This window comes from Sphaerisporangium sp. NPDC004334 (assembly GCF_053602655.1).
In genome coordinates, this window is record NZ_JBSGDZ010000018.1 from 169,663 (window position 1) to 217,447 (window position 47,785).

The window sequence follows — 47,785 nt, forward strand, 5'->3', positions numbered from 1 at the left end:
GCGACAAGGACCTGGACGGGATGCGGGAGGCCGGGCGCGTGGTGGCCCGCGCGCTGACCGCCGTCCGCAAGGCGGCGGCCGTCGGGGTGTCCCTGCGGGAGCTGGACGAGGCGGCGCGCGGGGTGCTGGAGCAGGCCGGGGCCCGCTCGCCGTTCCTCGGATACCGTCCCTCCTTCGCGCCCACGCCGTTCCCCGCCGTCATCTGCACCTCGGTCAACGACGCGCTCGTGCACGGCATCCCCACCGGCTACCGGCTGCGCGACGGCGACCTGGTCAGCATCGACTGCGGCGCCGAACTGGACGGCTGGACCGGCGACGCCGCGATCAGCTTCACCGTCGGCACCCCGCGCCCGGCCGACCTGCGGCTGATCGAGGCCACCGGGCGGGCCCTGGCGGCCGGCATCGCCGCGGCCGTCCCGGGCAACCGCGTCGGCGACATCTCCCACGCCATCGGCACCGTCGCCGGCGCGGCCGGCTGCGGCATGCCCACCGACTTCGGCGGACACGGCATCGGCCGGCGCATGCACGAGGACCCCCACGTGCCCAACCGGGGGCGTCCCGGCCGCGGCTATCCCCTGCGCCACGGGCTGGCCCTGGCCATCGAGCCCATGCTCATGGCCGGCGGGCGCGACGCCTATCGCACCGCCTCCGACGGGTGGACCCTGCGCACCCTGGACGGCAGCCGCGCGGCGCACATCGAGCACACCGTCGCCGTCACCGACCAGGGCCCGCGCATCCTCACCCTCCTTTGACCCGGGCGCGCGGCGCCCCGTGGCCGGGCCGGGTCCCGCACCGGCCGCGCCGCCCCCGCGCCGCGACCCGGCGAGCCGTCGGCCCGGCCGCGCGCCCCCCGGGGACCAGGCCGGGCTCAGGTCCGTCCGCGCCGCCGCCAGGCCAGGCCGCAGATCACGGCGGTGCCGACGGCCAGGTGCACGCCGATCAGCCGCAGCGTGCTCGCCACGCCGACGGCCTGGCCGAGCGGCCCCGCCAGCGACAGCAGCAGCACGGCCACCGCGACGACGGTGAACACCAGGCGCGGCCGCGCGGTGAACCGTTCCAGCACCGCCAGCAGCGCCCAGGCGGCCAGCCCCGCCGCCAGGCCCGCCGCCGCCGCCGCGCCCGGCCCGACCCGCTGGACGGCATCGCCCGCGCGGACGGTGAGGTCCACGCCGGACGCCGGGCCGGCCAGCGCCCACGTCGCCAGTGCCGTGAGGGTGGCGCTGGCGACGCTGAGCAGGGCCCGGCGGGCGCTCGTGCGGCCTTCGCGCGTGGACCCGGCGCGGGCGGGGGTGGTCTGGGTGGACACGTGTGTCCCCTCTCGGGCGGGCGGACCGCCGTCCCGCGCGCCACCGGATGGTGGGCGCCGCGGCCGGTCCGCCTGTTGTTCTGCACGCCAGCCTGGCCGCCCGCGCCCTGTTCCCGCTTCGGCCGCACGGCCACGGCGACCGCCACCGCGGCAGGGGGCGGCTACGACTTTGGTAGGTGCCGCCGCCGGGGTGGGCGCGGTTAGCCTGGCCCGGTGGAACAGCACGAGTTCGACTGCTTGCCGCAGGTCCCCTCCGGCCGCTCCGGGGCCGCCGCGGTGGCCGGGGTGCTCGCGGCCATGGGCGCGCTGGTGGCGCTGACGATCTGGGCACGGGCCGGCACGGCGGCGCTGGTGCCCGCGCTGGACCTCACCGCCGGGGTGATCGGCTGGGCGCTGTCGCCGGTCCTGCTGTGGCGGCCGGTGGCCGGCACAGCGGTGCTCACCGCGCTTGCGGTGCTGTCACCGGCGGCCACGCCGCCGGCCACGCTGGGCGCCCTGCAGGTGGCCAGGCGGCGCCCGTTCCCTCTGGCCGCCGCCGTCGCCACCGCCGGGATCGCCGCGCACGCCCTGCAGGGGCTGTGGCGCCCGAGCGGCGGCATCTCCTATCTGTGGTGGCTGGTGCTGGTCGCCGCCGCCTACGGCGCCCTCACCGGCTGGGGCGCCACGGCCCGGGCGCGTGCCCTGCTGGTGGCCTCGCTGCGCGAGCGGGCGGCGCGCGCCGAGGCCGAGCAGGGCCGCCGGGTGGCCGAGGCCCGCATGCTCGAGCGCACCCGCGTGGCCCGCGAGATGCACGACGTGCTCGCCCACCGGCTGTCGCTGCTGGCCACCTACGCCGGGGCGCTGGAGTACCGGCCCGACTCCCCGCCCGAGCGGCTCGCCCACGCCGCCGGCGTGGTCCGCGCCGGGGTCCACCAGGCGCTGGAGGAGCTGCGCCAGGTGATCGGCCTGCTGCGCGAGGACGACGACGGCGGGCAGGAGGGCTCCGGCGGGCGTCCGCAGCCGGCGCTGGGCGACGTGCCCCGCCTGGTGGAGGAGTCCCGCGACGCAGGTGAGCTGGTGCGCGTGCGCGACGGGGTGCAGGAGCCGGGCGCCCTGCCCGCCGCCACCGCGCGCACCGCCTACCGGGTCGTCCAGGAGGGGCTGACCAACGCCCGCAAGCACGCCACCGGGCGCCCCGTCCAGGTGGTCCTGGAAGGCCGGCCCGGCGAGCGGCTGGTCATCGACATCAGCAACCCGCTGCCGCGCGGGGCGGCCGGACCGCCGCTGACGCCGGGCACCGGCACCGGGCTGGTCGGGCTGACCGAGCGGGTGCACCTGGCGGGCGGCCGGCTGGACCACCAGGTCACCGCCGGCGGGGAGTTCCGGCTGCACGCGTGGCTGCCGTGGCCGGCGTGACCCGCCCGCTGCGCGTCCTGATCGTCGACGACGACGCGCTGGTACGCGCCGGGCTGTCGATGATGCTCGACGGCATCCACGGCATCACCGTGGTCGGCGAGGCCGCGGACGGCGCGCAGGTGCCGGCCGCCGCCGACGCGCACGCCCCCGACGTGGTGCTGATGGACCTGCGCATGCCCAACGTGGACGGCATCGCCGCCACCCGCGCGCTGCGCCGGCGCCCGCGCCCGCCGGAGGTCATCGTGCTGACCACCTTCGACACCGACGAGAACATCCTGCACGCGCTGCGCGCCGGGGCCGGGGGCTTCCTGCTCAAGGACACCCCGCCCGCGCAGATCGTCCAGGCCGTGCTCCAGGTCGCCGCCGGGGAGCCCATCTTGTCGCCGCGCGTCACCCGGCGGCTCATGGACCGGGTGGCCACCCAGGCCGGGGCCTACCAGCGGGCCCGCGCCGCGCTGGCCGCCTTGAGCCCCCGTGAGCAGGACGTGGTCCTCGCCGTCGCGCGCGGAAGCGCCAACGCCGAGATCGCCGCCGAGCTGCTGATGAGCGTGGCCACGGTCAAGGCGCACGTCTCCAGCGTCCTTGCCAAGCTCGGCCTGGACAACCGCACCCAGATCGCGCTGCTCGCCCACGACGCCGGACTGGCCTGAGCCCGCGGCAGGCCGCCCGGTAGGACCGACCCGGCGGGCCGCGCCACCCGGCCGATGTGCTGGACTGGTATCAGGGCTGTCCATGCGTCCATCGGGGCCGTCCATGCGTCCGCTGCATCAATGGCCGATCACCACGCGCCTGACGCTTCTCGCCGGCGTCGCGGCGGCGGCGCTGTGCGTGCTGAGCGCCACGGTGCTGATGGTCGCGGTCCACCGCCTGGCCACCCAGTACCTCACCGAGGAGGTCGCCGCGGCGACCGAGCGCGTGGTCTACCAGGTCGAACGGCACGAGCTGCACAACCCCATCGCCCACAGCCAGATCCGCGACATCCAGGTCGTGGACCCGCAGGGCAGGATCGTCGCGGCGAGCCGGGAACTGCAGGGTGCGCCGCGCATCGCGACCTTCGTCCCCGAAGGGGCCAGGAACATGGCCACGCGGATCGTGTGCGACCGCGGCCTCGCCCGCGACGGGTGTGACATCGTGGTCGCGCAGGAGGCCTACCGCGACGGCAAGGACATGATGGTCTACAGTGCCGCGCCCGCCGTCCCGCCCTTGGTCCATTCCGAGCTGGCCATGACCATGGCCGGCGGCGTGGTCGTCTTCACCACGCTCATCATCTACGGCACCTACCGGACCGTCCGCGGCTCGCTGAAGCCGGTGGACGCCATCCGCGCCGAACTCGACGAGATCAACGCCATGTCGCTGGACCGCAGGGTGCCCTCGCCCCCGCAGCGCGACCAGATCCGCGACCTGGCCGACAGCGTCAACCACACCCTGGAGCGGCTGCAGGAGGCGCTGGAGCGGCAGCGCCGGTTCGCCTCCGACGTCTCCCACGACCTGCGCAGCCCCGTCACCGCCATGCGCGTGCAGGTGGAGGAGGCCATGATGGGGCCCGAAGAGGGCATCGACGAGGTCACCGGCAAGAACCTGCTGGGCAACCTGGACCGCCTGCAGGCGATCATCGCCGACCTGCTGGTCCTGGCCCGCCTGGACGCCGCGACGCAGGGCGCCCGCGACCCGGTCGACCTGGCCGAACTGGTACGCGGCGAGGTGCGCGCCCGCCACCCCTCGGCCATCCGGATCGACTGCGACCTCCGGCCCGGCGTGGTGGTGCTGGGCGATCGGCTGCGGCTCAGCAGGTTGCTGTCCAACCTGCTGGCCAACGCCGAACGGCACGCCGAGTCCACGATCACCGTCACGGTGGCGCGAAGTGGCGGCGGGCCGGGCGGCGAGGCGACGCTTTCGGTGGTGGACGACGGCGCGGGAATCCCGGCGGGCAGCCGCGAGAGCGTCTTCCAGCGGTTCGTACGCCTGAGCGAGGGCCGCCGCAGGGATCCGGGCGGCACGGGCCTGGGCCTGCCCATCGCCCGGCAGATCGCCGAGATGAGCGGCGGCACCCTGACCATCGAGGACAGCCCGCGCGGCGCCCGCTTGGTCCTGCGCCTGCCCGCCGCCGCACCGCCCCGCTGAACGGCGCCCCGCACGCCCCGCAACGCCCCGCACGCCCCGCAGCCCCGCACGCCCCTGCGCCCGTGCTGCGGGAAGGGCACGGGCGCGGCGTGCGCGGCCTGCGAGGAGCGGGGGTCAGTGCTGCCAGCTCCAGTCGCGGACCTCGGGCAGGTCCTCGCCGTACTCGCGGGTGTGCGCGCGGGCCCGCGTCCGGGCGTCGGCCATCTCCTGCCGCAGGTGGCCGCAGCGCTCCGACAGGCCCGGGACGCGGTCGATCACGTCCATCACCAGGTGGTAGCGGTCGATGTCGTTCATCATCGCCATGTCGAAGGGCGTGGTGGTGGTGCCCTCCTCCTTGTAGCCGCGCACGTGCAGGTGGTGGTGCCCGTGGCGCCGGTAGGTCAGCCGGTGGATCAGCCACGGGTAGCCGTGGAAGTTGAAGATGACCGGCTTGTCGGCGGTGAACAGCGCGTCGTAGGCGGTGTCGGTCAGGCCGTGGGGGTGCTCGGCCTCCGGCTGCAGCCGCATCAGGTCCACCACGTTCACCACCCGCACCCTCAGGTCGGGCAGGTGGCGGCGCAGCAGGTCGGCGGCGGCCAGCGTCTCCAGGGTCGGCACGTCCCCGGCGCAGGCCAGCACCACGTCCGGTTCGGCGCCCTGGTCGGTGGAGGCCCACGGCAGGATGCCGAGGCCGCGGGTGCAGTGCAGGATCGCCTCCTCCATCGGCATCAGGTCCAGCACCGGCTGCTTGCCGGCGACCACGACGTTGACGTAGTCGCGCGAGCGCAGGCAGTGATCGGCGACCGACAGCAGCGTGTTGGCGTCCGGCGGCAGGTAGACGCGCACCACCGTGGCCTTCTTGTTGACCACCACGTCCAGGAAGCCGGGGTCCTGGTGGCTGAAGCCGTTGTGGTCCTGGCGCCAGACGTGCGAGCTGAGCAGGTAGTTCAGCGAGGCGACCGGCCTGCGCCAGGGGATCTTGCGGCAGGCCTCCAGCCACTTGGCGTGCTGGTTGAACATGGCGTCGATGATGTGGATGAACGCCTCGTAGGAGGTGAACAGCCCGTGGCGGCCGGTGAGCAGGTAACCCTCCAGCCAGCCCTGGCACAGGTGCTCGCTCAGCACCTCCATCACCCGGCCCTCGGGAGACAGGTGCTCGTCGGTGGGCAGCCGCTCGGCCTCCCACACCCGGCCGGTCACCTCGAACGCCGCGCCCAGCCGGTTGGAGGCCACCTCGTCGGGGCCGAGCAGGCGGAAGTTGGCGGGGTTGGCGGCGATGATGTCGCGCACCAGCGCGCCCAGCACCCGCGTCGGCTCGCTGGCCGCGGTGGCCGGCGCCTTGACCTCGACGGCGTAGTCGCGGAAGTCGGGCAGTCTGAGCGGCTGGAGCAGCTCGCCGCCGTTGGCGTGGGGGTTGGCGCTCATGCGGCGCGGCCCCTCGGGCACCGTGGCGAGCACCTCGGCCACCGGGCGGCCGCGCTCGTCGAACAGCTCCTCGGGGTGGTAGGAGCGCATCCACTCCTCCAGCGCGGCCAGCTTGCCGGGGTCGTCGCGAACCGCCGACAGCGGCACCTGGTGGGCGCGCCAGGTGCCCTCCACCGGCAGCCCGTCGACCTGCTTGGGGCCGGTCCAGCCTTTGGGCGTGCGCAGGATGATCATGGGCCAGCGGCCGCCGCCGCCGGCCTTGACCTCGGCGATCTGGTCGAACACCGTGTCCAGCGTCTCGGCCATGAGCCGGTGCATGACCGCCGGGTCGTCACCGGCCACGATGTGCGGGCGGTAGCCGTACCCCTCCATGAGCTTGACCAGCTCCGGCTCGGGGATGCGCGACAGCACCGTCGGGTTGGCGATCTTGTAGCCGTTGAGGTGCAGGATCGGCAGGACCGCCCCGTCCCGCGCCGGGTTGACGAACTTGTTGGAGTGCCAGCTGGCGGCCAGCGGGCCCGTCTCGGCCTCGCCGTCGCCGACGACGCACGCCACCACCAGGCCGGGATTGTCGAAGGCGGCGCCGTAGGCGTGGGCGAGAGAGTAGCCGAGCTCGCCACCCTCGTGGATGGAGCCGGGCGTCTCGGGCGCCACATGGCTCGGAATGCCGCCGGGGAAGGAGAACTGCCGGAACAGCCGGCGCATCCCGTCCTGGTCCTGGGAGACCTCGGGGTAGACCTGCGAGTAGCTGCCCTCCAGCCAGGCGTGCGCGACCGCGGCCGGGCCGCCGTGCCCGGGACCGGCGATGTAGATCATGTCCTGGTCACGCCCTCTGATCACCCGGTTCAGGTGAGCGAAGACGAAGTTCAGTCCAGGGGTGGTGCCCCAGTGGCCGAGCAGGCGGGGTTTGACGTGCTCGGGCAGCAGCGGCTCGCCGAGCAACGGGTTGTCCAGCAGATAGATCTGCCCGACCGACAGGTAGTTGGCGGCACGCCAGAAAGCATCGACTCGCTCAAGCTCGTTCATGGATACGAGCGTTCCCTCTGCGGGCGGGCTATTCCAGAGACCTTGGTCCCTTTCCCGGGGGCCGCTCAGCCGTGGCACGTGTGGCGCGCCGCCCGGAAAAGGTGTTGCGGGAATGTCGGGGCGCTTGGCTAGGGTTCTTGCTCGTGTCGGAACAACCTCTGATCTACGCGCGTGGCCTGGTGAAACGCTTCGGCGCCTTCACCGCGGTGGACGGCATCGACCTGTCGGTGGCCCCCGGCGAGGCGTTCGGCTTCCTCGGCCCCAACGGCGCGGGCAAGTCCTCCACGATGCGCATGATCGGCTGCGTGTCGATGCCCACCGGCGGCGAGCTGAGCATCCTCGGCATGGATCCGGTCCGCGACGGCACCCGCATCCGCGCCCGGCTCGGCGTCTGCCCCCAGCTGGACAACCTCGACTTCGACCTGAGCGTGCGCGAGAACCTCACCGTCTACGCCCGCTACTTCGGCCTCGGCAGGCAGGAGGCCCGCCGCCGGGCCGACGCGCTGCTGGAGTTCGTCCAGCTGTCCGACCGCGCCGGCAGCAAGGTCGAGCCGCTGTCGGGCGGCATGAAGCGGCGCCTGACCATCGCCCGCGCCATGGTCAACGAACCCGACATCATCCTGCTCGACGAGCCCACCACCGGCCTTGACCCCCAGGCCCGCCACCTGCTGTGGGAGCGGCTGTTCCAGCTCAAGCGGCGCGGCACCACCCTGGTGCTCACCACCCACTACATGGACGAGGCCGAGCAGCTGTGCGACCGGCTGGTCGTCATGGACGGCGGCCGCATCGTCGCCGAGGGCTCACCCCGCTCCCTGATCCAGACCTACTCCACCCCCGAGGTGGTCGAGCTGCGCTTCGGCGACGAGCGGCCCGCCGACCTGGCCGCCAAGCTGGCCGGCATCGGCCGGCGGGTCGACCCGCTGCCCGACCGCCTGCTGGTGTACGCCGAGGACGGCGACGCCGCCGTCGCCGAGGTGCACCGGCGCGGGCTGAACCCCTCCAGCGTGCTGGCGCGCCGCTCCACCCTGGAGGACGTCTTCCTGCACCTCACCGGCCGGACGCTGGTCGACTGATGATCCCGTTCGCCGACCAGGTCTCGGCCCGCTCGACCCTCGCCGTCCTGGAGCGCGCCCTGACCCTCTACCGCCGGGTGTGGACCGCCTCGGTGTTCTCCTCCTTCGGGCTGCCGGTGCTGTTCCTGCTCAGCATCGGCCTGGGCGTCGGGGGATACATCGGCGGCATCGGCGGCGTGGACTACCTGTCGTGGATCGTCCCAGGAGTACTCGCCTCCACCGCCTTCCAGATGTCGGTCGGCGAGTCCACCTACCCCGTCCTTGGCGACTTCAAGTGGAGCCGCGCCTACCACGCCATGCGCGCCACGCCGGTCCAGGTCGGCGACATGGTGTGCGGGTGGCTGCTGTACATCCTGCTCAGAGCCGAGATCGCGGTGGTGGTGTTCCTCGGCGTCACCTCGCTGTTCGGCGCGCTGCGCTCGCCGTGGGCGCTGGCCGCGCCGCTGGTGTGCGGGCTGGTCGCCCTGGCCTCGGCCGCGCCCACGATGGCCTTCGCCGCCACCATCGACCATGACAGCTACTTCGCGCTGCTGTTCCGCTTCGTGATGGTCCCCGCCGCGCTGTTCAGCGGCGTCTTCTTCCCCGTCGAGCAGTTGCCCGCCCTCGCCCGGCCGCTGGCCTACCTGTCCCCGTTGTGGCACGGCGTCGAGCTCAGCCGCGCGGCCACCCTGGGCACGGCCCCGCCCTGGCCGGTCGCGGCGCACCTGGCCTACCTGCTGGTGTTCACCGCGGCGGGCACGCTGTGGGCCTTCCACGCCTTCCGCAAGCGACTTCAGGACTGACACATGGTGACCACGATGATCGCCGCCCGGGTCGCCCCCGGCCGGGTCGGCGCGGTGATCGGCCGCAACCTGGGGGCGCTGCGCTCGGGCCCGTCCTACTGGCTGGTGCTGCTGTCGGGGTTCTTCGAGCCGCTGCTGTACCTGCTGTCCATCGGCGTCGGCGTGGGAGCGCTGGTCGGCGACCTGCCGGTGGGCGGGCGGTCGCTGCCCTACGCCGCCTATGTCGCCCCTGCCATGCTGGCGGTGGCGGCGATGTCGGGCGCGCTGGCCGAGACCACGTTCAACTTCTTCCACAAGATGAAGTACCAGAAGACCTTCGACGCCATCCTGGCCACGCCGGTGCGGCCGTTCGAGCTCGCCCTCGGCGAGCTCGGCTGGGCCATGCTCCGCGGCTCGCTGTACACCGGGGTGTTCGTGCTCATCATGGCGGCGCTCGGGCTGGCCGCGCCGCTGTGGGCGCTGGCCGCCTTCCCCGCCACGATCCTGGTCGGGCTGGCGTTCGGCGCGGTCGGCATGGCGGTCAGCACGCTGATGCGCGGCTGGCAGGATTTCGACCTGATGTCCACCGGGCAGTTCGCGCTGTTCCTGTTCTCCGGCACCTTCTCCCCCGTCGGCGACTATCCGGCGGTCCTGCAGGTGCTGGTCCAGCTCACCCCGCTGTACCACGCGGTGGAGCTGGTGCGGGGCCTTGCCATCGGCGACCCGCACTGGGGGCTGCTCGGGCACGCCGCCTACCTGCTGGCCATGGTCGCCGGCGGCCTGTGGCTGGCCGCCCGCCGCCTGCACCGCATCCTGTGCCTGTGACCACGGCGGGACCTCGCCGAAGGCCGGCAGGCCGGCCGCTCAGGGACGCGGACCGCCCTTGGGCCAGATGAGGGAGCCCGGCCTGCGGGCCTCGCGGCGGATCTTCCACACCCCGAGCCTGCACGTCAGTTCCTTGTACGCCGCGCCGATGCGGCCGCCGAGGTAGAGGTTCACCGAGGTGTCGTCCCTGCGGGCGAGCTGTCGCATGGCGGCGCGCCGGCCGAGGCTGACGCACGTCCCTGTGAGGGCCAGGTCGATCACCGCCGGTCGGGTCCCCGCGACACGGCTCAGCACCGTGTCGGCGGCCTGCGCCCCGAGCGGCCCGGCGGCCTGGCAGCTCATCCGCAGCGGCCGGCCCGAGGGGGCGGCGGCGTCTCCGGCCGCGACGATGCGGTCGTCGTCGATGCTGGTCAGCGTCTCGTCGGTGAGCAGCCGGCCGATCTCGTCGGTGCGCAGTCCGCTCGCGGCCGCCAGCTGCGGCACCCCGAAACCGGCCGTCCAGATGGTCAGTGCGCTCGCGCGCACCTCGCCGCGGGCACCGCCGTCGGCACCGCCGTGGGCGACGACGACCGCGCCCGGCCGCACCTCGCTCACCTCGGCGGCCTCGAGTACGGCGACACCGTGCCGGGTCAGCCACGTGGCGATGTACCGCCGGCCCGGCGCACTCATCGAGGGCGCCAGGATTCCCCCGCACACCAGCGTGACCTTGCGTCCCTGTTCGGCCAGTTCGGCGGCCGTCTCGACGCCGGTCGACCCGCCACCGGCCACGGTGACCGGGGCATCGGAGGGCAACTCCTCCACCTTCGCGCGCAGCCGCTGCGCGGGCTCCAACGCGGCGACGGAGAAAGCGAACTCGGCCGTGCCGGGCACCGATGGCGGCATCGCGCCGGTGCTGCCGACCGCGTAGACGACGTAGTCGTACTCCAGCGCGCCGCCTGACGCCAGCCGCACCATGCGGGCGGCGGTGTCGATGCGCGTGGCGCTGTCGACGATCAAGCGGATCCCCTCACCCAGCAGCGCGCCGTAGTCCACCGTGGCCTCGCCGGTGCCGGCCACGAACTGGTGCAGCCGGACGCGGTCCACGAACCACGGACGGGGATTGACCAGAGCGACCTCGACGTCGGCGCGCATCCGCAGACGGTTGGCCGCGAGCGTTCCGGCGTAACCGCCGCCGATGACGACGACCTTGCAGGGTGGGTGGTGTTGCGGCCTTGACATGACGGGTCTTCCCTTCGCGATCTCGACTCACCACTCCGACACCACAACCCCCCGGAATGTGAGGCGCCATGTGAGGCGACGCGCCGACCTCACGGTTCACCGCGCCGTCCCGCCGAACCGGTGGTCGATGATCCTTGAGAGGATCCAGTGGACGAATCGCTACTTGAGAAAGGCGGCAATGGACCAAGGCACCCGCGGCGAGCTCATCAGTCGGCTGGCCGAGGCGATCGGGTCCGTCACGGCCGCGCACCCGCTGCGGGTCGCCATCGACGGGCCGCCCGCCGCCGGCAAGACCACGCTGGCCGACGAGCTCGCCGTCGTCCTGCGCGCGCAGGACCGCGACGTCATCCGCGCGACCATCGACGACTTCCTCTTCCCCCGTGCACAGCGCTACCGACGCGGCCGGTACTCGGCCGAAGGCTGCTACTTCGACGCCCACGACCACGCCGCGCTGTGCCGGGTCCTGCTCGATCCGCTGGGCCCGGGCGGGAACCGAAGGTTCCAGCACGCGGTCTACGACACCGGCACCGACGCCCCGTCGTCCCCGCCGGTCACGACCGCCCCCGCAGAGGCCGTACTGCTCTTCGACGGCGTCTTCCTGATGCGTCCAGAACTCCTCGACCGGTGGGACCTGCGCATCTTCGTGTCCGTCCCGTTCGAGCAGACGGTGGATCGCGCCCGGGACCGAAGCACGGCGCTGGCCGGATCCGCCGCCGGCGCCGCCGAAATCGAACGGTCCTGGCGCGACCGCTATATCCCCTCCCAGCAGCTCTACTTCGCCACAGCCCGCCCGGCCGACCACGCCGACGTCATCGTATACAACGATCAGCTCCAACGGCCGGCCTGGGAGGTCCGGCCACACTCATCGGTACGCGAGATGTGAGAACCGCTCGATGTCACATCTGCTCGTCCAGACCGTGAGCTTCTCGCGGAACGGCGGCCCGGACGGGTGTGACGGCTTCCCCGGGTCCTAGCTCTTCGACGCCGGTGCCCATCGTCGTGTCCGAAGAACCGCGCCCACTCCCGGGCATCTGCTGACCGACTCCCTGTCCGCCATGCGAACGCCGGTCAGGTCCGCGGCCGCGCGTTCCTCCGGGGCTGTTGACGAATCAAATGAACGATCTTTTAATTCACTTATGGGGCGTATCGCGGGGGTGACCGCGGCCGAGACGCGGGAACGGCTGCTGCTCGCGGCCGCCGAGGTGTTCGCCGAGCGCGGGTACGACGGCACGCGCGTGGCCGACATCGCCGCCGCGGCCGGGGTGAGCAACGGCGCGCTGTACGCCCACTTCGGCTCCAAGGCCGAGCTGCTGGTCGCCGCGCTTCGCGCGCACGGCCGGCAGATGCTGGCGAGCCTGCTGGCCGCCGAACCGGGTCGCTCGGCCACCGACCTGCTGCTGGTCATCGGCCGCTGGCTGCCCCGCCGACGGCCCGCCGACGGCCACCTCATCGTCGAGGCGCTGGTCGCGGCCCGCCGCGACTCCGACGTCGCCCGTCCGATGCGCGACTACATCGGTGAGCGGGCCGACTGGATCGCCGGGCTGGTCGGCGTCGCCCAGCGCGAGGGCGAGCTGGACCCCGTGCTGTCGCCCGAGGCGCTGGCCCACTTCTGCCTGCTGCTGTCCATGGGAAGCGCGCTCATCACCCCCGCCCTGCACGCCGTCGACCCCGCCGAGTGGTCGGCGCTGCTCACCCGCGTCGCCGGCGCCCTCGCCCCACCGGCCACACCATCGACCACAGACCGGAGCACTCCGCAGTGAGAGTACGAATCGACCCCCAGCGCTGCCAGGGACACGGCCGCTGCTACGACCTGGCCCCCGCCCTGTTCACCGAGGACGAGGAGGGCTACGGGCACGTCGCCGGCGACGGCCTGGTGCGGGCCGGCGAGGAGCCCGCGGCGCGCCTGGCCGCGGCCAACTGCCCCGAGCGGGCCATCGGCACCGGCGCGGAGGCGTGAGATGACCGTCGACGACCGGTTCAGCCAGGACTTCCGCGGGACACGTCCCGACGCGCCCCTCGGCACGCGCAGCGAGATCGTCACCGGCCCGGTGGCCGACTGGGCCAGCGACTTCTCCCATCTTGAGCCCGAATGGGCGGCCGACCCCTACCCCATCCAGGACGACCTGCGGCAGCGGTGCCCCATCGCGCACACCGGCCGCTTCGGCGGCGGCTGGCTGCCCACCCGCTATGAGGACGTCGCGGCGATCGCCTACGACACCGACCACTTCTCCTCCCGCTCGATCATCATGAGCAACTTCCGGCCGCCCCTGGAGGCGGCCCCGGTCGGAGGCAGCCCGCCGATCTCCTCCGACCCGCCGTTCCACCACGACGCGCGCAAACTGCTGCTGCCGGCCTTCACCAAGACCGCGGTCGCCAAGCGGGAGGCGGCCACCAGGGCGCTGTGCCACGCGCTCATCGACGGCTTGGAGGGGCAGCGGGTCGTCGACGCCGCCCGCGACTACGCCCAGCACATCCCGATGCGCGTCATCGCCGACATGCTCGGGTTCCCCCAGCAGGACGGCCCGCGGTTCCGCGAGTTCATCGAGAACGCGCTCGAAGGGGTCAACCTGCCGCCCGAGGAGCGCACGGCGCGGATGGGCCTGCTGTTCGACTACCTGCTCGCCCAGATCCGCGACCACCTGGACCACCCGCGCGAGGACCTGACGACCTACCTCATCAACGCCGAGCTGTACGGCAGCAAGCTGCAGCCCGCCCATGTGGCCGGCACGATGGCGTTGCTGCTGATCGCCGGCATCGACACCACCTGGAGCGCGATCGGCGCCTCGCTGTGGCACCTGGCCAGGACGCCGCGCGACCGCGAGCGCCTGGTCGCCGAGCCCGCGCTGCTGCCCACCGCGATGGAGGAGTTCCTGCGAGCCTACGCCCCGGTCACGATGGCCAGGCTGGTCAAGCAGGACCTGCACTGGAACGGCGTCGACATGAGGGCCGAGGACTGGATCCTGCTGTCGTTCCCCGCCGCCAACCGCGACCCCGCGCAGTTCGACCGCGCGGACCAGGTCGTCATCGACCGGCAGGTCAACCGGCACGCCGCGTTCGGCCTCGGCGTGCACCGCTGCGTCGGCTCCCACCTGGCGCGCATGGAGCTGCGGGTGGCGCTGGAGGTGTGGCTGGAGCGGGTGCCGGAGTTCGGCCTGGCCGATCCGGGGGCGGTGACCTGGGCCGCCGGGCAGGTGCGCGGGCCGCGAACGCTCCCGCTGCGCATCGGCTGACCTTCCCGCACCGCCCGGCGGGCCCTCATGGTTGATCGCCGGCCGGGGGACGTGGCAGCGTCGGGGTGACAGGCGCCGGCGGGCGGCGCGGGAAGGACGCACGGCATGGATCACCACAAGCTCGCTGAACGGTTCTCGGCTCTGACCACCGCCCACATCGCCGACGCCTGCCTGCGCGCCCGGGTGCCCGTGCGGTGCGCCCCGGCGGCGGTGGGCCCCGTGACGCCCGGCGACCGGCTGTGCGGGCGCGTCCTGCCCGCCCGGCACGCCGGCAGCGTCGACGTCTTCCTGGAGGCCTTCCAGCGGGCCGAGCCCGGCGAGGTGCTGGTGGTGGACAACGGCGGCCGGATGGACGAGGCGTGCGTCGGCGACCTGGTCGTGCTGGAGGCCGCGGCCGCGGGACTGAGCGGGGTCCTCATCTGGGGCCTGCATCGCGACACCGCCGACATCCGGGCCATCGGGCTGCCGGTGTTCAGCCTGGGCGCGATCTCCACCGGGCCGCTGCGGCTGGACCCCCTGCCGCAGGACGCCCTGCGCGCGGCCACGGTGGGCGAGCTGACGGTGACCGCGGCCGAGCTGGCCCTGGGCGACGACGACGGCGTGCTGTTCGTCCCGGCCGACCGCGCCGAGGACCTGCTCACCCTCGCCGAGGGCATCCGCGACACCGAGCGCCGCCAGGCCGAGCGCATCAGGGCAGGGGTCTCGCTGCGCGAGCAGGTGCGGTTCGCGGACTACCTCGCCCGGCGCCGGCAGACCCCCGCGCTGACCTTCCGCGAGCACCTGCGCGCCATCGGCGGGGCCATCGAGGAATGAGCACCCGATGAGCACCCGCCGCGGCGATCGGCTCGCCCGGAGCCGCGGATCACTTGCCACGGGTATCGAATACGTGTTCCACTGTAGGTCATGCGTTTCGACGCCCTTCCCCTTGTCGAGCACCCCGTCCAGACGCGCCCGCGCATCGAACGGCGCGCGGTCCGCCGGGCCGAGGGTGAGACGACCTTCTACGAGGTGCCGGCGCGCACGATCATCGACCGGGTGCCCGAGGCCGCCGGGCTCGGGCTGTCGTTCGCCGTCAGCCCCTACCGCGGCTGCGCCCACGCCTGCCTGTACTGCGGGGCCCGCCGCTCCCACCGCTACCTCGGCCTGGACGGCGAGCGCGACTTCGGCTCGGCGATCGTGGTCAAGACCGACGCGGCCCGGCGGCTGCGGGCCGAGCTGGCCTCTCCCCGGTGGGCCGGCGAGGCGGTGGGCATCGGCCTGAGCGGCGACTGCTACCAGGACGCCGAGCGGGTCTACCGGCTGATGCCGGGCATCCTGGCGGCGCTGCGCGACGCGGGCAACCCGTTCCACGTCATGACCAAGAGCGCGCTGGTCCTGCGCGACGCCGAGCTGATCGCCCAGGCCGCCGAGGTGGCCGAGGTGCAGACGCGGGTGTCGATCGGCTTCGTCGACGACCGGCTGCGCCGCGTGGTGGAGCCCGGCGCGCCGAGCGCGCAGAAACGCCTGGAGCTGTGCGCCGAGCTGGTCGAGCGGGGGGTGCCCTGCGGGGTGCTGATGGCCCCGATCCTGCCGTGCCTGACCGACTCGGAGGACCAGCTGCGCGCCGTGGTGCGCCGCGTCGCCGAGGCCGGCGCCGTCAGCCTCACCCCCATGGTGCTGCGCCTGCCCTCCGGCTCGCGCGAATGGTACCTGCGGTGGCTGGCCGAGGAGCATCCGCGCCTGCTGCCCCGCTACGAGGAGCTGTACGGCGCGGGGCCGATCGCCGCCGAGGACTACCGCCGCCGCGTTGAGGGCCGGGTCGCCGAGCTGGCCCGCCTGTACGGCATCGGCGCCCGCCGACTCCCCTGGCGGCCCCGCCGCACCGTCGACCGCCAGCTCGCGCTGCTGTAGGGCTTTCCCCCCAGGTCAGTGCCGGCGGCCGGGACGGAGCAGGTTCGCCGCCCGTCTTCGCCGGCTCATGGGGTCCTTTCGGCGAGGGGGCGAATCACGGCCGCATCCCTGATCTGCGGGAATGTGTTAGCGGCCGATGGCTCGCGCCGGTTGGCGGCGCCACCATGGTGATCTCTATGCCTCACCGGGCCCTGGAGCCGCGCCACCGCTCGGCGCGAACGCGCCGGGCGAGGCGGCCGCTCCAAGGTCCGCAGTAAATCAGTTGCAGTTTTCTGAAATTCTATATAATGGCAAGCCGTGTGATGCTCGTCGAGGAGGAGGCGATGCCGGGTGGGACGTGGCCGGGCCAAAGCCAAGCAGGTGAAGGTCGCCCGTGCGCTGAAGTACAGCGCTGGTGGTGATCTGGATTCGCTGCGGCGGGAGTTGGGCGTCGATGTGACCCCTGCCGCACGTGCGGAGCCGGACGGCGGCGTGAGCGAAGCGGACCTGGACCAGGACCAGGACCAGGACCAGGACCAGGACCGCGGAGTTCAAGGCGGGGCCGGGTGATGCCGGTCCCGCTGTATCAGGCCAAGGCCGAGCTGTTCAAGACACTCGGCCATCCGCTGCGCATCCGGGTGCTGGAACTGCTGTGCGAGGGACCCAAGCAGGTCCGGGAGCTGCTGACCGCCATCGAGGTGGAGGCGCCGAATCTGTCGCAGCAACTGGGGGTGCTGCGCCGGGCGGGTCTGGTGACCGCCCGGCGGGACGGGACGACCGTGGTGTACGAGTTGGCCGGAGCGGATGTGTCGGAGATGATGCGGGCGGCTCGCCGGATCCTCACCGAACTGCTGGCAGACCAGCATGAACTGCTCGCCGAGCTGGAACAGGCGACGTGAACCCGCGGGAGGTGCTGCGCCGGCTGCCGGATCTGCTGCCCGGACGGTCCGACTGGGTCGCCGCGCGCCGCTCCCCGGGCCGGGACCTGGTGGCCGGGCTGATCGTCGCGGTGGTGGCGTTGCCGCTGGCGCTGGCGTTCGGGGTCTCCTCCGGGCTCGGCGCGCAGGCCGGCCTGGTCACCGCGATCGTCGCCGGAGCGCTCGCGGCCGTGTTCGGCGGCAGCAATCTGCAGGTGTCCGGTCCGACCGGCGCGATGACCGTCGTGCTCGTCCCGATCGTGCACCTCTACGGCCCCGGCGGAGTGCTGATGGTCGGCCTGATGGCCGGGCTGGTACTTCTGGCCTTGTCCGCGCTGCGGGTGGGACGGTTCGCCCGGTTTCTGCCGACGTCGGTGACCGAGGGGTTCACCGCCGGTATCGCGGTGGTCATCGCGCTGCAGCAGATCCCCGCGGCGCTCGGCGTGCCGGCCGCGGACGGCGAGAAGGTGTGGCAGGTCGCGGCTTCGGCCCTGGCGCGCTTCGCCGCTCATCCGACCTGGGTCGCGCCCGTCATGGCGCTGGCGGTGGCCGCTTTGATGCTGACCGGCGCCCGGCTGCGGCCGGGTGTCCCGTTCTCCCTTCTCGGGGTCGCGGCCGCGACGCTGGGTGCTCAGGTGTTCTCGCTCGACGTCGCCCGGATCGGGGCCTTGCCGGCTGGGCTGCCCGCCCCGTCGCTTGGCTTCGTCGATCCCGGCATGGTGGGAACGCTCCTGCCGTCCGCGCTGGCGGTGGCCGCGCTGGCCGCGCTGGAGAGCCTGCTGTGCGCCACCGTCGCCGACGCGATGAGCGTCGGCGAGAAACACGACCCCGACCGGGAACTGTTCGGGCAGGGCATCGCCAACCTGGCCGCGCCCGTCCTGGGCGGCGTTCCGGCGACCGCCGCGATCGCCCGCACCGCGGTCAACGTCCGCGCCGGGGCCCGGTCCCGGCTGGCCGCGCTCACCCACGCCGCCGTCCTCGCCGGCATTGTGCTCGCCGCCGGCCCCTTGGTAGGCCGGATCCCGCTCGCGGCGCTCGCCGGGGTGCTGCTGGCCACCACCGTCCGCATGGTCGAGGTCGGCTCCTTGCGCGCGCTGGCCCGCGCGACCCGCGGCGACGCCGTCGTGCTCGCCCTCACCTTCATCGTGACCGTCGTGTTCGACCTCATCACCGCGGTCGCCGTGGGTCTTGGCCTGGCCGTCGTGCTCGCGCTTCGCGCGGTCGCCCGGACCTCCCGGCTCGATCAGGTACCGCTGGACGCGGGTGACCACAGCGCGGAGGAACAACGGCTGCTGAGCGAGCACATCGTCGCCTACCGGTTCGACGGGCCGCTGTTCTTCGCCGCCGCCCACCGCTTCCTGCTGGAGCTGTCCGAAGTCGCCGACGTCCGCGTGGTGATCTTGCGGATGTCCCGGATCACCACCTTGGACGCCACCGGTGCCCACATCCTCGGCGACGCGATCACCCGCATGGAGCGCCGTGGCATCACCGTGTTGATCTCCGGCATCAAACCCGGGCACACTCAGGTCCTGGTCGCCCTCGGCGTCGCCGACCACCTCCACCGCGACGGCCTGGTCTTCCCCGACACCCCCACCGCCATCGCCCATGCCCGCACCCTCCTGCACCACCACGGGCTGCTCCCGGCCGCCAACCCGCAGGCGGCGTCCGCGGTGACCGTGCACCGGCGCGGATGACCGGTGGATCGGCCGGCGGGCGGCCCGGCGGCGTCGGCGTGTCAGAGGCTGGAGGAACGGCGGCGAGGAGGGCCGGGGCGGGCCCGTTCGGGCAGGCCGTCAACGCCGCCCCGCCTGCCCGCGGCCTTCGACCGGCTCGCCGGCCCGGGACACCGGCTTCCGCGCGGCGGGGCGGTTCGGTGCCCGTTCATCGGGCCGGCCCGCCCGGCGGCCGCGGCCTCAGCCGGGCTCAGCCGGCTAGGGCGCTGCCCTTCTTCCACTGCTTGAACGGCAGCTGCCAGTAGCCCCAGCCGTTGTTCCACTCGAGCGTGCGGGTCGTCCCGACGATCTTGACGACGTCGCCGCGGTGGAAGTTGTCGTAGAACCACTTGGCCTGGTCGGGGCGGGCGTTGACGCAGCCGTGGCTGACGTTGGCCCGGCCCTGCGAGCCGACCGACCACGGCGCGCTGTGGACGTACTCGCCGCTGTTGGAGATGCGCACGGCGTGGTCGACGACCTCCTTGTAGTAGCCGGGGTCGCCCTTCTTCTTACCCGGGGAGATCATGGTGACCGGGTTGCCGCGCTCCATCGTCAGGTGGACGCCGTTGGTGGTGGTGTACTCGCGCGTGGTGGCCTTGCCGGCGCTGATCGCCATCTTCTGGACGATCTTGCCGTCCTTGCGGACGATCATCTGGTGGCTGCGGGTGTTGACGCTGCTGATCCACGCCGCGCCGACCTTCATGGTGGCGGCGTAGTTGCGCACGCCGTACACGTCCTTGCCGTCGCGCACGCCTTCCAGGGCGGCGGTGAAGCGCACCTTCTGGTGGGCGGGCCAGTACTTGGCGGTGCGGTAGATGACCAGGCTGTCGTCGATCCACCGCCAGGCCCCGGTGACCGGCTTCTCGGCGGTGACCTTCAGCGCCCGCTCGACGGCCTTCTTGTCGGCCACCGGCCGGCTGAAGCGCACCATGATCGGCATGCCGACGCCGACGGTCTCCCCCTTGACGTTGGGGGTGATGTCGGCGATGCGCAGCTCCTGGGCCGGCTTGAGGGTGGTGAAGGAGCTGGTGGCCGTCGCGGGGCCGCCCTGGCCGGTGGCCTTGGCCGAGACGGTGTAGGTGGCCGACGGCTTCAGCGGGCCCTTGGACACCCACTTGGTGCGCCCGGCGTCGAACTCGCCCTTCAGCGGCTTGCCGCCGGCTTCGACGGTGACCTCCTCCAGCTCCCCGTCGCCGACGGTGACCACGACGCTCTTCTCGGGCCGGACCTTGCTGGCGCCCTTCACCGGGCTGATCTTGATTTGCGGCAGGGGCGTCGGGGGCGCGCTGGTGCCGGCGCCGCCGTCGGCGCCAGGACCGGAGGGGCTCGCGCCGCCGCCCGAGCATGACGCGGTCAGCAGACAGGCCGTCACCACGGCCAGCCCGGCGATCGGAGTCCTCAGACGTTGACGAAAGTCCCGCACGACCTTCTCCCCCAGGACGGCAAAGTGCTCATAAAAACCCTAATGGGCATCAGCACTGAAACGTACACGTTTGGGGTTAGTTGGATCACATTTCGGCCAACTCGCAGGCGCGATTCAGGCCGGAATGCCCTGTCCAGCCTCGTCAGAAGGCTTGACGAAGATTGTCAGTGGAAAATCGGGCAAAGCGTCGAAGGTGGACATCGGGGGTACCGCCGCCGGCGCGAGGCGCGTACGGCCGTCGCCGGCGCAGTCTCAGCCCTGGCGGAGCCGGTGGGTGAGGCTGGTGTGGCGGCGGCCCGCCCCCCGGGTGCGCACCGCCTGCGCCAGGGCACGGCGTGAGCCGACCAGCACCACGAGTTTCTTGGCGCGGGTGACCGCCGTGTACAGAAGGTTGCGCTGCAACATCATCCACGCGCTGGTCGCCAGCGGGATCACCACGGCGGGATATTCGCTGCCCTGCGAACGGTGGATGGACACCGCGTAGGCGTGCGCCAGTTCGTCCAGCTCGTCGAAGCCGTATTCGACGCTCTCGTCCTCGTCGGTCAGGACGGTCAGCTTGCCGTCCTCGGGACGCAGGTCGGTGACCACCCCGACGGTGCCGTTGAACACCCCGGCCGCGCCCTTGTCGTAGTTGTTGCGCAGCTGGGTCACCTTGTCGCCGATGCGGAAGACCCGGCCGCCGTAGCGCCGTTCGGGCATGCCCTCGCGGGAGGGGGTGAGCGCCTCCTGCAGGGCGTTGTTGAGGTTGCCCGCCCCGGCCGCGCCGCGATGCATCGGGGCCAGCACCTGCACGTCGCGGCGGGGGTTCAGCCCGAACCTGCGGGGAATGCGCCGGGCCACCACGTCCACGGTGAGCGCGGCGATCTCCTCGGGCTCCTCGCAGGGGAACAGGAAGAAATCGGTCATGCCCGTCAGCGTGGGATGCAGGCCGGTGTTGATCCGGTGGGCGTTGACCACCACGCCCGACTGCTGGGCCTGGCGGAAGATCTGGGTCAGCCGCACCCGCGGGACGACGTCGGCGGCCAGCAGGTCGCGCAGCACCTCCCCCGCGCCGACCGACGGCAGCTGGTCGACGTCGCCCACGAACAGCAGGTGCGCCCCCGTGGCCACCGCCTTGACCAGCTTGTTGGCCAGCAGCAGGTCCAGCATGGACGCCTCGTCCACCACCAGCAGGTCGGCCTCCAGCGGGTTGTCGCGGTCGAAGGTCGCCTCCCCGCCCGGGCGCAGCTGCAGAAGGCGGTGGACGGTGGTGGCCTCGTGACCGGTCAGCTCGGCCAGGCGCTTGGCGGCCCTGCCGGTGGGGGCGGCCAGCACCACCTTGGCCTTCTTGGCGCGGGCCAGGGCCACGATCGAACGCACGGTGAAGCTCTTGCCGCAGCCGGGCCCGCCGGTCAGCACGGCCACCTTGGAGGTGAGGGCCAGCCGCACCGCCTCGGCCTGCTCGGGGGCCAGCTCGGCGCCGGTCTGCTCGCGCAGCCAGCCCAGCGCGGCGCTCCAGTCGACCCCGGCGAAGGCCCCGAGCCGGTCGTGCCCGGAGTCCAGCAGACGGCGCACACCACCCGCCAGCGCCAGCTCGGCGCGGTGGAAGGGCACCAGGTAGACCGCCGGTACCACGGCGTCGCCGGCGGGGACCTCCTCGCGGACCACGCCCTCGGCGGCGGCCAGCTCGACAAGGCAGCTCGCCACCAGCTCGGCCGGCACCTCCAAGATCTTCACCGCGTCGCCGACCAGGTTGGGCGCGGGCAGGTAGCAGTGGCCGGCGTCGGCCGCCTGGGACAGGGTGTAGCGCAGGCCGGCCTTGACCCGCTCGGGGCTGTCGTGCGGGATGCCGACGGCCTGGGCGATGGTGTCGGCGGTCTTGAACCCGATGCCCCACACGTCGTCGGCGAGCCGGTAAGGCTCGCTCTTCACCACGGTGATGGAGGTCTCGCCGTACTGCTTGAAGATGCGCACGGCGATCGAGGTGGACACCCCGACGCCCTGCAGGAAGATCATCACCTCTTTGATGATCTTCTGTTCCTCCCAGGCGGCGGCGATCATCTTGGTGCGCTTGGGACCGAGCCCGGGCACCTCCACCAGCCGTTCGGGCGACTTCTCGATCACCTCCAGGGTGTCGGTGCCGAAGTGACCGACGATGCGCTCGGCCATCTTGGGGCCGATGCCCTTGACCAGCCCCGACCCCAGGTAGCGCTGGATGCCCTGCACGGTGGCCGGCAGCACGGTGGCGTAGGACCACACCTCGAACTGCCTGCCGTACTTGGGGTGGGAGGTCCACCGGCCGGTCAGCCGCAGGCTTTCGCCGACCTGCGCCCCGAGCAGCGGCCCCACGGCCGTCACCAGCTCGGCCCCGCCCCGCTCGACGGCCACCCTGGCGATGGTGTACCCGGTCTCCTCGTTGGCGTAGGTGACGCGTTCCAGGACCGCCGAGATGCTCGTGCCCGCGGCCCCGTCGCCCTTCACCTGCACCCCGCCACCTCCACGCCGTCCTACGCTCGCGCCAGCGTAGAACAGAGCCGGGCCCCGGGCAGCCCGTCCGGTACGCGGCCCCCGGGAAGCGGGCGCGAGGAGGGCTCCGCGGCAAGCGCGTATGGCCCTGGGGTGAACGGCTTGTCGGCCGGGCGGCGGGCCGATCAACGCTAATGTGTCACTGATCCTGGCGGGACCTCAGATCGGGGAAGTGGGCCGATGGCGGCGATTCTGGAAGGCACGGCTCGCGCGCTGCTGCGCCGCGTGGCGATCGAGCAGGCCGAGGCGCGCACACCCTCGCTGGTCGCGACGGTGCTGCGCGACGGCGAGCCGGTCTGGTTCGGCGCCCGGGGGACGGTCGAGGGCGGCGCCGCGCCGACGGCCGACACCCAGTACCGCATCGGCTCCATCACCAAGACCCTGGTCGCCGTGCTGGTCATGCGGCTGCGCGACGAGGGCCTGCTGACGCTGAACGACCCGTTGTCCCGGCACATGCCCGCCACCCCGGTCGGCGAGGTCACCATCGCCCAACTGCTGTCGCACACCGCCGGCCTGACCGCCGAGCCGCCCGGCCCGTGGTGGGAGCGCGTGCACGGCATGGAGATCGACGAGCTCACCGGCGCGCTGGACCAGGGCACCTCCCGTCACCGGCCGGGCCGGCGCTTCCACTACTCCAATCTCGGGTTCGCCCTGCTGGGCGAGCTGGTCGCCCGCCACCGCAAGGCCGACTGGGCCGACGTCGCCCGCTCGGAGATCCTCGAGCCGCTCGGCATGCGCGACACCACGACCCGGCCGCGCGAGCCGTACGCCCGCGGGTACGCCGTGCATCCGTGGGCCGATGTCCTGCTGCCCGAGCCCGAGCACGACGCTGGCGCCATGGGGCCGGCCGGGCAGCTGTGGTCCACCTGCGCCGACCTGGCCACCTGGTCGCGGTTCCTGGCCCGCGGCGATCGCCGCGTCCTGGACCCCGCCACGCTGGCCGAGATGCGCGAGCCGGCCGGCGTCGACGACGCCGAGGTGTGGAGCACCGGCTTCGGGCTGGGCATCCAGTTGCTGCGCCACCGCGGGCGCCGCCTGGCCGGGCACGGCGGGTCGATGCCCGGCTTCCTGGCCGTGGTCTGGGGCGACCCCGCCGACGGCGCCGGCGTGCTGTGCATGGCCAACACCACCTCCGGGCTGCGTCCCACGGTCGCCACCGACCTGCTGGACATCCTGGAGGCCCACGAGCCGGCCATCCCCGGCCCCTGGGCGCCCACCGCCGCCGACCCCGACCTGCTGGAGCTGACCGGTCCCTGGTACTGGGGGCCGACCGCCTTCCTGCTGCGCCTGCTGCCGGGGCGCGACCTGAAGATCTCCCCGGTGAACGGGCAGGGCCGCTCGTCCCGGTTCGCCGCGCGGCCCGACGGCACCTGGCTCGGCCTGGACGGCTACTACGCCGGCGAGACCCTGCGCGTGGTGCGGCGGGCCGACGGCTCGGCCGGCCATCTGGACCTCAACACCTTCATCTTCACCCGTGTCCCCTACGACCCCTCCGCGCCGATCCCGGGGGGCGTGGAGGAGTCCGGCTGGCACTGACCGGCGCCGACCGGCACCTACTGGCACCGAGGGGCCCGGGCGCGCCCGGCCTCGGCGACGAGCACGGCGACGGCGACAGTGACAGCGACGAGGGCCGTATGCTCGTTCGGGCCGCCCGGAGCTCCGGCGACCGGGGGCGCCACAGCGGACCGAGCACGCGGGGGACGCCGACGTGAGCACCGACACCCACTTCGAGGACCTGCTGCGCGAGCTGGCGCCGAAGGTCCTCGGCGCCCTCATCCGGCGCCACGGGCACTTCGACGCCGCCGAGGACGCCGTGCAGGAGGCGCTGCTCGCCGCCGCCCTGCAGTGGCCCGAGCAGGGCGTCCCGGACGCGCCCAAGGCGTGGCTGATCACCGTCGCGGGCCGCCGGCTGACCGACCAGTGGCGCAGCGACCAGGCCCGCCGGGTCCGCGAGGTCACGGTCGCGACCATGGAGCCCGGCGGCGAGGCGGCGCCCGGCCCAGGCGAGGACGCCCCGCCCGACCAGGACGACACCCTCACGCTGCTGTTCATGTGCTGTCACCCCGCGCTGTCGCCGCCCTCGCAGCTCGCGCTCACCCTGCGCGCGGTCGGCGGCCTGACCACGGCGCAGATCGCCCGGGCCTTCCTGGTGCCCGAGGCCACCATGGCGCAGCGCATCAGCCGGGCCAAGCAGCGCATCAAGACCACCGGCATCCCCTTCGGCCCGCCGCCGGAGCCAGAGCGGGCCGAGCGGCTGCGCGTGGTCCTCCATGTGCTCTACCTGATCTTCAACGAGGGGTACACGAGCACCTCCGGCGACCAGCTGCACCGCGCCGAGCTGACCGGCGAGGCGATCAGGCTCACCCGTGCGGTGCACCGGCTGCTGCCCGGCGACGGCGAGGTGGCCGGGCTGCTGGCGCTCATGCTGCTCACCGACGCGCGCCGCGCCGCCCGTACCGACGCCGCCGGCGGGCTGATCCCGCTGGCCGAGCAGGACCGCGGCCGGTGGAACCGCGAGCAGATCGGCGAGGGGGTGCGGCTGATCACCGCGGCGCTGTCGGGCGCGCCCCTCGGCCCCTACCAGCTCCAGGCGGCGATCGCGGCCGTCCACGCCGAGGCGCCGACCGCGGCAGGCACCGACTGGGCGCAGATCCTGGCCCTGTACGAGCTGCTCGAGCGCATGGCGCCCAGCCCGGTGGTCACCCTCAACCACGTGGTGGCGCTGGCGATGGTGAAGGGCGCGGCGGCGGGGCTCGCGCTGCTCGCGACGCTGGACGGGGACGAGCGGCTGCAGGGCCACCACCGGGTGGACGCGGTGCGCGCCCACCTGCTGGAGATGGACGGCCAGGTGGAGGGCGCCCGCGCCTGCTACCGCGCCGCGGCCCGGCGCACCACGAGCCTGCCCGAGCAGCGCTACCTGGACGGCCGCGCCGACCGCCTGGCACCGGCGGGCCCCTGACCTCAGCTTCGCCGCTCGGCCCGGCGGAGCATCGCGTCCGTCTCCGGGTCGGGCAGGAGCTCCCGGACCTCCTGCGCACAGCGGCAGGCGGCGGCGGTCTTGGCGGCCCACGCCAGCGCCTCCTCGCGTGAGGCCACCTCGACGACCGAGAACCCGCCGATGACCTCCTTGGTCTCCGGGTAAGGGCCGTCGGTGACCATCCCGTCCGTGGCCACGACGCTCGCCCTCTGCCTTTCCAGGCCGGCGCCGAACACCCACACGCCGGCGTCCACGGCCTCCTGGACCACCGCGTGCGCGGCCTTGCCCACGTCGGGCCAGTCCTCGTCGGGGATGTGGTCCATCGCGCCGTCATTGAACGAGATCAAGTACCGAGCCATCTCATCACTCCCTGGTACCGGCGGTCTCCTCTGGCCGCCTCGCACCTGTCCTACGAACGACTCCCCAGGGATCCGACACTATGCCGAAAAAATCTCACGAAACTTCCTCAGCCCCGCAGTTCACCGCCGTGGACGTAATCTGGGCGGACGGGCCCGGGGGACGGCGGCCCTGATGCGTGAAGGAGAGCACCTGTGGAGCGCTTGACGGCGGTGGAGCTGGTCAACACCATCCGCCACGACGGCAACGGCGGCGTCACCGACGAGCTGGCCACCCTCGCCGGGCTGGCCCGGTGGATCCGCGAACGAGAAGACCTGCCCTCCGGTATCACCGGCGCCGCGCAGGCGATCGCCGACGAGGACCTCAGGGGCGAGGTCGTCGAGCTGCGGCGGGCGGTCCGCGCCCTGTTCGCCCGGGCGGTCAGCCCCGGCCCGGCGAGCCCGGCGGACGCGGGGCGCCTGCTCCCCGGCGACCAGGCTCTGGCCCACCTCAACGCCGTCGCCGCCCGCGAGCCCATCGCCCCCCAGCTGCACTGGCCGGCCTCTGGGCCGCCGGGGTCGAGGCCGCTGTCGGCCGAGACCGACCCGCGCGTCCGGCTCCTGGCGACCCTGGCCCGCGCCGCCATCGACCTGCTGTCCGGACCGGCGCGCGAGCGGCTGCGGGCCTGCACCGCTCCCCGCTGCGTGCTCTATTTCGTCAAGGGCCACGGCCGCCAGGAGTGGTGCAAACCCTCCTGCGGCAACCGCGCGCGGGCCGCCCGCCACTACCAGCGCCACCACACCCCGGGCACCACGCCCGCCGCGGCCCCGCGCGCCTAGCGCCGGCTCCTGCTCATGGCGGCTGCGGCGCAGAACCGAGGTCGTGCGTTCACGGGACGCTGTAGAGGAACCAGAAGTTGTACTGGTAGTCGCAGTGGTACCAGCTCCACATCCCGTTCTGGACGCCGTAGTCTCCGTACCGGTAGCAGTCGGAGGATGAGTAGTAGACGTTGCGTAGTGTGTCGGCGTGCGCGGGCGTGGTGCTCCCGGCGACCACCAGCCCGCCGACCAGGGCTCCCGCGACCGCCAAGGCTCGCATCTTGCGCATCGATCCTCCGTTGAGTGGATCACCAACCGGCTTTCCTGCGGAGCATTACAGCCCGGTGGGCGTTGTCCAGCTCAACTGCCCCTTCGCCGCCGACGCGGACGAGCTGACCTGGGACGCCCTGGGACGGCCACGCCGCCGCCCGTGGAACTTTCAGTGCCGCTTCCTGGACGCCTCCACGGGCGGCCGCGGGAAGCGCGAGGAATCGCACGCCTGCGGCTCGACCGGCGCCGGCGGCGCCGCGTCAGGCGCCCCCGATCACCAGGCCCGCCTCGTAGGCGACGATCGCCGCCTGGACGCGGTTGTTCAGGCCGAGCCGCAGCAGGATGGCGCTGACGTGGGATTTGACGGTGCCCTCCGAGAGGAACAGTTCACGGCCGATGTCCTGGTTGGACATGCCACGGCCGACGAGTGCCAGCACCTCGCGCTCCCGCGCCGTCAGCGACTCCACGCGCCTGCGTGCCGTTCCCGCCCTGGAGAGCCTGCCGCCGCCCAGCTGCGCGATGACCTTCCGCGCGATCCTCGGCGACAGGTACGCCGCGCCGCCGGCGACCGCCCGCACCCCCATGATCAGCTCGCGGGGGTCGGAGGCTTTCAGCAGGAAGCCCCGGACCCCCTCCTCGAGCGCCCTGGCGACGTAGTCGTCCTCGTCGAACGTGGTCAGCATGACGACCGCGACCTCGGGCATGGCGACGCGCAGTTCGGCCGCCGCGGACAGGCCGTCGAGGCGCGGCATCCGGATGTCCAGCATCGCGATGTCCGGCCGGTGCGCGCGCGTCAGCTCCACCGCCTCGCGCCCGTCGGCGGCCTCGGCGACCACCTCGATGCCCGCGTCGGTGACCAGGATCGCCCTCACCCCCGCCCGAATCATGGCCTCGTCGTCGGCCAGCACCACCCGGATCATCGGCCTCCCCCGCCTTCTCCCCGGGCTCCCCGGGTTTCTAGATCTCCCTGCTGTCCTGGGACGGCCGGGAGGTCGTCCTCCTCCTCGCGGGAGGCCCCTTCCCGGTCGCACGGCAACCGCGCCGTCACGGTGAAGCCGCCGTCGCGGGGACCGGCCCGGAGCGTGCCGCCGAGCAGCCGCACCCGCTCGCGCAGGCCCGCTATCCCGCTCCCGCCGCTCGCCGGCGCCGGCGGGGTGCGGGCGGCGGAGTTGGACACGGTGACGGTGACCGCGTCGCGGGCGTGCTCGACGCGGACGGTCACCTCGGCTCCGGGGGCGTGACGGGCGGCGTTGGTCAGCGACTCCCGCACCACCCCGTGCGCGGCCCTGTCCACCAGCGGCGGCAGGAGCGCCCGCCCGCCGGTGCGCAGGAGGGCGACCCTCATCCCGGCGCCGCGGGCGCGGTCCACCAGCGCCTCGACGGACTCCTCCGGCGTCCCGGCCGGGGCGGCGCCGGTCTCGCGCAGCACTCCGACGGTGTGGCGAAGCCGGTCGGTGGCGGTGACCGCGCAGACCCGCAGCCGGGCGGCCGCCTCACGGTTGCGTTCGCTCATGTCCGCGTCCAGTTCCAGGGCGCCGGCGCGCAGCGCGATCAGCGCCAGCTCGTGGCCGAGCGAGTCGTGGATGTCGGCGGCGATGCGGGCTCGTTCGCGCAGGGCGACCCGTTCGGCGGTCAGCTCCTGTTCCCGCCGGAGCTGGGCGACCCGCTCCCGGCCCGCCCGCACCAGGTCGGCCTGCTGCCGCTGGAAGCGGCCCGTCAGCCACGGCAGCACCGCGAACAGCCCCAGGGCCATCAGGCCGCCGACGCCGACGGGGAAGTCCAGCACCGTGCAGACCACCCCGGGTAGGGCGACGAGGGCGTGGACCGGCCAGCCCCGCCGCAGGGTCAGGTGGCGTCCGTGCAGGTAGGCGGCCACGACCGGGACCAAGAAGAAGAGCTGCCGCCACAGCGGGATGGCGTCCAGATACAGCCCGTTGAGCAGGGCGGCCCCCGCGATGACCGCCAGGATCGCGCCGTTTCTCACCTGTGCGACACTACCGATCGCAGCCTGGCCAGCCGAACCACGGTGGTGACGGCCCCCGCCGCGGCCGCGACCGCGAAGGTGATCGTCAACGGCGCGGCGAAGTAGGTGAGCTGCGCCCAGGTGACCGTCCGGCCGTTCATCAGCAAGGAGACCAGCTCCGGATAGGCGGAGAACAGCGCCGCCGGAAGCAGCGCGGGCAGCAGCCGCGCCCCGGTCCACAGGCCGGCGCTCCCCGCACGCCTGCCCGCCCAGCGCCGGGACCGCAGTACGCCCAGTACGCCCAGGCCCGCCGCCGCCACCGCGATCAGGCCGAGGGCCAGCTCGCAGGTCTGCCGGCCGCCGCCCGGCACCTCGGGGGTCCCGCCCTCGCTCATCGCGACCAGGCCGGTGAGCACGTCGTAGGTGTCGTCGTAGAGGGCGGCGCTGTTGGTCATGACCGCGAACCCGTAGCCGGTGTCCGGGGCGATGGCTTGCACGGCGGTGTAGGTGAACAGGTTGCCCGAGTGGACGAGCAACCTGGTGCCGCCCACGGTCTCCTGGCCCCAGCCCATGCCGTAGTCACGCACCTCGGACGGCGCGTGCATGGTCCGCAGGCTCTCCGGTGTCACCGGCAGCCTGCCATGGCCGTTCTGGCCGATCAGCCACCTGCCCATGTCGGCCGCGTCGGTGACGACGCCACCGCTCCCGCCGTCGCGGAAGCCGGGCGGTTCAGGGCGCGCCACCCAGGCGCCGTACACCGAGTCGAACCCCTCGGCCGGCTTGATGACCCGGTCTCCGACGGCCCGGGCTCCGACGGCGCTGGCGGTCATGCCGAGCGGGCCGAAGACGTGCCGCCGCATGTAGTCGCCGAAGCCCCGCCCGCCGACGACCTCGACCAGCCGGGCGGCCAGGTCGTAGTTGACGTTGCAGTACTCCCAGTGTGTGCCGGGGTCGGCGGCCAGCGTGCCGGTGCCCAGCGCGGACACGTATCCGGCGAGCGACCTCGCCGCCTGCGTCGCGCCGATGTCGACGGTGGTGTCGGACAGGCCGGAGGTCTGGTTCAGCAGCTGCCGCACGGTGATCCCAGCGGCGCGCGGGTCGGCCATCCGGAACTCCCGCAGCCGGCCGGCGACCGGTTCGTCCAGCGAGAGCCTGCCGTCGTCGACCAGTGTCATGACGGCCATGGCCGTGAACGACTTGCTGACCGAGGCGACGCGCATCGGGGTCGTCTCGGTGACCGGTTCGCCGTTCGCGTCGTGCCCGTACCCCCGGGCGAGCACGACCCTGTCCCGGTGGGTCACGACGACCGACATCCCCGGCAACCCGGTGGACTTCATGGTCCTGCGCAGGTAGGCGTCGATGGCCGCCGGGGATGGCCCGGTCGATGGAACGGTGGACGGGGCGGTGGATGGCGCGGTTGATGGCGCGGCCCGCGTGGCGGGGGCCGTGACGACGGCCGCGACCGCGGGGGTCGTGACGACGGCCGCGACCGCGGGGGTCGTGACGACGGCCGCGACCGCGGGGGTCGTGACGACGGCCGCGACCATGGCCGAGGCCAGGCCGGCCGCCGCCACCAGGCCGATGAGCTCGCTTCGCATGATGGAGAACCTAGGGATCGGCGGCCGCGCAAAGATCGGAGGATCGGCCACGACCACCCCCGACGAAAGTCCCATCTCCGGCCGGGACGATCGGGCTCACGGTGCCCGGAGCCGGGGAACGGCCTCGGCGCTTTGAGAATGATCCGGCTCTCAGGGCGCGCGTGCCGTCGCGGCGATCAGCCGGCCCTGCCGCGGGCGATGTAGAGGCGCATGTCGGTGAAGTCGACAGTGACGTTGCAGGGCTTGTAGAAGCAGTGGAAGAAGGCGGCCGGCACGTCGAACCCGAGAGGGGCGAGCTCGGCCCCCGGGTGGTTCTCGCAGTAGATCTCCTTGGCGGCGGCGCCGCCGAGGCGGATCTCCTTCGGGTAGCAGGGGTAGGTGACGGCCGGGTGGCTGTGGGCGAAGGTTCCGAGCGGGCGGTCGTGGTCGCTGCGGATCCCCAGCCGCTCGGCCGTGTCCCCGAACACGACCGCGGCCATCTCACCCCCTCCGCCGAAGTTCACGCCCACCACCCCTGTGCGGGAGCCGGCGACGCCGGTGATGGTGCCCGTGCTGTGCAGATATTGCTCACGGGCCAGCCACAGCGGCAGGGGCGCCGCGCCCGCCCGGGCGGCGGCGGCGCGTGCCTTCCTGGCCGTTTCGGGGGTTCTGCGGCGCAGGACCAGCGACCGGCCCGCGTAGTCGAAGGTGGTGAGCAGGTGGTAGAAGACCCACGTGCCGATCAGGCCGTCGCTGTCGGTGTCGACGTCTTCGCCCGACTCCGTCGACGACCAGCCCACGGGCACGTTGCGCAGTTCGATGCCGCCCAGCTTGAAGGAGTCCAGCACCCCGTAGTACGCCCATATGACGCTGTTCTCGTACTCGATCTTCTGACTGGCGACCGGGCGCAGCCCGGCCTCCTTGGCCACCGACGCGCGCATGCCCAGATTCGGGGCGCCGGTGTAGAAGGTGAACCGCTTCGGCGGCCCGCCGTTGACCGAGGCCTCCACCAGCGGAAGCGGGTCCACCTGCTGCCATGGCAGCCGCGCGATGTCGCCGTGGACCTGATACGCCTCGCCGCTGACCGCCGCGAACCACGTCGCGTAGGCTTCCTCGCCCGCCGCGCGCCAGTGTGGTGCGGACAGGGCGAGTTTGTCCTGCCTGATGTAGCAGTCGGCCAGGAAGTAGTTGGCGTCCTTGTCGTCGGGCGCCAGGTTGAGGGCCATCGTGAGGTACTTCTCGGCGTCGGGGAACCTGTTGGCCAGTAGCCCCACGTAACCGCGCCGTCGGGCCGCGTGCAGATTCGCGGGGTCTGTTCTCAGGATCTCCTCGTAGGCCCGGCCGGCCTGCTCGAACCTCCCGGCCTTGAACAGCGCGTCGGCGTCACCGCCGCCGGCCGGCGCCGTGGCCGCCCCGCCCAGCAGCGGCGCCGTCGCGGCCGCACCGGCCAGCGCGGCGGCGCCCCGCAACACCGAACGCCGGTCCCATCCTGCGTCATTCACCAACGCCTTCTCCCTTTCGTGATCACCTTCGCCGGAGTCTCCAGCCTGCGCGGACGGTCACAGCGGCCCGGGCCGGCTCATCTCGCCCGCTTGATGAGGGCGAGGCCGAAGTCGCCGGGGCCACCCGGGCCCGCACACCATCGACCCGGCGCGGACGCTCCCGCCGGGCTTCGCCGCACGCTCGGTGGCTCACCGGCGGTTCGCCCGCCGACCCCACTCACTGTCGACCGGCCGTGTCCCCGCCTCGTGCGCTCCGCGTCATGGTCGTGTCACGACCGCGGCCACGGTGGCGGCGCCGGCGCTGCGACCGATGGCCGGCCGCCGCCTCGGCGGCGCGTGGGGCCGTGGTCGGCGGCGACACGGACGTGGCCTCGAAGGCCGGCCGAGCGCGCCCGTGCACCCCGGTGACGTGTCAGGCGGGGCGCCGTGCTCCGGTTACTCAGAGTCCTCTGGCTATGCGGAATACTCCGGTCACTCCGGCCACTCCGAGTGCTTCGGTTACTCCGAGTGCTCAGGGTGCTCCGGGTGGAGGGCGGCGCGGGCGGCGCGGCAGTCGGGGTCCTGCTCGGCCGCCCGCTGGAGCCGGGCGGCGAGCAGGGTGGCGGCCTCGGCGAAGTGGGCCAGGCGCTCGGCGCCGAGCGTCCCCACGACGAGGCGGCGCACCGACTCCTCCCGCACCTCCCGCGCGCGCGTCGCGGCCTGCCGTCCCGCCGCGGTGAGGCTGATGTCCCAGCCGCGGGCGTCCTCGGTGCAGGCGTCGCGTTCGAGCAGACCCCGTGAGCGCATGCGGGCGACCTGGTGGGACAGGCGGCTCTTCTCCCACTGCAGCGTCCAGCGCAGCTCCAGGGCGCGCATGCGGGCGGACGGGGCGTCCAGCAGCGCGTCCAGGACCTGGTAGTCGGCCTCCGACAGCCCGGTGGCGCGGGTCAGCTCACGCGCCATGTGCGCGGCGAGCTGGGCGTGGACGGCGGTGTAGCCGCGCCACGCGTCCAGCTCCGAGAGCCGGGCGGTCGCCGGCGGCTGCTGCTGCACGGTCATGCGCCCCAGCCTACGACGCCGAGGTTGATACGTCATCCATCGCCGAGGTACGGTTGACATATCTACCAGTTTTCCGGCGGAGGCCCCCATGCCCGACTATGGCCACGATCTACGGTTCGGGTCGTTCATCACGCCGCAAAGCGGCCGCCCCGAAACCGCCGTCGCCCTCGCCCAGCTGGGCGAGCGGGCCGGACTGGACCTGGTCACCTTCCAGGATCACCCTTACCAGCCCGCCCACCTGGACACCTGGACGCTGCTGAGCTGGGTGGCCGCCCGCACCGAGCGCGTCCACCTGGCGGGCGACGTGATGAACCTGCCACTGCGCCTGCCGGCCGTCCTCGCCAAGTCGGTGGCCAGCCTCGACCTGCTCTCCGGCGGGCGCGTCGAGCTCGGCCTGGGCGCCGGCGGCTTCTGGGACGCGATCGAGGCCATGGGCGGCCGACGGCTGACCCCTGGCCAGGCCGTGGACGCCCTCGGCGAGGCCATCGACGTGATCCGCGGAGTGTGGGACGCCGGCGAGCGACGCGTGCTGCGCGTCGAGGGCGCCCACTACACCGTCCGCGGGGCCAAGCGCGGGCCCGCGCCGGCGCACGAGGTGCCGATCTGGCTCGGGGCCTACAAGCCGCGGATGCTGCGCCTGGTCGGCGCCAAGGCCGACGGCTGGCTGCCCAGCCTCGGGTACCTCACCCCGCAGGACGTCGCCGGCGGCAACAAGATCATCGATGAGGCGGCCGAGGAGGCGGGACGCGACCCGCGCGAGGTGCGCCGCCTGCTCAACCTCATGGAGGGCGGCTTCGGCGCCGAGGGCGGCGGCCTGCTGCAGGGCCCGCCCGCCGTGTGGGTGGAGCGGTTGCTGCCGCTGGCGCTGCAGGAGGGCGTCAGCACGTTCATCCTCGCCTCCGACGACCCGCAGACCATCCAGACCTTCGCCCAGGAGGTGGCCCCCGCGCTGCGGGAGGCCGTCGCCGCCGAGCGGTCGTCCACGCCGCCCTCCACCGGACCGTCGCGACCCGCACGCGCGCGGGCGCTGCGCAGCCCGGGCATCGACTACGACGCCCTGCCCGCCTCCCTGTCGGAATCGGCCGTCGAACCCGGCGACCGCGACTACTGGCGCGTGCGCTCCAGCTACGTCTGGCCGGGCTCCCCCGGCCTGGTGCTGCGCCCGGCCACGGCGGGACAGGTCGCAGAGGCCCTGGTGTTCGCCCGGCGGCAGCGGGCCCCGCTGTCGGTGCGCAGCGGCGGCCACGGCATCAGCGGGCGCTCCACCAACGACGGCGGCATCGTGGTGGACATCGGCGCGATGAACGGCGTGGAGGTGCTCGACCGCGCGCGCCGGCTGGTGCGCGTGGGCGCGGGAGCACGCTGGGGCGAGGTGGCGCAGGTCCTCCAGCCGCACGGGCTGGCGATCAGCTCGGGGGACTACGGCGACGTCGGCGTCGGCGGTCTGGCGACCGCCGGCGGGCAGGGCTTCCTGGGACGCTCCTACGGGCTGACCATCGACCACGTGGTCGGCGCCGAGGTGGTCCTGGCCGACGGCCGCGTCGTGCGGGCCGACGCCGAACACCATCCCGACCTGTTCTGGGCGCTTCGCGGCGCGGGCGGCAACATGGGCGTGGTCACCTCCCTGGACATCGAGGCCGCCGAGGTGGGCGAGGTCGTCTTCGCCGCCCTGGTGCACGACGCCTCCGACACCGCGGGGTTCCTGGAAGGCTTCGGACGGCTGGTCGAGGACAGCCCGCGCGCGCTCACGGCGTTCCTGTCGGTGTTCCCCACCGGCCGGGGAGAGCCGATCGTCGCCCAGAACCTGCTCGTCTGGGCCGGCGACGACACCGACGCCGCCGTCTCGGCCATCGAGCCCTTTCTCGGCCTCGGCCCCGTGCTGCAGCAGCAGGCGCAGCTCACCCCCTACGCCGCGATCGTCGCGCCGCACCACAACCAGCACCACGGCCAGTCGGGCACGCGCATGCGCTCGGCCCTGGTCGAGCACCTCGACGGCCCCACCTGCGCCGTGCTGGCCGGCTTGTTCGGCGAGCGCGGCACCGGCATGGTGCAGGTCCGCTCGGTCGGCGGCGCGGTCAACGACACCCCACCGGAGGCGACCGCGTACGCCCACCGCACGCAGAACTTCTCCCTCACCGGGGTGTTCCAGAAGGCCGGGGGCGCGCAGGCCGAGCAGCGGTGGGAGCGGCTGGGCGTCGAGGCGATCTACCTGAGCTTCGAGTCGCACGGCGACGAGGACCTGCTGGCCAAGGCGTTCCCACCGGCCACCCTGCGGCGGCTGCGGCGGGTGAAGGCCGCCTACGACCCCGGCAACGTGTTCCGGCACAACTTCCCGATCACCCCCGACCCCGCCGCCTGACCTCTCACGCTCCCCCCATTTGGTTGACACATCATCCTGCTGGATACGGTTGCGAACCGACCGGCACCTCCGTCCGAGCACCAGCGCCGACCGCGGCGCCGAACAGAAAGGGCCCCCTGTGCCCACCCTGCCCACTGCGCCAACCGCGCCCACTGCGCCCGCCGGCGGGACGGCGGCCGCTCCCCCGCGGCCCGCGCCCGCCTCGGCCGCCGCTCCGGCGGCCCTGTCCATCGTCATCCCCGCGCCCGCCGCGCCGGTTGCGCCCGTCGCATCCGTCGCGGCCTCCGAGCCGGCGCCTTCCTCCAGCGGCGACTGCGAGGCGGCGTCCGCGCCGGTCACCGCCGCTCCCGGCGTCCCGGCCGCCGTCCCGGGGCTGATCGTCCTCGGCGAGGACTCCACGGCCGTGTGCGCGGACGGGACGTGCCGGTGAACGGGGCGGGCACGGCGAGCGAGCCGAAGACGGTACGCGTCGAGGTCTGGTCGGACGTCGTCTGCCCCTGGTGCTACATCGGCAAGAGGCGCCTGGAGCACGCCCTGGAGCGGTTCCCCCACGCCGAGGAGGTCGAGGTCGTCTGGCGCAGCTTCCAGCTCGACCCGACCTTCCCCAGCGGGGTGCGAAAGCCGGTGCCCGAGATGCTGGCCGAGAAGACCGGCGGCACGGCCGCCCAGGTGCGGGCGATGCAGGCGCGGGTCACCGCGCTGGCCGCCGAGGAGGGCCTGGCCTACGAGCTCGAACGCTCCATCATGGTCAACACCATCGACGCCCACCGGGTCACGCACCTGGCCGGCAAGCACGGGCTAGGCGGCCAGGCCCACGAGCGCATGCTGCGCGCCCAGCTCATCGAGGGCCAGATCCTCGACGACCCCGAGACCCTCGTCCGGCTGGGCGTCGAGGCCGGGCTGCCCGAGGACGAGACCCGCGCCGTCGTCACCGGCACCGCTCACCTGGACGACGTCGAAGCCGACATCCGCGAGGCGCGCGAGCTCGGCGTCACCGGCGTGCCGTTCTTCGTGCTCAACCGCGCCTACGCCGTTTCCGGGGCACAGCCGGCCGAGCTGTTCCTGTCGGCGCTCGGCAAGGCGTACGAGCACGCCCGGACGACGGGCCGCTGACCGCCGCTCAGGACGCCGCCGCGCAGGGGTCCCCCGGTGGCGGCGGCCAGGCCGGCCGAGCAACTCGGCGTCGACCGGGCCGGGCTGCGCTCGTACGGGCGGCGGGCGAAGGCGCGGACCGAGCATTCGCGGCCCCCCGCCGCGCGCGGCGGCGAGCCTCAGGGCTGGGGCACGACTCCGCTGGTGAGGGCTTCGAACAGGCGCTCCAGGCGGGCGCGGTGCTCGTCTGCGACGGTGTCGGCCGCCTCTCCGGCGATCAGGCGCCGAGCGGTCTCCGCCAGCACGACGGTGTAGCCCGCGATGAAGAAGGCGGCGAACAGCGTGGCGTCGCCGTCGAAGGCCGGGTCGTGTTCGAGCTCATCGGCGAGGGTCTGCTGGAGGCCGGAGGCGATCTCCCTGGCGCGGGAGATGAGCGCGGGCGAAGCCGCGACGGTCCGGAAGAAGGGAGCGGACCCGTGCTTGAGGCCGGACAGGGAGTGCCGTTCGTCGAGAAACCCGAACGCCATGTCGCGCAGGGATTGGAGTACCCCGGTGTCCGCGGCGCGGTCGCGTACCGCCGAGCGCACGAGCTCGACGGCGTCGACCTCGCGGTCCAGCAGGAGGTCCTCCTTCTGGGGGAAGTGCTTGAAGACCGTCACCGCCGAGACCCCGGCCTCCCGCGCGACCTCGGTGACCGTGACCGTGTCGAATCCACGTTCCAGGAACAGCCGAGTAGCGACCGCCGAGATCTTCGCACGCGTCTGCGGTCCGCCTCGTGCTGCCGTCCTGGGCATCCCGACCCCCCACTTGTTTATGTTACTTAACTTAGTCGCATAACTTAGTGACATGCTCTTCGCACGAACAACCTTCATTGTCGCCGGTGCGCATCTCAGCCGGCCGCGCGAGCGGCCGGGCCGCGCCCGTACCGATCACGACGTGAACAGAGTCCTCCATGCGTGAGACGACCGCGCCCCGGTCGCTGCGGGAGGCGTGGATCGCGTTGGCGGGACTGTCGGCGGTGTTCCTGTTCGAGATGCTGGACAACTCGATCCTGAACGTCGCACTACCGGTGATCGGACGCGACCTGGACGCCTCGACGACCGCGTTGCAGTGGGTGACGGGCGCCTATGCGGTCGTGTTCGGCGGCTTGATGCCGGCGTTCGGCGCGATCGCCGATCGGTTCGGCCGGCGGCGGATCATGCTGGTCGGCCTGGTCCTGCTCGGCGTGGCGAGCCTGGCGACCGCCGTGGTCACCACCGCCGGGCAACTGATCGCCGTGCGGGCGACGATGGGGGTCGCCGCGGCGATGACGACCCCGGGCTCGATGGCGCTGGCGTTCCGGCTGTTCGACGAGGACGGCCTGCGCGTGCGCGCGCTGACCCTCATCTCGACCGTCGGCATGGTCGGGCTCGCCATCGGCCCGACGGCGGGCGGCCTGGTGCTGGCGATCGCACCGTGGCAGGTCCTGCTGCTGGTGAACGTGCCGATCGCCGTACTGGCGTTCTTCTGCGTTCGGTACGGCCTCAACGACGACGACCCGGGCGGCCTCCACCGCGACCCCCTTGACGTCCCCGGGATGCTGCTGGGCACGGCGACGATCGTGTTCGCGCTCCTCGCGCCGACGCTGTTCGTGGAGCAGGGCGCCGGCTCCTGGGTGCCTTGGGCGGCCACCGCCGCGACCACGGCGGCGGCGATCTGCTTCGTCCTGCGCGAGCGCTTGACCCGCCATCCGCTGCTCGACCTGAAGCTCCTCGCCCTCCCCCTGGTCTCCAGCGGCCTGGCCTACAAGGCCGCCGCCGGGCTGGCGACCGCGGGACTCGGTTACATGGTGACGCTGCAACTACAGCTCGACTGGGGCTGGCCGCCCGCGCTGGCCGCTGTCGGGATGCTGCCGCAGGTCGTCGTCCTCCTCGCGGGCAGCCCGTTCGTGGACCCGTTCGTGCGGCGCGTCGGCCTGGACCGGGCCGCCTGGACCGGCGCCGCGGCGGTCGTGTCCGGCCTGGCCGTCTACGGCCTGCTCGGCCGGTTCGGCTACCTGTGGATCGCGACGGCGCTCGTCCTCGTGGCGGCCGGGATGCGCGTGGTCGGCGTCGTGGCCGGGCTCAACGTGGTCCGCGGCCTGCCCGGCAACCGGACCACCATCGGCACCGCGCTCGTCGACACCGCCTCCCAGATCACCTCCGGCATCGGCATCGCCGTCACCGGCACCATCCTCGCCATCGTGTTCACCGGCGACATCGCCGCGTCCCCCTGGAGCCCGCGGCAGACCGGCGAGTTCCACCAGGCCGTCACCACGGCGGGCCTCACCCTCACCCTCGTCGCGGCGGCCCTGGTCGGCTGGGGGTTCGTCCGCACCGGGCGCGCCGCCGGCGACCAGGCGGCCACCCCCGTCGACGACACCGTCCCCCAAGACGCCTGACACCCATCGGCGATCACCTCCGACCACGATATGGAGTACACCGCATGACCCACCGCATCGTCCTCGGCTTCGGTCGGGTCCCGCAGGGACCGCAGCACGCCGCCGACCGGGCCGAGCCGAGGACGCTGTAGCGGCCCAGCACGTTGAGGTCGCCGTGGCCGCGGGAACCATGGCCTCTACACCCCCTCCTCGTCCGCGCCGCCGTCGCTGTCCGGCACGTCGGGGATCTCGCCGAGCTGCCGCAGCTTCGACAGCGACGGCAACTCCTCGAACGCCGAGTACGCCCTGACCTGGTCATCAGAACGAGCCCAGCCGAGTACGCCGTGCCGAGTCCGGAACAAGAGCACTACCCGCGGACGCGGGTCGCGCACCGATTAGGTTTCCGCGCCGTACCCGTCTGTACGTGTGAGATCGACTCACGAGAGGCTGGCACGATGCGGAAACTGATCTTCGGCATGAACCTGAGCCTGGACGGCTACATCGCCGCGCCCGGCGACGACCGCGGCTGGAGCGTACCGAGCGACGAGCTGTTCCAGTGGTGGTCCGACCGGGTGGGGGCGACCGGCCTGGCGCTGTACGGGCGCAAACTGTGGGAGACGATGAGCTCTCACTGGCCGACCGCCGACCAGCAGCCCGGCGCCACGCCGGCGGAAATCGAGTTCGCCCGCCGCTGGCGGGACATGCCGAAGGTGGTGTTCTCCTCGACGACCAGCACGGTCGACTGGAACACCCGCCTGGTCACCGGCGACGCGGTCGCCGAGATCACCCGGCTCAAGGCCGAGAACGGCGGCCCGATGGAAATCAGCGGCGCCACGCTCGCCGAGGCGGCCATGCGGGCCGGGCTGATCGACGAGTACGTGCTGGTCACCCACCCGGTCCTGGTGGGCGGCGGCACGCCGTTCTTCACGGCCCTGGACAGCTGGGTGAACCTGAACCTGGTGGAGACGCGGACGTTTCCCGGCGGCGTGGTGCTGACCCGATACGAGACGAGGCGATGAGCACGGGGCAGATGCTCGGCCCGTGAGGCCAGGACCTGGGCCCGTGAGGCCAGGTCGAAGTCCTTTCTGGCGTGCTCACCGTGACCCTCGGCTATGAGGGAACCTTCCCCGGGCCCTTCCTTGCGTTCCGAGTGAGCTGTTGACCGACTTGCGGGAGATGAGGGACGACGGCGTCGTTGATCGTGACGATGTTCTTCGGGCATGAAGATGCCCCGCCGGCAACGCCGGCGGGGCGGTGGTGTTCGCGTTGTCGCGTTGGTGTTCAGCTGGTCGGGGTGCTGAATCCGCGGTGACTTCGGTGACGGCGGGCCCGCGCGCCGCACTCGTCGACGATGGGACTTGTCTGATCACAGTGTCGGGGGCAGGCCCAGCCATGGTTTGTCGGCGGCGCCGAATCCGGTGAGCTCGGCGATCTTCCCGTCGACGACGCGCAGGACAGCGATGGCGAATAGCCGGTAGTCCGGGTCGTCGGGAGTGCGGAGGTACAGCACGGCGGCAGGCATGAGGTTGACCGTCGTGGTGATACAGCGCCAGTCGTCGTGGCCGCGCTGGAAGAGCCCACCGGAGACCCAGCCGTCCACCGCGTCCTTGGCCGTGATGACCGAGGTGCCCGGCTCGGGCAGCATCGCGAAGCGCAGGTCGTCGCGCAGCAGGGACATCAGCCCGTCGAGGTCGTTGCGCTCGTGAGCGTCGATATACGACTTCACCACGCCGCGCTCGTCATTCGACAGCTCGTGGGTGGCGGGGCTCCGCCAGTCGAGGCGGCGGTCGGGCAGCTGCTCGCGCATCGTCACACGGGCCCGCTGCAGTGCGCTGGTCACCGATGCGACGGTCAGTTCGAGGGCGTCGGCGGCTTTCGACGCCGGCCAGCCGAGGACGTCGCGCAGGATGAACGCCGCCCGCTGCCGCGGCGGCAGGTGCTGGACGGCGACGATGAACGCCAGCTCGATCGTTTCCCGCGCCACCACCGATTCCTGCGGGTCCTCGGGCAGCATCCGGTCGGGGTAGGGCTGCAGGTAAAGCACCTCGGAGCCGGGGTCCGGCAGGTCGGACGGCACGGGTGTGCGGTCGTTGCGCTTGTCCAGGAAGTCGAGGCAGGCGTTCGTCGCGATCCGGTACAGCCAGGTCCGCAGGGTCGCGTGGCCCTTGAACGACTCCCGCTTGTTCCACGCTCGCAGGAACGTCTCCTGCGTCATGTCCTGGGCATCCTCGTAGTTCGCGAGCATCCGGTAGCAGTGCACCTGCAGCTCGCGCCGGTGGCGCTCCGTGATGAGCGCGAACCGCGCCGTGTCGCCTGAGCGAACCGCCGCGAGGAACGTGGCCTCGTCGGCGCCCAGCGCTCTGGGGTCGGTCATGGTCATCAATCCTTCCACCGGTGCGAGGGCTAACAGAACCGACGACGTGGCGGAGGATTTCTGATCGGTGAAGCCGCTGACACCGGGCCGTACGGGGACCCCGCGGAGAGCGGTTCGCTCGCTCAGGACGCCGCCGCGTAGAGCAGTTCGCGCAGCCCGGGAACGTCCTCCCTGTCGTCCCGCCAGACCAGCCGCAGGCTCAGGCCGGGCACGGGGAGGGCGAGCCGGGCCAGCGTCCCGGCGCACAACGCCTCCCGCACGGCGAAATCGGGCAGCAGCGCGACGCCCAGCCCCTGCTCGGCCCAGGCGCGCATCACCGCCACCCCGCCCGCCCGCACCCGTTCGGTGTCCGGGCCGATGAGCCGGTCGGCGGCCATCCGGAACGAGCAGCCCTCCGCGTTGACCAGCAGCCGCTCACCGGACAGCTCCCCGGCGGCCAGGACGGGACGTCCCGCCAGCCGGTGGCCGGGGGCGGCCACCAGGACGAGCGGGACGGCGCCGACGTCCACGAAGGTCAGCGGCGCCCGCGGCGGGTGGAAGCCGAGGTCTCCAAGAGCGGCGCCGGTGTCCAGCAGCAGCGCCGTCTCCAGCCGCCCGGCGGCCACCTCGGCCAGCAACTCATCGCGGCTCACGCTCGGCCGGACCTCGACGCGCAGGCCGGGACGGCGGCCGGCCAGCCTGGCCAGCACGCGGGGCCCGTGGACGGCGGCGATGGTCTCCAGCGCTCCCATGCGCAGCGTGGCCGCCTCGCCGCTCACCTCGCGGCGCGCCCGCCCGGCCTGCTCCAGCAACCGGCCCGCCCAGGTCACCAGGCGTTCGCCCGGCTCGGTGAGACGCATCCCCTTGGCGGTGCGCTCGAACAACACCACGCCCAGCGACCTCTCCAGGGCGCGGATCTGTGCCGAGACGCTGGAGGGCGCCATCCCCAGCGCGACGGCGGCCTCGGTCACCGTCCGGTGCCGCACCACCGCCTCGAAGATGCTCAACTGGCGCAGTTCCATGCGTGTCCCAACCTGCGGACGGCGTTCGGAAATTCCGAACGGAGCGTTCGGCCCGCGCGGTGGAGGCCGAACGCGCCGGCGCGGACAGTTGCCGCATGAGCGTTTCTCCTTCCCCTTCCTCCTCCGCCTCGCCGGGCATGCCGCGCGCCACGGGCCGCCATCCCGCGCACGGCCATCCGGCGGGCGGCCGTCACGAGGGTCATCCTGCGGACGACCGTGTGACGGACGACCGCCCGGTTGAGGGGCGCCGACCGGGCGGGTGGCCGCGCGGGGCGGGGCGTGACGGTCGGCGGTGGCCGGCGCTGCTGGGCATCTCGCTCGGATATTTCATGGTGTTGCTGGACATGACGGTGCTGTCGGTCGCCGAGCCTGATCTGGCGTCCTCGCTGCGCGTCCCCATCGCGGGCCTGCAGTGGGTGACCACGGGGTACACGGTGGTCTTCGGCGCCTGCCTGCTGTCGGCGGGAGCGGTCGCCGACCGGTACGGCGCGGGCCGCGCCTTCCGCGTGGGGGTCGCGGTGTTCGGCCTGGGCTCGCTGGCGGCGGCCCTGGCCCCGGCGCTCGGGTGGCTGGTCGCCTCGCGCGCGTTGCTCGGCGTCGCCGCGGCGGCCTGCGTGCCCGCCTCCATGGCGCTGATCGCGCGGCTCTATCCCGCCGCGGCCGAACGCGCGCGGGCGGTGGCGGCGTGGGCGGCCATCAGCGGCGCCGCGGTGGCGGCCGGCCCGGTCGCCGGCGGCGCGCTGGTCGATCTCGCCGGATGGCGGGCCACCTTCCTGATCAACGTGCCGATCGCCGCGCTCGTGCTCGTCCTGGTCGCCGGACGGTGGGCCGACCACCCGCGCGGCGACCGGCGGATCGACTGGCCGGCGCAGCTGGCGGCGGGCGGGGCGCTGGCACTGCTGACCGACGCGCTGGTCGCCGCGGGCTCGCGTTCGTGGGCGCACGCCGCCGCGTCCGGGCTCGCCGTGGTGCCGCTCGCGGCCGGGGCGGCGGTCCTCGGGCGACGCGGCCCGGCTCCCGTGCTCGACCCGGCGCTGCTGCGTGCCGGGGGCGTGCGGGCCGGGCTGGCGGCGGGCGCGGCGGTCGGCTTCGCCCTCAACGGCGGCCTGTTCGTGCTGCCGCTGCTGCTCCAGGGCGACCGCCACCTCGGCGCGACCGCCGGCGGGCTGGCCTTCCTGCCGCTGACGCTGCCGTTCGTGCTCAACCCGCCGGTCACCGGTCGCGTCGTGGCGCGCTTCGGCCCGCGCCCGCCCATCGTCGCCGGACTGGCGCTGCTCACCGCGGGAGGGGCCGTCCTGGGATGGGCCGTCGCGGCCGGCGCCGGGTACGGCGTGCTGGCCCTGGGGCTGCTGCTCAGCGGGTTCGGCGTCTCGTTCGTCCTGCCCGCCGTCGTCACGGCCGTGGTCGCCGCCGCGCCCCAGGGCGGCGCCGGCGCCGCCGGAGGGATGCTCAACGCGGTCCGCCAGGCCGGCGCCACGCTCGGCGTGGCCGCCATGGGCGCCCTCATGGGACTCGGCCCCGCGACCGGACCGGCGTGCGCGCTGCTGCTGTCGGCCGTGGTGTGCGGCGCGGCCGCCCTCCCCTTCGCCTCCGGGGCGCGGCGCGCCACGCTCCGAAGGCGCGCCGGCGCGCCACGCCGTCCGTGATTACGATAGAGGCTGCGCTCAGTAGCCGGTCGGATGTGACTGCGTGTTCCCGCCCTCGTGCACCCGCTCCCTTCGCCGACCGCAGCGCGTGGATCATGTCCGTCGCGATCTCGCGGTCTGGTCTGGTCTGGTTCGGGCAGAGGGGTTCGGGGGAGCGGGCGGGCGGTGAATGTTTCATCTCGGGCTCGATGATCTTCAGGTGGCGTCCCATGTGACGCAGAGGCACCACCACCCGCGGCCGAGCCCCACGTCAAGGCGCGGTCACCCGCGTGAGGCGCCCCCGTCGCCGGACCTGGCGTGCCGCCCGCCATCGGACGGCTTCGGTGAGCGGGCAATCCGATATGCCACATTCGTCGGGAATCATGACCAGATTTCTGACAGCATTGTCAGAGAGGTGCTGTTCATTCTTGATGGACTCTGTCCCATTTTGCTGGATCTGGCAGCGAACGGACCTCACGGGGTGCGGTCGGCGGCGCCGTACCCCGAGCCCGGGCCGCGCCGTCGCCGCAATGCGCCGGCCGGCTTCTCAGTGGTGACCGCGCACCGCGGTCCCGCCGGCGCCGCGCGAGACCCCTCCCCTGGCAACCCCACCCTCGAACGACCCCGGTAAGGACTGATACGAATGTTCGCCTTAACCACCCGTGGACGGCCGTGGCCGCGCGCTCTGGCCGCCTTCGTGGCCGCGCTCGCCTCGGTGGCCGCCATGATCGTGGCGAGCTCGACGCCCGCGTCGGCGGCCACCTCGACCGTGGTCGGCGTGGCGTCCGGCCGCTGCCTGACCGTGGCCGGCAACTCCACGACGCCAGGCGCCCGCGTCACCATTTACGACTGCAACGGGCAGGCGAGCCAGATGTGGACCTCCACCACGGCGGGAGAGCTCCGGGTGTACAGCTCCCCGAGGTGCCTGGACGTGGTCGGCCAGGACACCACGCCCCCGGCCACGCTGCAGATCTCCACCTGCACCGGGGCGGCCGGCCAGAAGTGGCGGATCAACTCCGACGGCAGCATCGTCGGCGTGCAGTCCGGCATGTGCCTGGACGTGAGCGGAGGCCGGACCACCAACAACACCCCGGTGCAGTTGTGGACGTGTAACGGGCAGAGCAACCAGAAGTGGACGACGTCCACCGGAAGCGCCGACACCCAGCCTCCGACGGTGCCGGGCAACCCGCGGGTGAGCGGCCTGGTGTGCGACTCGGTCACGTTCGCGTGGAGCGCCTCCACCGACAACGTCGGAGTGGCGTTCTACGACGTCTACCACGACGGCCAGCTGATGAAGTCGGTGAGCGGGACCACCCTGTCCACCACCCTCACCGTGGTCCCCGGTTCGACGTGGGGTCTGTACGTCAACGCGCGCGACGCGGCGGGCAACGTCTCCCAGGCGAGCGCGACGGTCACGATCACGCCACCGCAGTGCCAGTCCGACACCCAGGCGCCCACCGCCCCGAGCCAGCTCACCGGCTCCGCGTCCGGCACCACGGTGACGTTGCAGTGGACCGCGGCCACCGACAACGTCGGGGTCCGCGCCTACCTCGTCTACCGCGGCGGTGCGCTGGTGGGCACGGTCACCGGCAACCCGCCGGCCACCACCTTCATCGACAGCGGGCTGTCGGCGAACACGAGCTACCAGTACTACGTGGTGGCCCGCGACGCGCAGTCCAACGTCTCGTCGCGCAGCAACACCGCGACCGTGACCACCGGCGGGGGGTGCGCCGACTCGGTGTGCGGGGTGACGCAGATCGCGACCGAGACCGACCTCCCGTGGGGTCTGCTCACGCTGCCCGACGGCACGATCCTCTACAGCCGCAGGGACGTCCACGACATCATCCACCTCGACCCGGCCACCGGGGCGAAGACCAACATCGGCACGGTGCCGAACGTCGACGACACCGACGGCGAGGGCGGCCTCATGGGGCTGGCCATCGCCCCCACCTTCGCCAGCGACCACTGGCTGTACATGATGCACACGACGTCGACCGACAACCGGATCGTCCGCATCAAGCTGGAGAACGACCAGCTCACCCTCAGTTCTGAGCAGATCCTGCTCACCGGGATCCTGCGCAACAAGTACCACAACGGCGGCCGCCTGCGGTTCGGCCCGGACGGCAAGCTGTACGCCAGCACCGGCGACGCCCAGAACGGCGACAACGCGCAGAACCTGAACGGCCTCAACGGCAAGGTCCTGCGGCTCAACCCGGACGGCACCGTGCCGTCGGACAACCCGTTCGGCACCTACGTGTGGAGCTACGGGCACCGCAACCCGCAGGGGCTGGCGTTCGACTCGCAGGGCCGGCTGTGGGAGCAGGAGTTCGGCAACTCCATCATGGACGAGACCAACCTGATCACCAAGGGCGGCAACTACGGCTGGCCGGCGTGTGAGGGGACGACGGGCACCTGCGGCACCGCCGGGTACATCGCGCCCAAGCGCACCTACCCCGTGGCGGAGGGCTCCTGCTCCGGCATCGCCATCGTGAGCGACGTGATCTACATCGCCTGCGAGCGCGCCACCCGGCTGTACCGCGTGCCGATCAGCGGGAGCAGCCTGCCCAGCGCGCAGGTGTTCTTCAACGGCACCTACGGCCGGCTGCGCACTGTGGAGCCCGCTCCCGACGGCGGCCTGTGGCTGACCACCAGCACCCAGGGCGACAAGGACGGCATCCCGAACAACGGAAACGAGAAGATCTTCCACGTCACGCTCGGCTTCTAGCCGGCACGACGGCGCGGCCGGTGGTCTTCGCGGACACGCGGACCACCGGCCGTCCGGCCGTCCGGGCGCGGCCCGGTCGGCCGCGGCGGCCGGTGCCGGGCCATGTCGTGGCCCAACGCAGGATCGCGGCGTCGCGGTAAGCCTCGCACTCGATCGCTTGCGACGAGTCTAAGCGCTTTCTGCGCTCCGCCACCGGCAAGATCGAATAGCCTGGTAAGGGCTACCATAGCGAGATCGGGGTAGGCGAAGGCGACCTCAACACATGCGATCGCATGCTCGTCGTCAGTGTGCCGATAATGGTCACTCAGTAGCCGGCCGTGACGCGCCCACGCCCTCCGCCCGGCTCGGCCGGGGTACCGGCTCGGCTCCGGGAGCCGAGCCGGTCATGGAACTCGGCGATCAGCTCGCCCAGGTCCATTTCTGGTTGCCGCCGCCATTGCAGGAGTAGAGCTGGATCTTGGTGCCATTGCCGGTGGCGGCGCCGACGGCGTCCACGCACAACCCCGACTGCACCCCGGTGATGCTCCCGTCGGAGTTGACCCGCCATTTCTGGTTGTCGCCACCGTGGCAGGAGTAGATCTGGATCTTGGCGCCGTTGCCGCTGCCGCCGGCGTCCAGGCACTTGTTGCCGTAGACCCTGATCTCGCTCGCCGAGGTGGAACTCCACTTCTGGTTGGTCTGCCCGTTGCAGTCCCACAGCTGGACCTGGGTGCCATCAGTGGTGCTCGCGTTCGGCACGTCCAGGCACCGGCCGGAGCCCACTCCCCTGATCGCCCCGTTGCCCCCACCGGTCGGAGTGGGGGTCGGCGTAGGAGTGACGGTGGGGGTGACGGTCGGCGTGGGGGTGGGGGTGGGGGTGGGGTTGGTGGAGGTTCCGTCGAGGCCGAGGAAGGTGATGGCGTAGGCGAGTTGGCCGGTCATGGGGAGTTGGTGGCCGACGCCGCT

The 47,785-nt window shown here is 73.0% G+C and carries 43 protein-coding genes (1 of these 43 cut by a window edge); 26 read left to right on the forward strand and 17 right to left on the reverse strand.

The window, feature by feature from the left end; all coding sequences use genetic code 11:
• Nucleotides 1-752, forward strand: the 3' portion of a protein-coding gene (gene map / locus ACWEN6_RS24380; RefSeq protein ID WP_452573037.1) for a type I methionyl aminopeptidase. Its footprint begins 16 nt before the window's first position; 752 of the gene's 768 nt are visible here — the last part of the coding sequence; its start codon lies beyond the left edge, outside the window; its stop codon occupies nucleotides 750-752.
• 116 nt (nucleotides 753-868) lie between these two features.
• Here map and ACWEN6_RS24385 read toward each other — a convergent pair whose 3' ends face one another.
• Nucleotides 869-1,306: a DUF6069 family protein gene (locus ACWEN6_RS24385; RefSeq protein WP_452573039.1), complete on the reverse strand. Its 438-nt coding sequence runs from the start codon at nucleotides 1,304-1,306 to the stop codon at nucleotides 869-871.
• Nucleotides 1,307-1,519: 213 nt separating this feature from the next.
• Here ACWEN6_RS24385 and ACWEN6_RS24390 point away from each other — a divergent pair, with 213 nt between their 5' ends.
• The 3 genes from ACWEN6_RS24390 (at nucleotide 1,520) to ACWEN6_RS24400 (ending at nucleotide 4,822) form a co-directional block, all read left to right on the forward strand.
• Complete coding sequence (locus ACWEN6_RS24390) at nucleotides 1,520-2,701, forward strand: sensor histidine kinase (protein WP_452573041.1); 1,182 nt, start codon at nucleotides 1,520-1,522, stop codon at nucleotides 2,699-2,701.
• The gene (locus ACWEN6_RS24395) at nucleotides 2,689-3,351 is read left to right on the forward strand and encodes a response regulator (protein ID WP_380828766.1); all 663 of its coding nucleotides are present in this window, start codon (nucleotides 2,689-2,691) and stop codon (nucleotides 3,349-3,351) included. Before ACWEN6_RS24390 ends, ACWEN6_RS24395 begins: the two co-directional genes overlap by 13 nt.
• Before the next feature lie 103 nt (nucleotides 3,352-3,454).
• Entirely contained in the window at nucleotides 3,455-4,822 is a 1,368-nt protein-coding gene (locus ACWEN6_RS24400; protein ID WP_452573043.1) for a sensor histidine kinase, read from the forward strand.
• A 114-nt stretch (nucleotides 4,823-4,936) separates the two neighbouring features.
• Here ACWEN6_RS24400 and ACWEN6_RS24405 read toward each other — a convergent pair whose 3' ends face one another.
• Nucleotides 4,937-7,252, reverse strand: a complete 2,316-nt coding sequence (locus tag ACWEN6_RS24405; RefSeq protein WP_452573045.1) for a phosphoketolase family protein — start codon at nucleotides 7,250-7,252, stop codon at nucleotides 4,937-4,939.
• Between the two features lie 143 nt (nucleotides 7,253-7,395).
• On the opposite strand from ACWEN6_RS24405, the gene ACWEN6_RS24410 reads away from it, so the two are divergent.
• The 3 genes from ACWEN6_RS24410 to ACWEN6_RS24420 are packed head-to-tail and all read left to right on the forward strand — an operon-like array spanning nucleotide 7,396 to nucleotide 9,911.
• On the forward strand, nucleotides 7,396-8,325 hold the full coding sequence (locus ACWEN6_RS24410; protein WP_354849469.1) for an ABC transporter ATP-binding protein: 930 nt from the start codon (nucleotides 7,396-7,398) through the stop codon (nucleotides 8,323-8,325).
• Nucleotides 8,325-9,107, forward strand: coding sequence for an ABC transporter permease (locus ACWEN6_RS24415; RefSeq protein WP_452573047.1), 783 nt, complete (start codon nucleotides 8,325-8,327; stop codon nucleotides 9,105-9,107). The genes ACWEN6_RS24410 and ACWEN6_RS24415 overlap by 1 nt, the downstream gene beginning before the upstream one ends.
• 3 nt (nucleotides 9,108-9,110) lie before the next feature.
• On the forward strand, nucleotides 9,111-9,911 hold the full coding sequence (locus tag ACWEN6_RS24420; RefSeq protein WP_452573049.1) for an ABC transporter permease: 801 nt from the start codon (nucleotides 9,111-9,113) through the stop codon (nucleotides 9,909-9,911).
• A gap of 39 nt (nucleotides 9,912-9,950) precedes the next feature.
• Here the strand turns inward: ACWEN6_RS24420 and ACWEN6_RS24425 are convergent, their stop codons facing one another.
• Nucleotides 9,951-11,129, reverse strand: coding sequence for an NAD(P)/FAD-dependent oxidoreductase (locus ACWEN6_RS24425; RefSeq protein WP_452573051.1), 1,179 nt, complete (start codon nucleotides 11,127-11,129; stop codon nucleotides 9,951-9,953).
• Between the two features lie 178 nt (nucleotides 11,130-11,307).
• On the opposite strand from ACWEN6_RS24425, the gene ACWEN6_RS24430 reads away from it, so the two are divergent.
• From ACWEN6_RS24430 to ACWEN6_RS24470, 9 genes are all read left to right on the forward strand, one after another.
• Nucleotides 11,308-12,012, forward strand: coding sequence for a cytidylate kinase family protein (locus ACWEN6_RS24430; RefSeq protein ID WP_452573053.1), 705 nt, complete (start codon nucleotides 11,308-11,310; stop codon nucleotides 12,010-12,012).
• Between the two features lie 253 nt (nucleotides 12,013-12,265).
• A complete protein-coding gene (locus tag ACWEN6_RS24435; RefSeq protein WP_452573057.1) occupies nucleotides 12,266-12,889 on the forward strand; it encodes a TetR family transcriptional regulator in 624 nt (207 codons plus the stop codon).
• On the forward strand, nucleotides 12,886-13,086 hold the full coding sequence (locus ACWEN6_RS24440) for a ferredoxin (protein WP_452573059.1): 201 nt from the start codon (nucleotides 12,886-12,888) through the stop codon (nucleotides 13,084-13,086). The genes ACWEN6_RS24435 and ACWEN6_RS24440 overlap by 4 nt, the downstream gene beginning before the upstream one ends.
• Before the next feature lies 1 nt (nucleotide 13,087).
• A complete protein-coding gene (locus tag ACWEN6_RS24445) occupies nucleotides 13,088-14,359 on the forward strand; it encodes a cytochrome P450 (protein WP_452573061.1) in 1,272 nt (423 codons plus the stop codon).
• A 105-nt stretch (nucleotides 14,360-14,464) separates the two neighbouring features.
• Nucleotides 14,465-15,172, forward strand: a complete 708-nt coding sequence (locus ACWEN6_RS24450) for an RraA family protein (protein ID WP_452573063.1) — start codon at nucleotides 14,465-14,467, stop codon at nucleotides 15,170-15,172.
• Nucleotides 15,173-15,262: 90 nt separating this feature from the next.
• Nucleotides 15,263-16,249, forward strand: a complete 987-nt coding sequence (locus ACWEN6_RS24455; protein WP_452573065.1) for a radical SAM protein — start codon at nucleotides 15,263-15,265, stop codon at nucleotides 16,247-16,249.
• A gap of 330 nt (nucleotides 16,250-16,579) precedes the next feature.
• Nucleotides 16,580-16,798: a DUF3073 family protein gene (locus tag ACWEN6_RS24460; RefSeq protein ID WP_452573067.1), complete on the forward strand. Its 219-nt coding sequence runs from the start codon at nucleotides 16,580-16,582 to the stop codon at nucleotides 16,796-16,798.
• Nucleotides 16,798-17,127, forward strand: coding sequence for an ArsR/SmtB family transcription factor (locus ACWEN6_RS24465; RefSeq protein WP_452573069.1), 330 nt, complete (start codon nucleotides 16,798-16,800; stop codon nucleotides 17,125-17,127). The genes ACWEN6_RS24460 and ACWEN6_RS24465 overlap by 1 nt, the downstream gene beginning before the upstream one ends.
• On the forward strand, nucleotides 17,124-18,839 hold the full coding sequence (locus ACWEN6_RS24470) for a SulP family inorganic anion transporter (RefSeq protein WP_452573071.1): 1,716 nt from the start codon (nucleotides 17,124-17,126) through the stop codon (nucleotides 18,837-18,839). The genes ACWEN6_RS24465 and ACWEN6_RS24470 overlap by 4 nt, the downstream gene beginning before the upstream one ends.
• 229 nt (nucleotides 18,840-19,068) lie before the next feature.
• Here ACWEN6_RS24470 and ACWEN6_RS24475 read toward each other — a convergent pair whose 3' ends face one another.
• Both ACWEN6_RS24475 and recD2 read right to left on the reverse strand, forming a co-directional pair.
• Entirely contained in the window at nucleotides 19,069-20,280 is a 1,212-nt protein-coding gene (locus ACWEN6_RS24475; protein ID WP_452573073.1) for an Ig-like domain-containing protein, read from the reverse strand.
• Between the two features lie 252 nt (nucleotides 20,281-20,532).
• Complete coding sequence (recD2, locus tag ACWEN6_RS24480) at nucleotides 20,533-22,746, reverse strand: SF1B family DNA helicase RecD2 (protein ID WP_452573075.1); 2,214 nt, start codon at nucleotides 22,744-22,746, stop codon at nucleotides 20,533-20,535.
• A 219-nt stretch (nucleotides 22,747-22,965) separates the two neighbouring features.
• On the opposite strand from recD2, the gene ACWEN6_RS24485 reads away from it, so the two are divergent.
• Nucleotides 22,966-24,321 carry a serine hydrolase domain-containing protein gene (locus tag ACWEN6_RS24485; RefSeq protein ID WP_452573077.1) on the forward strand — a complete coding sequence of 452 codons (1,356 nt, stop codon included), beginning with the start codon at nucleotides 22,966-22,968 and terminating at the stop codon, nucleotides 24,319-24,321.
• A 172-nt stretch (nucleotides 24,322-24,493) separates the two neighbouring features.
• Nucleotides 24,494-25,744 (forward strand): RNA polymerase sigma factor, encoded by a 1,251-nt coding sequence (locus ACWEN6_RS24490; protein WP_452573079.1) that lies wholly within the window; start codon nucleotides 24,494-24,496, stop codon nucleotides 25,742-25,744.
• 2 nt (nucleotides 25,745-25,746) lie between these two features.
• On the opposite strand, the gene ACWEN6_RS24495 is transcribed toward ACWEN6_RS24490, so the two are convergent.
• On the reverse strand, nucleotides 25,747-26,121 hold the full coding sequence (locus ACWEN6_RS24495) for a YciI family protein (RefSeq protein ID WP_452573081.1): 375 nt from the start codon (nucleotides 26,119-26,121) through the stop codon (nucleotides 25,747-25,749).
• Between the two features lie 192 nt (nucleotides 26,122-26,313).
• Between ACWEN6_RS24495 and ACWEN6_RS24500 the strand changes: the two genes are divergently transcribed.
• Nucleotides 26,314-26,937, forward strand: coding sequence for a CGNR zinc finger domain-containing protein (locus ACWEN6_RS24500; RefSeq protein WP_452573083.1), 624 nt, complete (start codon nucleotides 26,314-26,316; stop codon nucleotides 26,935-26,937).
• A gap of 49 nt (nucleotides 26,938-26,986) precedes the next feature.
• Here ACWEN6_RS24500 and ACWEN6_RS24505 read toward each other — a convergent pair whose 3' ends face one another.
• The 6 genes from ACWEN6_RS24505 to ACWEN6_RS24530 all read right to left on the reverse strand — a co-directional run bounded on the left by ACWEN6_RS24505 (nucleotide 26,987) and on the right by ACWEN6_RS24530 (nucleotide 33,266).
• Nucleotides 26,987-27,205, reverse strand: a complete 219-nt coding sequence (locus ACWEN6_RS24505; RefSeq protein ID WP_354849527.1) for a hypothetical protein — start codon at nucleotides 27,203-27,205, stop codon at nucleotides 26,987-26,989.
• A 241-nt stretch (nucleotides 27,206-27,446) separates the two neighbouring features.
• Complete coding sequence (locus ACWEN6_RS24510; protein WP_452573086.1) at nucleotides 27,447-28,106, reverse strand: response regulator; 660 nt, start codon at nucleotides 28,104-28,106, stop codon at nucleotides 27,447-27,449.
• Nucleotides 28,103-29,170: a sensor histidine kinase gene (locus ACWEN6_RS24515; RefSeq protein ID WP_452573088.1), complete on the reverse strand. Its 1,068-nt coding sequence runs from the start codon at nucleotides 29,168-29,170 to the stop codon at nucleotides 28,103-28,105. The genes ACWEN6_RS24510 and ACWEN6_RS24515 overlap by 4 nt, the downstream gene beginning before the upstream one ends.
• Complete coding sequence (locus ACWEN6_RS24520; protein WP_452573090.1) at nucleotides 29,167-30,747, reverse strand: serine hydrolase domain-containing protein; 1,581 nt, start codon at nucleotides 30,745-30,747, stop codon at nucleotides 29,167-29,169. The genes ACWEN6_RS24515 and ACWEN6_RS24520 overlap by 4 nt, the downstream gene beginning before the upstream one ends.
• A gap of 176 nt (nucleotides 30,748-30,923) precedes the next feature.
• Nucleotides 30,924-32,228 (reverse strand): aspartyl protease family protein, encoded by a 1,305-nt coding sequence (locus ACWEN6_RS24525; protein WP_452573092.1) that lies wholly within the window; start codon nucleotides 32,226-32,228, stop codon nucleotides 30,924-30,926.
• A 498-nt stretch (nucleotides 32,229-32,726) separates the two neighbouring features.
• On the reverse strand, nucleotides 32,727-33,266 hold the full coding sequence (locus tag ACWEN6_RS24530; RefSeq protein ID WP_452573094.1) for a MarR family winged helix-turn-helix transcriptional regulator: 540 nt from the start codon (nucleotides 33,264-33,266) through the stop codon (nucleotides 32,727-32,729).
• A gap of 88 nt (nucleotides 33,267-33,354) precedes the next feature.
• Here ACWEN6_RS24530 and ACWEN6_RS24535 point away from each other — a divergent pair, with 88 nt between their 5' ends.
• The 3 genes from ACWEN6_RS24535 to ACWEN6_RS24545 all read left to right on the forward strand — a co-directional run bounded on the left by ACWEN6_RS24535 (nucleotide 33,355) and on the right by ACWEN6_RS24545 (nucleotide 36,738).
• Entirely contained in the window at nucleotides 33,355-35,625 is a 2,271-nt protein-coding gene (locus ACWEN6_RS24535; RefSeq protein WP_452573096.1) for an LLM class flavin-dependent oxidoreductase, read from the forward strand.
• A 118-nt stretch (nucleotides 35,626-35,743) separates the two neighbouring features.
• Complete coding sequence (locus ACWEN6_RS24540; RefSeq protein ID WP_452573098.1) at nucleotides 35,744-36,055, forward strand: hypothetical protein; 312 nt, start codon at nucleotides 35,744-35,746, stop codon at nucleotides 36,053-36,055.
• Entirely contained in the window at nucleotides 36,031-36,738 is a 708-nt protein-coding gene (locus ACWEN6_RS24545; protein ID WP_452573100.1) for a DsbA family oxidoreductase, read from the forward strand. The genes ACWEN6_RS24540 and ACWEN6_RS24545 overlap by 25 nt, the downstream gene beginning before the upstream one ends.
• A 158-nt stretch (nucleotides 36,739-36,896) precedes the next feature.
• Here ACWEN6_RS24545 and ACWEN6_RS24550 read toward each other — a convergent pair whose 3' ends face one another.
• Entirely contained in the window at nucleotides 36,897-37,511 is a 615-nt protein-coding gene (locus tag ACWEN6_RS24550) for a TetR/AcrR family transcriptional regulator (protein WP_452573102.1), read from the reverse strand.
• 158 nt (nucleotides 37,512-37,669) lie between these two features.
• Here ACWEN6_RS24550 and ACWEN6_RS24555 point away from each other — a divergent pair, with 158 nt between their 5' ends.
• The gene (locus ACWEN6_RS24555; RefSeq protein ID WP_452573104.1) at nucleotides 37,670-39,136 is read left to right on the forward strand and encodes an MFS transporter; all 1,467 of its coding nucleotides are present in this window, start codon (nucleotides 37,670-37,672) and stop codon (nucleotides 39,134-39,136) included.
• A gap of 176 nt (nucleotides 39,137-39,312) precedes the next feature.
• On the opposite strand, the gene ACWEN6_RS24560 is transcribed toward ACWEN6_RS24555, so the two are convergent.
• Entirely contained in the window at nucleotides 39,313-39,477 is a 165-nt protein-coding gene (locus ACWEN6_RS24560) for a hypothetical protein (RefSeq protein ID WP_452573106.1), read from the reverse strand.
• Between the two features lie 93 nt (nucleotides 39,478-39,570).
• On the opposite strand from ACWEN6_RS24560, the gene ACWEN6_RS24565 reads away from it, so the two are divergent.
• The gene (locus ACWEN6_RS24565; RefSeq protein ID WP_452573108.1) at nucleotides 39,571-40,134 is read left to right on the forward strand and encodes a dihydrofolate reductase family protein; all 564 of its coding nucleotides are present in this window, start codon (nucleotides 39,571-39,573) and stop codon (nucleotides 40,132-40,134) included.
• A 347-nt stretch (nucleotides 40,135-40,481) separates the two neighbouring features.
• On the opposite strand, the gene ACWEN6_RS24570 is transcribed toward ACWEN6_RS24565, so the two are convergent.
• Together ACWEN6_RS24570 and ACWEN6_RS24575 are read right to left on the reverse strand one after the other, a co-directional pair.
• Nucleotides 40,482-41,489, reverse strand: coding sequence for an RNA polymerase subunit sigma-70 (locus tag ACWEN6_RS24570; protein WP_452573110.1), 1,008 nt, complete (start codon nucleotides 41,487-41,489; stop codon nucleotides 40,482-40,484).
• 122 nt (nucleotides 41,490-41,611) lie between these two features.
• Complete coding sequence (locus ACWEN6_RS24575) at nucleotides 41,612-42,490, reverse strand: LysR family transcriptional regulator (protein ID WP_452573112.1); 879 nt, start codon at nucleotides 42,488-42,490, stop codon at nucleotides 41,612-41,614.
• Between the two features lie 218 nt (nucleotides 42,491-42,708).
• On the opposite strand from ACWEN6_RS24575, the gene ACWEN6_RS24580 reads away from it, so the two are divergent.
• Both ACWEN6_RS24580 and ACWEN6_RS24585 read left to right on the forward strand, forming a co-directional pair.
• Nucleotides 42,709-44,136, forward strand: coding sequence for an MFS transporter (locus ACWEN6_RS24580; protein WP_452573130.1), 1,428 nt, complete (start codon nucleotides 42,709-42,711; stop codon nucleotides 44,134-44,136).
• Between the two features lie 622 nt (nucleotides 44,137-44,758).
• Nucleotides 44,759-46,840 (forward strand): PQQ-dependent sugar dehydrogenase, encoded by a 2,082-nt coding sequence (locus ACWEN6_RS24585; protein ID WP_452573114.1) that lies wholly within the window; start codon nucleotides 44,759-44,761, stop codon nucleotides 46,838-46,840.
• 399 nt (nucleotides 46,841-47,239) lie between these two features.
• Here the strand turns inward: ACWEN6_RS24585 and ACWEN6_RS24590 are convergent.
• Nucleotides 47,240-47,785: RICIN domain-containing protein (locus tag ACWEN6_RS24590; RefSeq protein WP_452573116.1), on the reverse strand; the 546-nt coding region annotated here is incomplete at its 5' end.

Excerpts from the sequence above, each read along its gene's own strand:
- ACWEN6_RS24400 (WP_452573043.1), top strand. The coding sequence starts at position 3,455 with ATGCGTCCGCTGCATCAATGGCCGATCACCACGCGCCTGACGCTTCTC.
- ACWEN6_RS24405 (WP_452573045.1), bottom strand. The coding sequence starts at position 7,252 with ATGAACGAGCTTGAGCGAGTCGATGCTTTCTGGCGTGCCGCCAACTAC.
- ACWEN6_RS24415 (WP_452573047.1), top strand. The coding sequence starts at position 8,325 with ATGATCCCGTTCGCCGACCAGGTCTCGGCCCGCTCGACCCTCGCCGTC.
- ACWEN6_RS24420 (WP_452573049.1), top strand. The coding sequence starts at position 9,111 with ATGGTGACCACGATGATCGCCGCCCGGGTCGCCCCCGGCCGGGTCGGC.
- ACWEN6_RS24425 (WP_452573051.1), bottom strand. The coding sequence starts at position 11,129 with ATGTCAAGGCCGCAACACCACCCACCCTGCAAGGTCGTCGTCATCGGC.
- ACWEN6_RS24430 (WP_452573053.1), top strand. The coding sequence starts at position 11,308 with ATGGACCAAGGCACCCGCGGCGAGCTCATCAGTCGGCTGGCCGAGGCG.
- ACWEN6_RS24435 (WP_452573057.1), top strand. The coding sequence starts at position 12,266 with ATGGGGCGTATCGCGGGGGTGACCGCGGCCGAGACGCGGGAACGGCTG.
- ACWEN6_RS24445 (WP_452573061.1), top strand. The coding sequence starts at position 13,088 with ATGACCGTCGACGACCGGTTCAGCCAGGACTTCCGCGGGACACGTCCC.
- ACWEN6_RS24450 (WP_452573063.1), top strand. The coding sequence starts at position 14,465 with ATGGATCACCACAAGCTCGCTGAACGGTTCTCGGCTCTGACCACCGCC.
- ACWEN6_RS24455 (WP_452573065.1), top strand. The coding sequence starts at position 15,263 with ATGCGTTTCGACGCCCTTCCCCTTGTCGAGCACCCCGTCCAGACGCGC.
- ACWEN6_RS24465 (WP_452573069.1), top strand. The coding sequence starts at position 16,798 with ATGCCGGTCCCGCTGTATCAGGCCAAGGCCGAGCTGTTCAAGACACTC.
- ACWEN6_RS24485 (WP_452573077.1), top strand. The coding sequence starts at position 22,966 with ATGGCGGCGATTCTGGAAGGCACGGCTCGCGCGCTGCTGCGCCGCGTG.
- ACWEN6_RS24495 (WP_452573081.1), bottom strand. The coding sequence starts at position 26,121 with ATGGCTCGGTACTTGATCTCGTTCAATGACGGCGCGATGGACCACATC.
- ACWEN6_RS24505 (WP_354849527.1), bottom strand. The coding sequence starts at position 27,205 with ATGCGCAAGATGCGAGCCTTGGCGGTCGCGGGAGCCCTGGTCGGCGGG.
- ACWEN6_RS24510 (WP_452573086.1), bottom strand. The coding sequence starts at position 28,106 with ATGATCCGGGTGGTGCTGGCCGACGACGAGGCCATGATTCGGGCGGGG.
- ACWEN6_RS24520 (WP_452573090.1), bottom strand. The coding sequence starts at position 30,747 with ATGCGAAGCGAGCTCATCGGCCTGGTGGCGGCGGCCGGCCTGGCCTCG.
- ACWEN6_RS24530 (WP_452573094.1), bottom strand. The coding sequence starts at position 33,266 with ATGACCGTGCAGCAGCAGCCGCCGGCGACCGCCCGGCTCTCGGAGCTG.
- ACWEN6_RS24535 (WP_452573096.1), top strand. The coding sequence starts at position 33,355 with ATGCCCGACTATGGCCACGATCTACGGTTCGGGTCGTTCATCACGCCG.
- ACWEN6_RS24550 (WP_452573102.1), bottom strand. The coding sequence starts at position 37,511 with ATGCCCAGGACGGCAGCACGAGGCGGACCGCAGACGCGTGCGAAGATC.
- ACWEN6_RS24555 (WP_452573104.1), top strand. The coding sequence starts at position 37,670 with ATGCGTGAGACGACCGCGCCCCGGTCGCTGCGGGAGGCGTGGATCGCG.
- ACWEN6_RS24565 (WP_452573108.1), top strand. The coding sequence starts at position 39,571 with ATGCGGAAACTGATCTTCGGCATGAACCTGAGCCTGGACGGCTACATC.
- ACWEN6_RS24570 (WP_452573110.1), bottom strand. The coding sequence starts at position 41,489 with ATGACCGACCCCAGAGCGCTGGGCGCCGACGAGGCCACGTTCCTCGCG.
- ACWEN6_RS24575 (WP_452573112.1), bottom strand. The coding sequence starts at position 42,490 with ATGGAACTGCGCCAGTTGAGCATCTTCGAGGCGGTGGTGCGGCACCGG.
- ACWEN6_RS24585 (WP_452573114.1), top strand. The coding sequence starts at position 44,759 with ATGTTCGCCTTAACCACCCGTGGACGGCCGTGGCCGCGCGCTCTGGCC.